49 protein-coding genes and 1 riboswitch (2 of these 50 cut by a window edge) are annotated in these 57,340 nt (G+C 72.1%); of the genes, 20 read left to right on the top strand and 29 right to left on the bottom strand.

Translation table 11 applies throughout. The annotated features are described in order from the left end of the window. Positions 1-4,886, top strand: the 3' portion of a protein-coding gene (locus tag IEZ10_RS05365) for an RHS repeat-associated core domain-containing protein (RefSeq protein WP_189245338.1). Its footprint begins 2,698 nt before the window's first position; only the last 4,886 of its 7,584 coding nucleotides appear in the window; its start codon lies beyond the left edge, outside the window; its stop codon occupies positions 4,884-4,886. A gap of 21 nt (positions 4,887-4,907) precedes the next feature. Then, a complete protein-coding gene (locus IEZ10_RS05360) occupies positions 4,908-5,396 on the top strand; it encodes a hypothetical protein (protein WP_189245337.1) in 489 nt (162 codons plus the stop codon). A gap of 90 nt (positions 5,397-5,486) precedes the next feature. Here the strand turns inward: IEZ10_RS05360 and IEZ10_RS05355 are convergent, their stop codons facing one another. Beyond that, entirely contained in the window at positions 5,487-7,307 is a 1,821-nt protein-coding gene (locus IEZ10_RS05355) for an NsdA family TPR-like regulatory protein (protein WP_189245336.1), read from the bottom strand. A 273-nt stretch (positions 7,308-7,580) separates the two neighbouring features. Here IEZ10_RS05355 and IEZ10_RS05350 point away from each other — a divergent pair, with 273 nt between their 5' ends. Further along, positions 7,581-8,144 (top strand): ATP-binding protein, encoded by a 564-nt coding sequence (locus IEZ10_RS05350; RefSeq protein WP_189245335.1) that lies wholly within the window; start codon positions 7,581-7,583, stop codon positions 8,142-8,144. A 208-nt stretch (positions 8,145-8,352) separates the two neighbouring features. Continuing rightward, on the top strand, positions 8,353-8,664 hold the full coding sequence (locus IEZ10_RS05345) for a hypothetical protein (protein ID WP_189245334.1): 312 nt from the start codon (positions 8,353-8,355) through the stop codon (positions 8,662-8,664). 180 nt (positions 8,665-8,844) lie between these two features. Here IEZ10_RS05345 and IEZ10_RS05340 read toward each other — a convergent pair whose 3' ends face one another. From IEZ10_RS05340 to IEZ10_RS05330, 3 genes are all read right to left on the bottom strand, one after another. After that, positions 8,845-9,375 (bottom strand): hypothetical protein, encoded by a 531-nt coding sequence (locus IEZ10_RS05340; protein WP_189245333.1) that lies wholly within the window; start codon positions 9,373-9,375, stop codon positions 8,845-8,847. A 213-nt stretch (positions 9,376-9,588) separates the two neighbouring features. Beyond that, positions 9,589-10,371, bottom strand: a complete 783-nt coding sequence (locus IEZ10_RS05335) for a neutral zinc metallopeptidase (RefSeq protein ID WP_189245332.1) — start codon at positions 10,369-10,371, stop codon at positions 9,589-9,591. 143 nt (positions 10,372-10,514) lie between these two features. Further along, the gene (locus IEZ10_RS05330) at positions 10,515-11,390 is read right to left on the bottom strand and encodes a neutral zinc metallopeptidase (RefSeq protein ID WP_189245331.1); all 876 of its coding nucleotides are present in this window, start codon (positions 11,388-11,390) and stop codon (positions 10,515-10,517) included. Positions 11,391-11,532: 142 nt separating this feature from the next. Between IEZ10_RS05330 and dxs the strand changes: the two genes are divergently transcribed. Together dxs and IEZ10_RS05320 are read left to right on the top strand one after the other, a co-directional pair. Beyond that, the gene (gene dxs / locus IEZ10_RS05325) at positions 11,533-13,515 is read left to right on the top strand and encodes a 1-deoxy-D-xylulose-5-phosphate synthase (protein ID WP_189245330.1); all 1,983 of its coding nucleotides are present in this window, start codon (positions 11,533-11,535) and stop codon (positions 13,513-13,515) included. A 241-nt stretch (positions 13,516-13,756) separates the two neighbouring features. Further along, complete coding sequence (locus IEZ10_RS05320) at positions 13,757-15,238, top strand: amino acid permease (RefSeq protein WP_189245329.1); 1,482 nt, start codon at positions 13,757-13,759, stop codon at positions 15,236-15,238. Between the two features lie 87 nt (positions 15,239-15,325). Here the strand turns inward: IEZ10_RS05320 and IEZ10_RS05315 are convergent, their stop codons facing one another. The 3 genes from IEZ10_RS05315 to IEZ10_RS05305 form a co-directional block, all read right to left on the bottom strand. Further along, the gene (locus tag IEZ10_RS05315; protein WP_189245328.1) at positions 15,326-15,796 is read right to left on the bottom strand and encodes an SSI family serine proteinase inhibitor; all 471 of its coding nucleotides are present in this window, start codon (positions 15,794-15,796) and stop codon (positions 15,326-15,328) included. Between the two features lie 223 nt (positions 15,797-16,019). After that, a complete protein-coding gene (locus IEZ10_RS05310; protein ID WP_189245327.1) occupies positions 16,020-18,092 on the bottom strand; it encodes a 3-hydroxyacyl-CoA dehydrogenase NAD-binding domain-containing protein in 2,073 nt (690 codons plus the stop codon). Then, a complete protein-coding gene (locus IEZ10_RS05305; RefSeq protein WP_189245326.1) occupies positions 18,089-19,288 on the bottom strand; it encodes a thiolase family protein in 1,200 nt (399 codons plus the stop codon). Before IEZ10_RS05305 ends, IEZ10_RS05310 begins: the two co-directional genes overlap by 4 nt. Before the next feature lie 260 nt (positions 19,289-19,548). On the opposite strand from IEZ10_RS05305, the gene IEZ10_RS05300 reads away from it, so the two are divergent. Then, the gene (locus IEZ10_RS05300) at positions 19,549-20,556 is read left to right on the top strand and encodes a LacI family DNA-binding transcriptional regulator (RefSeq protein ID WP_189245325.1); all 1,008 of its coding nucleotides are present in this window, start codon (positions 19,549-19,551) and stop codon (positions 20,554-20,556) included. A gap of 35 nt (positions 20,557-20,591) precedes the next feature. On the opposite strand, the gene IEZ10_RS05295 is transcribed toward IEZ10_RS05300, so the two are convergent. From IEZ10_RS05295 to IEZ10_RS05275, 5 genes are all read right to left on the bottom strand, one after another. Continuing rightward, positions 20,592-21,425 (bottom strand): sugar phosphate isomerase/epimerase family protein, encoded by an 834-nt coding sequence (locus tag IEZ10_RS05295; RefSeq protein WP_189245324.1) that lies wholly within the window; start codon positions 21,423-21,425, stop codon positions 20,592-20,594. A 61-nt stretch (positions 21,426-21,486) separates the two neighbouring features. Continuing rightward, a complete protein-coding gene (locus IEZ10_RS05290) occupies positions 21,487-22,617 on the bottom strand; it encodes a dihydrodipicolinate synthase family protein (RefSeq protein WP_189245323.1) in 1,131 nt (376 codons plus the stop codon). Next, entirely contained in the window at positions 22,617-23,759 is a 1,143-nt protein-coding gene (locus IEZ10_RS05285) for a Gfo/Idh/MocA family protein (RefSeq protein WP_189245322.1), read from the bottom strand. The genes IEZ10_RS05290 and IEZ10_RS05285 overlap by 1 nt, the downstream gene beginning before the upstream one ends. A 275-nt stretch (positions 23,760-24,034) precedes the next feature. Then, a complete protein-coding gene (locus IEZ10_RS05280) occupies positions 24,035-25,261 on the bottom strand; it encodes a ribonuclease D (protein WP_189245321.1) in 1,227 nt (408 codons plus the stop codon). Beyond that, the gene (locus IEZ10_RS05275; protein ID WP_189245320.1) at positions 25,258-25,857 is read right to left on the bottom strand and encodes a DUF3000 domain-containing protein; all 600 of its coding nucleotides are present in this window, start codon (positions 25,855-25,857) and stop codon (positions 25,258-25,260) included. Before IEZ10_RS05275 ends, IEZ10_RS05280 begins: the two co-directional genes overlap by 4 nt. A gap of 174 nt (positions 25,858-26,031) precedes the next feature. Between IEZ10_RS05275 and IEZ10_RS39790 the strand changes: the two genes are divergently transcribed. Next, a complete protein-coding gene (locus tag IEZ10_RS39790) occupies positions 26,032-26,157 on the top strand; it encodes a hypothetical protein (protein ID WP_268246280.1) in 126 nt (41 codons plus the stop codon). A 439-nt stretch (positions 26,158-26,596) separates the two neighbouring features. Then, on the top strand, positions 26,597-27,634 hold the full coding sequence (hemE, locus tag IEZ10_RS05270; protein ID WP_189245319.1) for a uroporphyrinogen decarboxylase: 1,038 nt from the start codon (positions 26,597-26,599) through the stop codon (positions 27,632-27,634). 51 nt (positions 27,635-27,685) lie between these two features. Here hemE and IEZ10_RS05265 read toward each other — a convergent pair whose 3' ends face one another. After that, positions 27,686-28,777 carry a DUF4349 domain-containing protein gene (locus IEZ10_RS05265; protein WP_189245318.1) on the bottom strand — a complete coding sequence of 364 codons (1,092 nt, stop codon included), beginning with the start codon at positions 28,775-28,777 and terminating at the stop codon, positions 27,686-27,688. 132 nt (positions 28,778-28,909) lie between these two features. Between IEZ10_RS05265 and hemG the strand changes: the two genes are divergently transcribed. The 3 genes from hemG to IEZ10_RS05250 all read left to right on the top strand — a co-directional run bounded on the left by hemG (position 28,910) and on the right by IEZ10_RS05250 (position 31,957). Next, a complete protein-coding gene (gene hemG, locus IEZ10_RS05260; RefSeq protein ID WP_189245317.1) occupies positions 28,910-30,346 on the top strand; it encodes a protoporphyrinogen oxidase in 1,437 nt (478 codons plus the stop codon). Positions 30,347-30,501: 155 nt separating this feature from the next. After that, positions 30,502-31,146 carry a hydrogen peroxide-dependent heme synthase gene (gene hemQ / locus IEZ10_RS05255; protein WP_179828760.1) on the top strand — a complete coding sequence of 215 codons (645 nt, stop codon included), beginning with the start codon at positions 30,502-30,504 and terminating at the stop codon, positions 31,144-31,146. A 202-nt stretch (positions 31,147-31,348) separates the two neighbouring features. Next, a complete protein-coding gene (locus tag IEZ10_RS05250; protein WP_189245315.1) occupies positions 31,349-31,957 on the top strand; it encodes a hypothetical protein in 609 nt (202 codons plus the stop codon). A gap of 113 nt (positions 31,958-32,070) precedes the next feature. On the opposite strand, the gene msrB is transcribed toward IEZ10_RS05250, so the two are convergent. The 7 genes from msrB to IEZ10_RS05215 all read right to left on the bottom strand — a co-directional run bounded on the left by msrB (position 32,071) and on the right by IEZ10_RS05215 (position 40,443). Then, positions 32,071-32,475, bottom strand: coding sequence for a peptide-methionine (R)-S-oxide reductase MsrB (msrB, locus tag IEZ10_RS05245; RefSeq protein ID WP_189245314.1), 405 nt, complete (start codon positions 32,473-32,475; stop codon positions 32,071-32,073). Between the two features lie 393 nt (positions 32,476-32,868). Continuing rightward, positions 32,869-33,231 (bottom strand): hypothetical protein, encoded by a 363-nt coding sequence (locus IEZ10_RS05240; protein WP_189245313.1) that lies wholly within the window; start codon positions 33,229-33,231, stop codon positions 32,869-32,871. Positions 33,232-33,377: 146 nt separating this feature from the next. Next, positions 33,378-34,115 carry a pyrimidine reductase family protein gene (locus tag IEZ10_RS05235; RefSeq protein ID WP_189245312.1) on the bottom strand — a complete coding sequence of 246 codons (738 nt, stop codon included), beginning with the start codon at positions 34,113-34,115 and terminating at the stop codon, positions 33,378-33,380. Between the two features lie 171 nt (positions 34,116-34,286). Beyond that, positions 34,287-36,410 (bottom strand): glycogen debranching protein GlgX, encoded by a 2,124-nt coding sequence (gene glgX / locus IEZ10_RS05230; RefSeq protein WP_189245311.1) that lies wholly within the window; start codon positions 36,408-36,410, stop codon positions 34,287-34,289. A gap of 373 nt (positions 36,411-36,783) precedes the next feature. After that, positions 36,784-37,212 (bottom strand): OsmC family protein, encoded by a 429-nt coding sequence (locus tag IEZ10_RS05225; RefSeq protein WP_179827070.1) that lies wholly within the window; start codon positions 37,210-37,212, stop codon positions 36,784-36,786. Between the two features lie 119 nt (positions 37,213-37,331). Continuing rightward, positions 37,332-39,002: an isovaleryl-CoA dehydrogenase gene (locus IEZ10_RS05220; RefSeq protein WP_229810971.1), complete on the bottom strand. Its 1,671-nt coding sequence runs from the start codon at positions 39,000-39,002 to the stop codon at positions 37,332-37,334. Positions 39,003-39,138: 136 nt separating this feature from the next. Beyond that, positions 39,139-40,443: an ankyrin repeat domain-containing protein gene (locus IEZ10_RS05215; RefSeq protein ID WP_189245310.1), complete on the bottom strand. Its 1,305-nt coding sequence runs from the start codon at positions 40,441-40,443 to the stop codon at positions 39,139-39,141. Positions 40,444-40,524: 81 nt separating this feature from the next. Here IEZ10_RS05215 and IEZ10_RS05210 point away from each other — a divergent pair, with 81 nt between their 5' ends. The 3 genes from IEZ10_RS05210 to IEZ10_RS05200 all read left to right on the top strand — a co-directional run bounded on the left by IEZ10_RS05210 (position 40,525) and on the right by IEZ10_RS05200 (position 42,737). Then, positions 40,525-41,292, top strand: a complete 768-nt coding sequence (locus IEZ10_RS05210) for a DUF1707 SHOCT-like domain-containing protein (protein WP_189245309.1) — start codon at positions 40,525-40,527, stop codon at positions 41,290-41,292. Between the two features lie 120 nt (positions 41,293-41,412). Next, positions 41,413-41,916 (top strand): SigE family RNA polymerase sigma factor, encoded by a 504-nt coding sequence (locus IEZ10_RS05205; protein ID WP_189245308.1) that lies wholly within the window; start codon positions 41,413-41,415, stop codon positions 41,914-41,916. Continuing rightward, positions 41,913-42,737: a hypothetical protein gene (locus IEZ10_RS05200; RefSeq protein WP_189245307.1), complete on the top strand. Its 825-nt coding sequence runs from the start codon at positions 41,913-41,915 to the stop codon at positions 42,735-42,737. The genes IEZ10_RS05205 and IEZ10_RS05200 overlap by 4 nt, the downstream gene beginning before the upstream one ends. A gap of 138 nt (positions 42,738-42,875) precedes the next feature. Here IEZ10_RS05200 and IEZ10_RS05195 read toward each other — a convergent pair whose 3' ends face one another. The 5 genes from IEZ10_RS05195 to IEZ10_RS39785 all read right to left on the bottom strand — a co-directional run bounded on the left by IEZ10_RS05195 (position 42,876) and on the right by IEZ10_RS39785 (position 46,901). Then, complete coding sequence (locus tag IEZ10_RS05195) at positions 42,876-43,652, bottom strand: sirohydrochlorin chelatase (protein ID WP_189245306.1); 777 nt, start codon at positions 43,650-43,652, stop codon at positions 42,876-42,878. Next, positions 43,634-44,362, bottom strand: coding sequence for a phosphoadenylyl-sulfate reductase (locus tag IEZ10_RS05190; protein ID WP_189245305.1), 729 nt, complete (start codon positions 44,360-44,362; stop codon positions 43,634-43,636). The genes IEZ10_RS05195 and IEZ10_RS05190 overlap by 19 nt, the downstream gene beginning before the upstream one ends. A gap of 127 nt (positions 44,363-44,489) precedes the next feature. Further along, the gene (locus IEZ10_RS05185; RefSeq protein WP_179827084.1) at positions 44,490-44,633 is read right to left on the bottom strand and encodes an Insertion element protein; all 144 of its coding nucleotides are present in this window, start codon (positions 44,631-44,633) and stop codon (positions 44,490-44,492) included. A gap of 40 nt (positions 44,634-44,673) precedes the next feature. Beyond that, entirely contained in the window at positions 44,674-46,356 is a 1,683-nt protein-coding gene (locus IEZ10_RS05180; RefSeq protein ID WP_189245304.1) for a nitrite/sulfite reductase, read from the bottom strand. Between the two features lie 410 nt (positions 46,357-46,766). Then, the gene (locus IEZ10_RS39785; RefSeq protein ID WP_268246279.1) at positions 46,767-46,901 is read right to left on the bottom strand and encodes a hypothetical protein; all 135 of its coding nucleotides are present in this window, start codon (positions 46,899-46,901) and stop codon (positions 46,767-46,769) included. Between the two features lie 117 nt (positions 46,902-47,018). On the opposite strand from IEZ10_RS39785, the gene IEZ10_RS05175 reads away from it, so the two are divergent. The 4 genes from IEZ10_RS05175 to rsgA all read left to right on the top strand — a co-directional run bounded on the left by IEZ10_RS05175 (position 47,019) and on the right by rsgA (position 51,412). After that, complete coding sequence (locus tag IEZ10_RS05175; protein ID WP_189245303.1) at positions 47,019-47,417, top strand: YccF domain-containing protein; 399 nt, start codon at positions 47,019-47,021, stop codon at positions 47,415-47,417. Between the two features lie 211 nt (positions 47,418-47,628). Next, positions 47,629-48,609 carry a YihY/virulence factor BrkB family protein gene (locus IEZ10_RS05170; RefSeq protein WP_229810970.1) on the top strand — a complete coding sequence of 327 codons (981 nt, stop codon included), beginning with the start codon at positions 47,629-47,631 and terminating at the stop codon, positions 48,607-48,609. Next, positions 48,603-48,684, top strand: a riboswitch (ZMP/ZTP riboswitch). It overlaps the preceding gene by 7 nt. Before the next feature lie 33 nt (positions 48,685-48,717). Continuing rightward, on the top strand, positions 48,718-49,974 hold the full coding sequence (gene glyA / locus IEZ10_RS05165; protein ID WP_189245301.1) for a serine hydroxymethyltransferase: 1,257 nt from the start codon (positions 48,718-48,720) through the stop codon (positions 49,972-49,974). 316 nt (positions 49,975-50,290) lie between these two features. Next, positions 50,291-51,412, top strand: coding sequence for a ribosome small subunit-dependent GTPase A (gene rsgA / locus IEZ10_RS05160; protein WP_189245300.1), 1,122 nt, complete (start codon positions 50,291-50,293; stop codon positions 51,410-51,412). A gap of 384 nt (positions 51,413-51,796) precedes the next feature. On the opposite strand, the gene IEZ10_RS05155 is transcribed toward rsgA, so the two are convergent. The 4 genes from IEZ10_RS05155 to IEZ10_RS05140 form a co-directional block, all read right to left on the bottom strand. Continuing rightward, complete coding sequence (locus IEZ10_RS05155) at positions 51,797-52,111, bottom strand: WhiB family transcriptional regulator (RefSeq protein ID WP_012893126.1); 315 nt, start codon at positions 52,109-52,111, stop codon at positions 51,797-51,799. Between the two features lie 105 nt (positions 52,112-52,216). After that, positions 52,217-53,167, bottom strand: a complete 951-nt coding sequence (locus tag IEZ10_RS05150) for a sucrase ferredoxin (protein WP_189245299.1) — start codon at positions 53,165-53,167, stop codon at positions 52,217-52,219. A 435-nt stretch (positions 53,168-53,602) separates the two neighbouring features. Then, positions 53,603-55,165 carry a glycerol-3-phosphate dehydrogenase/oxidase gene (locus tag IEZ10_RS05145; protein ID WP_189245298.1) on the bottom strand — a complete coding sequence of 521 codons (1,563 nt, stop codon included), beginning with the start codon at positions 55,163-55,165 and terminating at the stop codon, positions 53,603-53,605. Next, entirely contained in the window at positions 55,162-55,878 is a 717-nt protein-coding gene (locus IEZ10_RS05140) for a TetR/AcrR family transcriptional regulator (protein WP_308426246.1), read from the bottom strand. The genes IEZ10_RS05145 and IEZ10_RS05140 overlap by 4 nt, the downstream gene beginning before the upstream one ends. Before the next feature lie 46 nt (positions 55,879-55,924). Here IEZ10_RS05140 and IEZ10_RS05135 point away from each other — a divergent pair, with 46 nt between their 5' ends. Next, positions 55,925-57,340, top strand: partial view of an FAD-binding oxidoreductase gene (locus tag IEZ10_RS05135; RefSeq protein WP_189245699.1) — the 5' portion only. 156 nt of this gene lie beyond the right edge of the window; 1,416 of the gene's 1,572 nt are visible here — the first part of the coding sequence; the start codon lies at positions 55,925-55,927; the stop codon falls past the right edge of the window.

The raw sequence follows: 57,340 nt of genomic DNA, 5'->3' as shown, positions 1-57,340 counted from the left end.
AGTGGTTCGGTTACGAACTTTATGCGGACAAGCCGTTCGACCCCCGCAACGATCGGTTGAACTCGCATCTGGACGCGCGTTCCGCGAACTTCATGGATGGCACCTACGCCAACCGGTGGTGGTATGACGACAAGGGCCAGATGATCATCGAAACCTGGCCCCAAAGCGTCGGTGGGCCCTGGTGGGGAATCTCCTATGAATACACAAGCGGTGGTGAGTCTGCCGTCGGCGGTGGCACGGCCCCGGCGGGCCTGGTCAAACTGCGACACGATCCTCGTGGCAAAGAGACGACCTACCGCTACACCTCGGCCGGTGACCTGGCCGAGCAGACCAGCCCCTCTGGCCTGGTCACGAAGTTCACCTACGACGCGGTGGGCCGGGTTCTCACCCGAACCGAGGTCTCCGAGGCGCACCCCACCGGGGCGACCACGACGTTCACCTACGACGGTCTCGGGCGCATGCTCACCCAGACCGGGCCCGGGGTGAAGAACGAGGTCACCAACGTCACCCACACCGCCAAGGTCACCTACACCTACGACGCCGACGGCAACAAGCTGACCGAGACCCTGTCCGACCTGACCGGCGGGGACCCGGAGCGCGTCACCACCTACACCTACGACGCCTCCGGCCGGGTGGAGACGGTGACCGACCCCGAGGGCAGCGTGGTCCGTACCGCCTGGGACACCACCGGTGCCCGCGTCTCGACGACCGACCAGCTGGGCGTCGTCCGTACCTTTGGTTACACCAAGCGCGGTGAGCCGGCCACCACGACGCTGAAGAACTGGACCGGCAGCCCGGTCAGTCCGCAGCCCGCCAAGGACGTGGTGCTGGAGTCGCGATCCTACGACCCCGGTGGCAGGCTGGCCGCCCAGGTCGACGCGATGGGCCGCAAGACCTCCTACACCTACTTCGCCGACAACCTGCTCTCCCAGGTGATCGCCGACGACGTCAAGCTGAACGGCTCCACCACTACCACCACCGACGTGGTGCTGGAGGACAACACCTACGACCCGGCCGGCAACCTCACCAAGCAGGTCAAGGGCGGCGGCAAGGCCACCACCGAGTACGTCTACGACGCCGCGAGCCGCCTGACCTCGACCACGTTCGACCCCGCGACGCTCAAGCGCAAGACCGCCCTTGAGTACGACGCGGCGAACAACGTCACAAAGAGGACCCTCACCGGCGCGGACGGCACCCGGACGGAGTCCACCCTCTACGCCTACAACGCGCTGAACCAGGTGACGCGGCAGACCGTGGAGAACGGCGACGACGACCTGATCTCCACCAGCACCTATGACGACCGCGGCCTGCTGGTCACGGCCACCGATCCGCGCGGCAACGCCTCCGGCGCCACCGCCGCCGACTTCACCACCGAGATGCGCTACGACATCGCGGGACAACTCGTGGAGAAGATCTCCCCGCGGGTGAAGGTCGAGAAGACCGGGTCGGCCGCCGACGGCCGTCCCACGGAGAAGTACGGCTACGACACCGCCGGTCTGCCCACCCAGACCGTCGACGCGGAGGGCCGCAAGCTCACCTCTACCTTCGACAAGGCCGGTCGGCTCGTCTCGGCGGCCTCTCCGCCCTACACCCCGCCGGGCGGCGAGGCGGTCACCCCGAAGGTCGGCATCGAGTACGACGCCGCGGGCCGGAAGACCAAGGTCACCGACGAGCGCGGCTACGTCACCTCCACCGAGTACGACGCGCTGGGCAACCCGGTACGGGTCACCGACCCCGGCCCCTCGGGACCGGGCGGGCAGTGGGTGACCCAGTTCGACCTGCTGGGTGAGCCACTGGCCACGATCGACCCGACCGGCGCCCGTGACGAGGCCACCTACGACGACCTCGGCCGGAAGATCACCGAGACGCGGATCGAGCGCAGGCCGACCACCGCCGCCTACACCACGACTCTGAGCTACGACACCGCGGGCAATCTCACCAAGAGCGTCGCCCCGGACAACAAGGTGACCGGCTACGAAGTCAACGCGGCTGGAGAGGTCACCGCCAGCACCGACCCGAACCTCAACAAGTCCACCGTCGCCTACGACCTCGCGGGCCGTACGGTCAAGGTGACCGACCCGCTGAAGAATGCCACCGAGGCCGTCTACGACCTGGCCGGGCGGCAGACCGGCGCCAAAGACCTCGACGAGAACGGCAAGGTCGTCCGTACGCTGGGCTTCGGCCATGACGCGGCCGGCAACCCGACCAGCAGCATCTCCGGTGAGGGGCATGTCACCCGGCGGACGTTCGACGCGCTCGGACGGATGACCTCGCTCGTTGAGCCGGTCTCCGCGGACAAGTCGATCACTACGACGTTCGGCTACGACGCCGCCGGCGCCCGTACCCGCCTCACCGACGGGCGCGGCAACGCCACCTGGACCACCTACAACACCCTCGGCCTGGCCGAGTCGGTCGTCGAACCGGCCACCACCGCTCACCCGAACGCGGCCGACCGTACTTGGACCACCCTCTACGACGCGGCGGGCAACGCCGTGACCACGTTGCAGCCGGGCGGGGTGCGCATCGACCGCGTCTTCGACCACCTCGGCCAGGTCACCAAGCAGACCGGCGCCGGGGCCGGGGCGGACACCCCCGAGCGGAACCTCACCTACGACGCCGCCGGCCGGCTGACCGCCATCGGCGACTACACCCTCGAATACAACGACCGCAGCCTGCTGACCAAGGTGTCCAAGGCCACTGTCCAGGTCGCGGCCTACGCCTACGACGGCCTGGGCAACACCACCCAGCGCGTCGACACCGCCGGCACGTCCACCTACACCTACGACGACGCCAGCAGGCTGAAGACCGCCACCGACCCGGTCACCGGCCGCACCTGGACCTACGGCTACGACGACGCCGACCGGCTCACCAGCCAGACCTCCGCCAACCCGGTCAACACACAGAGCTACACCTACGACGCCGTGGACCGTCTCACCTCCCACACGCTGAAGAACAGCGGCGGCACCCAACTGTCGAAGATCGTCTACGACTGGGACAAGGACGACAACCTCATCACCAAGACCACCAGCGGTACGGCGGGCGCCGGGGTCAACACCTATGGCTACGACCACTCCGGACGCCTGACCTCCTGGACCGCCCCGGACGGCAAGGCCACCGCCTACGAGTGGGACGACGCGGGCAACCGCATCAAGGCCGGGGACAAGACCTTCGTCTACGACGAGCGCAACCGCCTGCTGTCCGGCGGCGGCACCGAGTACACCTACACCGCCCGCGGTACGGTGACCACCGAGACCACCGGCGGCGTCACCAAGAACCTCGTCTTTGACGCCTTCGACCAGATGGTCTCCGACGGGGACGCCGCCTACGGCTACGACGCCCTGGGCCGGATGACCTCCCGCACCAAGGGCGCCGCCCAGCAGCGGTTCGTCTACTCCGGGCTGAGCAACGACATCGCCACCGTCACCGACGGGGCCGGCGCGCTCCAGGCCAAGTACGGCCGCGACCTGGCCGGCGGCCTGCTCAGCCTCCAGGAGGGCGGCGGCCCGGCACTCGGCACGATGACCGACCTGCACGGCGACCTGGTGGGCACCTTCTCCGGCACCGCCTTGGTCGACTCGACCGCCTACGACCCCTTCGGCGAGGTGTTCCAGCGCTCCGGCACCCAGCGGACACTCGGCTATCAGGGCGAGTACACCGACCCGGACACCGGCAAGGTGAACATGCATGCCCGCTGGTACCGCCCGGGAAGCGGCACCTTCGCCTCTCGTGACACCGCGACCTTGGAGCCGAACCCGTCGGTTCAAGCTAACCGCTACACCTACGCCAACGCCGGTCCTCTCACGAACGGCGACCCCACCGGGCACAGCTCTGAGTGCTATGCCTCATGTGTGGTTAACACTGGCGGTGATGATGGCTATGTCTGTAGTGGTGGCATATGCTACGAGACTTTCGTTCGCCAACAATGGTGGAGTGAATACACTTCTTCACCGGGCTATGATTATGAAAGCCGTCCGCTTCTTTCGGATGAAGAAGCAAAAAGATTAGGTGTCATGCCTAACGGCAGAGAGATGGATCAGCCTAATTTCTGGGACGCTAACAGGGAGTCTCAGGATAAGTATATGAAGGTATGGTCTCCTGCGGCTTCGGGAAGCCAGCTGGCTGTCAGTTGGGCGTTGGTTGGAGGACTGAACGAGTTTGATCCCGAAAATGTCAAGATTGCGTCAGGTGGGGCTGTCTATTACCAATCTTCCCAACTTAAGAGGACGGTAAGGTTTAAAAATTATGATGCCTACAAACACTTGCTTCCTTATTGGAAAGTTATAGACAAGGCCGCTTTTAATCATCACATTGACCGGTCTATTTTTACGGCGGTTCTCCTGTACGAGAGCACTCAAGATGAGGTAAGGGAAGGCATTGAGGGAGCCGTCAAGTCTTATCTGTGGAACCTCGTGCAAAATAAGGGGGAGGGTGCATCCATCGGCTTTCCGCAACTAGAGATATACAAGGCTCGGCAGATGCTGATCAAATATTACCCGAAGGAGGGGTGGGACAAGAAAAGCTCTTTCGCAATTGCCCGCCTTCTTTATGAAGATGTGCCTCGATCAATTCATTTGGCCGCTGCATGGATGGCTCATCTAAAGAAAGAGATAAGAATTATGGGGACGGATGGTTTCGAGAGAAATATTAACGACATGGAGGCGGCTATTGCCTACTGCGGATGCTCGGGGGTGACTGTAGATCTAAAGAATCCCACTAAGCTAATTTATGATAAATTTAGAATATGGATGGAGGGCGGACCGCTTGGCGGCAGTGAAAAGAACAAAGAAGTTGCTAAAAGGCGGAGAGAGTGGATAGATGGGTTTGTGCGCCTGGGGGTAATTGACGAATTTTGGCAATGCGCATATGCGGGCAAGTCGTGCGGCTGATGGGATAAGAAACTCGAGAAGGTGTTGCTGATGGAGACTAGATATTTATGTGAACCGAGCCGCGCCTTTAGAGTGATCGCATTGGCTATCAGCGCTTGCATCCTGGTGGCAGGATGCGGGTTGTCTCCTCGGATATCGCAAGTGGATCAAGCTATTCTTGCCGATGTACGTAGCATAGGAAAAGTCTTAGGGGAGGACATTGTTGAAGGATTTGCATATGGAGGAGGTGTTGAAATTACGAACGAGCTTATTATTGATGTTGGTGGCGTAGATTCCCAAGATTCTCTTAATAGGGCGAGCGACCTTTTGGCGAAACGCGATTGGGTGATTTTGTCGCAGAGACCCAACAGGTGGGTGATGCTGAAGTCGACCACTTGGGAGGGTGCACATATAAATATTAATGCGCTCGACTCTTTAAGCGCCAAAGAATTTTCGGATAAATTAAGAAAGGTAATTGTTGGAGCAAATGATAGAGATTCAATTTTGATCGTCAATGTCTATCAAACGTAATCTATATGCTAGTTATTATGGGCATAGAGGCAGTGTTTTTGATGATGTCTTCGGTCGTGCTTAAATTGCGAGGTGGCTTCAAAATAATTATTAAAGCTGACGGTTGAAGTGCTCGCTTAAGGAAACCACGTACTTGTTGTCTCGCCAAGGCTGAAGCCGTGCGTAAGCTTGCTGTGCGGAGCGGGCAAGCCTGGTGGAACTATGGCGGGTGACGATTGGTGTAGCTTCGCCGATCATGGTGGCGGCTTCGGGGATCTCGCGGTGGTCGATCAAAGCGAGGGCGTATTCCAGTTGCAGGATGCCTCGTTCACGAACCGAGTCCGGTCCCATCGCGGTCAATCTCCGCTGTGCCTCGGAGATGGCCAGGTCGGGGCGTTTGAGTTCGATGAGGCAGAACGTTCGGTAGGACGCGACGCGCTCTGGGGTGAGCCAGAACAAGTGCCGCAGGTCTGATCCGCCTTGACTCTTGTCGGCGAGATCGGTGGCGCGGTCCAGGAGGAGGAGAGCATGCGGATCGTGCTTGGCGCTGGCGATCGCCCGAGCGACCTGGATGGCGGTGGCCGACTGTTGGAGGCGGTTGCCGCTCTCTTTCGCCCATCCTTCGGCGGTGAAGACGTGATCCAGCGCGACAGTGGGCTTCTTCTGATGCAGCGCCATGTGGGCGAGCAGGCCGTGGAGGTGCGCCAGGAGGGCGGGGTTGCGGAGTTCGTGGGCGGCGGCCAGGCCCTCGGTGTAGCGGCGGGTGGCACCCTCGTAGTCGAGCAGGTCGAAGCGGCTCCAGCCGGTGAGGTGGGACAGGCTCCAGTACAGGCGCAGCAGGCGGGTGCGCAGTGCGGGGGTGAGGGTGGCGTGGCGGAGCAGGTCGTCGACGAGGGCGCGTTTGGCCTCGGCCACGGGCAGGACCTTGGCGGGGCCGAGTTCTTCGTCCAGGGCCCATAGGCGGGCGGTCAGGCGTTCCAGCAGGTCGAGGGCGCTGTCATCGACGGCGGTGTGCCGGCGGGCGAGGGTGGCGAAGCGGTCACGGTCATCTGGGGGCAGGTGGCGCAGCAGGGGCAGGGCGGGGGTGCCGCCGAGGAGCAGGGCGAGTTCGAAGAGCAGGTCGCGGCGTTTGATGTCGGCCTCCTCGGCGGTGAGGGCGCGCAGCAGTCCGGTGCAGTCCGCCGCACCCGCCAGTGGGACGCCGGAGGCGCCTGCGAACGAGCCGCCGGTGAAGCGCGCGGGCGGGCCGCCCGGGGAGCCCGGGAAGGGGCCGGGGGCGACGGGCGGCTGTGGATTCATGCTGGCACGCTCACCGGGGCCGGACGCCAGAGGCCAGGGGGCGAGGGCTTCGTTACACGGGGACAGGTGGGTCATGTCAGAGGTCATGGCCGGTTGCGGGGGAGCCGTCTGGGCGAGCCCCCACGGGATCTGTGCAAGGCCCGGAAGCGTCGCCTGATCGATGCCTGGCAGGTGAGCCGTCCCAGGAACGCCCAACAGGGCGGGTGCCTCGTGAGGAGGGCGGTGGTGGGTGTCGAGGTGGCGGTGGTCGGCGCGGTCGAGGAGGTCGCGGTCGCGGGGGCGGTAGGTGGCGTAGACCCGTTCGGTGACCAGGCGGCGGGCGGTGGTCTGGTAGAGGCGGGCGAGGATGGCCAGGGTGCGGGCGGGTGGGCGGCGGCCGGTGGCGGGCCAGGACTCGTAGTCGTAGAGCCGGGCCTCGCGCAGGCACGCCGTACCGGCGGGGTCGAGGTCGTTGTGCGCGGCGACGATGTCGGCGGCGGTGCGGCCGTGGGCGTAGCGGTAGAGCCGCAGCGGGCTAACGGGGTGGTCCAGGGCCAGGACGTCGGCGATCTGGTCGTAGGTGAAGGCGCGGGCGCGCAGTGCGGTGCTGTGTCGCCGGCAGTCGAGCAGGATCCGGTAGCCCTCGCCTGACATGGGTGGTCTCCTTAGCCGAGCCGTACCGTACGGAAATCGTAAACGATCCGTCACTTTGTGTGACAGACGTGCGGAGAAGTGGGGATGCGCGGGCGGCCGGGGTGGTGTCGGCGCAGGTCGACGAGGTGTTTGGGTGGGGTGGTCCGGCGGACGCGGATGGGGGTCGGCGCGGCGGGGGATCCGCGTCACCGTGTGCGGGACGGTTCTTCGCACGCACGCGAGGACACGCACCCAAGGACACCCACCCGAGGAACACGCATCCGAGGAGACGACATGACCGCTGCCCCCGACGAGGCGAGCCCTGCTCCTGACGAGGTGAGTTCCACTCCCGATGAGGCGAGCCCCATCTTCGACGAGGCGATCCCTGCTCCCGACGATGACGCCCCTGCCTGCGGTGAGGTGGCGCCGATGCTGGTGGACGCCATGGTGGGGCTGTGGCGCGGCGGCATGACCTACCGGCGGACCTTCCCCGGCCGCGCCGACCAGATCCCCGAGGCCCGCCGCTTCGTCCGCTTCCTGCTGGAGGACTCCGCCCGCCGCGACGATGCCGAGCAGATCGTCGCCGAGCTGGCCGCTAACGCCGTCGCGCACACCGCCAGCGGGCAGCCGTACGGCACCTTCATCGTGGAGGTGACCCGCAGGATCTCCGCGATCCGGGTCACCGTCTACGACTGCGGCTGGGGAGCGACCCCGAGGTTCGCCCCGCGTCGCGACGCCGATGAGCTCGCCGAGGACGGCCGGGGCCTGGCGCTGGTCGCCGGTCTGGCCGTACGGGTCGGTGTGAGGGGGACGCAGGCGGTGGGCCACGCGGTCTGGGCCGAGCTGCCCCCGCGGTGAGCACTCCGCCGGGCCGCTCTGAGATGGGCATCCTGTCGGGCCGTCCCGCAAAGAGCGCCACGAAACCGTACGGGGTTCCACAACCGATCCGGACCAAGATCGGCAGGTCCCTTGGTGATCAATTGACTGCCCCGAGTGGCGGCGTCCCGACACTGTCAGGAGGGAACGCGTCCGCGTTCCCGGCGGATCTCTCGGGGGGCGGGGAACGGTGAACGCGCAGGGTGCGCTGGTGACGACGCCGGCCGTACGGGCCGCGTGGCGGCTTTGCGACGAACTGGCGGGCAGGGGCGTCCAGGGCGACGTTCACGGCGGGTACGGCCTGGCGCTGGTGCTGCTCTGGGCCGACCTGGTGGTCTGGACGGACGGCGCGGTCTACCGGTGGTGGACCGGCCGCACGTCACCGAAGACCGGCCGCCGCCTCTACATGGTGTACGGCGTGCACGATCTGGCCGTCACCGTCCGCGGGGTCATGCTGCGCTGCGCGGACCTCTACGAGAGCGGGGGAGTACCGGTGCGGTGAGAGGGGTGCGGGCCGCTGCTGTGCCCGATCCCTCCTGTTGCATCGGCCTTTTCAACATTTGTGGGAAATTGCGGCTTTGTTCGTGCATGGGGTGCGTCGTGGAGGGCAGAGGCTCGGGCGAGGGGATGTGAGGAGACGGGCCGCCGTCCCGCCGGGCCAGCGGGACGGCGGCCCTCGCCGTTACCTGACCATTCCGGCGACCAGGTTGCGCAGCTCGATGTGACCGGCCTTGACCTCGGCCACGTCGCCTTCGACGCGCTTCATCGAGAGTTCGAGGTTGCCGACGGACCGCTTGACCGCTCCGAGATCCCCTCGGATCTCCTTGATCTCCTCCTTCACCCCTCCGATCTCGTTTCGGAGCCCTCCGACTTCACTCCGGACTACTCCGATCTCACCCCGGAGGCTTCTGACCTCGGTGTAGAGATCCTTCCGGAGTTCTCTGACCTCGGCGTGAAGTTCCTCCCGGAGTCCTCCGACCTCGGCTCTGAGCCCCTCCTGATCCTTACGGAGCTCTTCCTGGCCCTTCTGGAGTCCTCCGACCTCGACTCGGAGTTCTTCCTGACCCTTCCTGAGTTCTTCCTGACCCTTCTGGAGGTCGCCGAGGGCCGCAAGGATCGCCACCGACACCTTCGACTGCTCCAGGGACCAGGTGCGCAGATCGGCGACGTCCCGCTCCAGGAGCGAGATCCGTGCTTCCGTATTCGTGCTCAACGCGTTCTTCTCCTCGCTGTCACGGGCGATGGGGGGCGTCGCCTGGCGTGTGACGTGGAGGGCGTCCAGGCGGGATCAGCTTACGCACGGTGAGCGGCGTGTCGCCGGAGGTTTCCGCCGGAGTCGCCGGCGGACGCGGTCGCGGGAGAGCGGAGTTTCCTCCGGGTGGAAAAGAACCACCCCGGATGGCCTCCAGGGTGGCGTCGGCGCGGGTCAGGAGACCTTGGAAGGTGCGGCGGTCCAGGTGTTGCAGGCGCCCGGGCTCTCCTGGGTGAAGCCGCGGTTCAGCCAGTGGGCGACGTTCCGGGCCTTGCCGTGGCTGACGGTGTCGTAGGCGTAGCTGACGACGTAGCGGAGGTCGGACTCGCTGCGGCCCAGGTCGCGCCAGATGCTGCCGATGAAGGCGCCGCCGAGGCACTCGGCCTGGAGCTCGATCTTCCGGATGTCGGCGAGGAGGGCCTTCTTGGTCCGGTACTTCCGGTGGTCGAGGGCGCCCGTCATCCCGGAGAGCCGCTGCACGTGGTGGCCGTACTCGTGGGCGACGACCTCCAGCAGGAACAGCTCGGTCGACTCCGACAGGATGGACGGGTTCAGCAGGAAGGTGATCCTCTTGGTCTGCGCGCAGTAGACCGCCTGGGCGCCCTTCGGGAACGGTCCACAGCCGGTCGGGTAGCCGAGCCGGGAGGTGGTCTGGAAGCCGGGCTTGGAGAAGGGCAGCTTGGCCTTGGCGAACTGCCTGCTCCAGGTGTCGTTGAGGCACTCGACGACGAACTCCAGGTAGACCCGGGAGGAGTCGAGGTCGTCCGGCTTGACGGGCTGCTCCTGGCAGGAGGTGGCGTCGAGGGAACCGGTCTTGTAGATCGGGTTGCTGGTGAGGGCCTTCGTGCCCGTGGGCACGGGGGCCGCGGCCTGCCCGGTGACGCCCGCGGCGGCCGTGCCGGTGAACAGCAGGCCCGCGAACACGCCCGAGAGCAGGGTGATGAGGGGGGTACGCATGATCATGAACCCTATAGAGGCATAAAGCGGGGGTAAAGCGGATTGAAGATGTCCGCGCCCGGGAAACACGCGCGGCCGTACCCCTGGGAGAAGGGGTACGGCCGCGCGGTGAGGACGATGGAACAGGTGGAACGGGAGGAGGCTCAGGCGACCCGGGCGCTGGAGACGGTCCAGGTGTTGCAGGACGACGGCGAGCCGGAGTTGAAGCCGCGGTTCAGCCAGTAGGCCTGGCTGCGGCCCTTGCCGTGGTCGTTGGTCGGCCAGACCTTCTGGCCGTTCTCGACGGTCCAGCGGATCATCGCGTCCCAGTGGTCCTGCGGGACCGGCAGGTCGTCGGAGATCTGGCGGAGGAACGCCGCGCCCATGCAGTCGGCCTGCAGCTCCAGACGGCGGGAGTAGGCGAGCTTGGTGGAGGTGCCGGCCCGCCAGACGGTCTGGCCGTAGTAGCCCATGATCCCGGCGAGCTGCTGCACGTGGTGGGCGTACTCATGGGCCATGAACTGCGCGTTGTTGGGCGCGTACGGCTGCTTCAGCACCGACCGGAACACGCCGATGTAGATGGTGCGGTTGCTGGAGCAGTAGTAGCCGCCGGCGCCGCCCGGCCACCTGCCGCAGGGGCTCCCCACCTTGGTGGTGGTGAAGCGGAGCCTGGGCTGGGCGAAGGACAGGCCGGCCTTGCGGAACTGGGTCTTCCACGCCAGGTTCAGGCAGCGGTTCACCCTGGTCATGAAGGCCCGGTAGGAGGCGGCGCTGCCCGCGCGGATCTCCCCGGCGGCGCAGGTGACGTTGGGGAGCAGACCGGTGCGGTAAAGGGGGTTGGCGGTCGCGGCGGTACGGCCGCGCGGGGGAGCCTTCACCGTGGCGGCGGTGGTGGACGCCGTGGTGGCCGTGGTGGCGGCGGCCCCGGCGGCGGGGGCGGTGACGGTGGCGGCCTCGGCGGTGCCGGTGGCCATGACCAGGCCGAACGCCAGGGGAGCGACTGCCAGTGACGAGAGTTGTCTGAAGGGGAAAGTGCTCATGGTGAGGCAAAGGCTAGTCCAACTGTGTACAAAACATGCGGAAACCCCACGCTGAACGTGCAGAATCCCCTGTCTTGGAGGCACGGGCCGTCGCGCGAACTAGACTCGTCCCAGATGCTGACTGGACAGAGGGGATGATTCCGTGAGCGAGCGGACCGGGCGGCCTGGCAGCCTTCTGGAAACGGTCAAGGGACCGGGAGACCTGAAGCTGCTGCGGGCCGAGGAGCTGCCGCGGCTCGCCGCCGAGATCCGCGACCTACTGGTCAGCTCCACGGCGCGCATCGGAGGCCACCTGGGGCCCAACCTGGGGGTCGTCGAGCTGACGATCGCCCTGCACCGGGTGTTCGACTCGCCGCGTGACACCCTCCTGTGGGACACCGGCCACCAGGCGTACGTCCACAAGATGCTCACCGGCCGCGCCGACCGGTTCGACACGCTCCGCCAGGAGGGCGGCCTGTCGGGTTACCCGAGCCAGGCCGAGTCCGAGCACGACGTCATCGAGAACTCCCACGCCTCCACCGCGCTGTCGTACGCCGACGGCCTGGCCAAGGCGTTCAAGCTGCGCCGCGAGGCCGACCGCACGGTCGTCGCGGTGATCGGCGACGGGGCGCTCACCGGCGGCATGGCCTGGGAGGCGCTCAACAACATCGCGGCGAACAGGGACCTGCCGCTGATCATCGTGGTCAACGACAACGGCCGCTCCTACTCGCCGACGATCGGCGGCCTCGCCTCCCACCTGGCGTCGCTGCGCGCCACCCAGCGCTACGAGGACGTGCTCGACTTCGTCAAGGACAACCTGACGAAGGTGCCGGTCGTCGGCCCGCCGGTCTACGACGCGCTGCACGGCGTGAAGAAGGGGCTCAAGGACGTCCTGGCCCCGCAGGTGATGTTCGAGGACCTCGGCCTGAAGTACATCGGGCTGGTCGACGGCCACGACGAGGAGGCGGTGGAGGCCGCGCTGCGTAAGGCCAGGGGCTTCCGCCGCCCGGTCATCGTGCACGTGCTCACCAAGAAGGGCTTCGGCTACTCCTTCGCCGAGAACCACGGCGAGGACTGCTTCCACTCGCCCGGCGTCTTCGACCCGCTGACCGGCGAGGAGAAGCCCAAGCCGCACGGCTGGACCAACGTCTTCAGCCAGGAGATCGTACGGCTGGGCGCCGAGCGCAAGGACCTCGTGGCGATCACCGCGGCGATGCTCGGCCCGACCGGGCTGGCTCCGTTCGCGGAGGCGTTCCCCGACCGCCTGTACGACGTCGGCATCGCCGAGCAGCACGCGCTGACCAGCGCCGCGGGCCTGGCGCTGGGCGGCCTGCACCCGGTGGTGGCGGTCTACGCGACGTTCCTCAACCGGGCCTTCGACCAGCTGCTGATGGACGTCGCCCTGCACCGGCTGCCGGTCACGGTCGTCCTGGACCGGGCGGGCGTCACCGGCGACGACGGCGCCAGCCACAACGGCATGTGGGACCTGTCGATCCTGCAGGTCGTCCCGGGCCTGTCCATCGCCGTGCCGCGTGACGAGCCGCGGCTGCGCGAGCTGCTGGCCGAGGCGGTGGCCGTCGACGACGGCCCCACCGTCGTGCGCTACCCCAAGGGCCCGGTGCCCGGCGAGGTCGAGGCGACCGGCAGGCTCGGCACGATGGACGTGCTGCGCGCGGGCGGCCCCGGCCTGTCCGCGGAAGGCGCGGCGCCTTCCACGGCGGACGGCGCCCCGGCGGCCGGCGGGCTGGACGTGCTGTTCGTGTCGGTCGGCCCGATGGCCGAGACCTGCCTGGAGGCCGCCGCGCTGCTGGACGCGCAGGGGATCTCCGCCACCGTGGTCGACCCCCGCTGGGTCAAGCCGCTGGACGAGGCGCTGGTGGCCGCCGCCGCGGCGCACCGGCTGGTCGTGGTGGTCGAGGACAACGGCAGGGTCGGCGGTGTGGGCGACGCGGTCGCCCGCCTGTTGCGCGACGCCGACGTCGACGTCCCGGTCCGCACCTACGGTGTCCCGCAGCGGTTCCTGGACCACGCCAAGCGGGCGAAGATCCTCAGCGACATCGGGCTGACCTCCCAGGACATCGCCAGGGAGGTCACCGAGGCGGTGGCGCGGCGGACGCCGGCGCTGGAGAGCGACCCGGCGCGCTGACCGCGGCCGGTCTTACGCGCCGGACTCCGTCGCGGGTGGGTTCCACGCGCCGGACCCCTCGCGGGCCGGTCCCGCGCGGCGGGCTCCGTCGCGGGCCGGCCCGGCGCGCCGTCCCGGTGCGGACGCCGGCGGCCGGAGGCTTTCCCGGGAAGAACCCGTATCGCGACCGTTCAGGAGTTGATCCTACGGGCATGACCTGACCCATGGGGCGCAGCGGCTCCGGACGGTCAAGGGGGATTCCGTGGGCGTTTTCCGCGTCAAGTCGGTAGAGCAGTCGATCGAGGACACCGAGGCGCCGGAGCACCGGTTGCGCAAGGACCTGTCCGCGCTGGACCTGACGGTCTTCGGCATCGGCGTCATCATCGGCACCGGCATCTTCGTGCTCACCGGCCGGGTCGCCAGGGACCTGGCCGGGCCGTCGGTGGCCCTGTCGTTCGTGGGAGCCGGCATCGTCTGCGCGCTCGCCGCGCTGTGCTACGCCGAGTTCGCCTCCACCGTCCCGGTCGCCGGATCGGCCTACACCTTCGCCTTCGCCACGCTCGGTGAGTTCCCCGCCTGGATCATCGGCTGGGACCTGACGCTGGAGCTCATGCTCGCCGCCGCGGTCGTCGCCGTCGGCTGGTCGGGCTACCTGACATCGCTGCTGGCGTCGGCCGGGCTGTCCCTGCCCACCGCGATAGCCGGGGAGGGCGCGGCCTTCAACCTGCCCGCGGCGCTGATCGTGCTGGTCCTGACCGGGATCCTGGTCGCGGGCGTCAAGCTCTCGTCCCGGTTCAACCTGGTCGTCGTCGCCATCAAGGTCACCGTGGTGCTGCTCGTCATCGTGGCCGGGCTGTTCTTCGTCAAGGGGGCCAACTACACCCCGTTCATCCCGCCGGCCAAGCAGACCCCCGCGGTGGAGGGGCTGGCGGCGCCGCTGATCCAGGTGGTGTTCGGCATCAGCCCGGTCGCCTTCGGCGTGATGGGCATCTTCAGCGCCGCCGCGATCGTGTTCTTCGCCTACATCGGCTTCGACGTGGTCGCCACCGCCGCCGAGGAGACCCGCAACCCGCAGCGTGACCTGCCCATCGGCATCATCGGCTCGCTCGTCATCTGCACCGTCCTGTACGTCGCGGTCTCCCTGGTCGTCGTCGGCATGGAGCCCTACTCGCGGCTCAGCGAGGCGGCGCCGCTGGCCGACGCGTTCAAGGCGGTCGGCCAGACGTGGGCGGCCACGCTCATCAGCATCGGCGCGCTGGCCGGGCTCACCACGGTCGTGATGATCCTCATGCTGGGGCAGTCGCGGGTGACGTTCGCGATGTCCCGCGACAACCTGCTGCCCGGGTGGTTCGCCAGGGTCCACCCGAAGTTCGGCACGCCGTACCGGATCACGATCCTGACGGGTGGCGTGGTCGCGCTGCTGGCCGGGCTGGTGCCGCTGTCGGCGATCGCCGAGCTGGTCAACATCGGCACGCTGTTCGCGTTCGTCATCGTCTCGATCGCGGTCGTCATCCTCCGCCGCACCCGGCCGGACCTGCCGCGTTCCTTCCGAACCCCGCTGGTGCCGCTGGTGCCGATCCTGTCGGTGCTGGCCTGCGTGTACCTGATGCTGAACCTGCCGGTGGAGACCTGGATCCGGTTCGTGGTGTGGATGATCCTCGGCGTCGTCGTCTACGCCGTGTACGGCTACCGCCACAGCCGGGTGGCGGGCCGCGGGGTGGGCGCCGGGAAGACGGGCCTCTAGCGGCGGGACGGGCCCGGAAAACGGGATGGGCCCGGAAAAGCAGGACGGGCTCGGAGGCCAGACGGCTCCCGGAAAGCGGGACGGGCCTCAGAAGCGGAACAGCGGGCCGGTGAGGGCCGTCATCTCGCAGCCGTTGTCGTAGGTCCGGGTGAACCGGACGGTCCTGCCCGCCCAGGTGCCGAACGCGCCGACGGTGTGCGGGTCGTACTCCGGCGGGCAGATCATGTCGATGTCGTAGGCGAGCCTCGGCAGGTCGCCGTCCACCTGGCGCAGCAGTCCGCAGGCCGTGGCCGGGTCCGGGTGGCTGCCGCCGTCCCCGGTGTCGCCGCACCGCAGCACGACGCTCTTGGCCGGGCCGCCGGCGACCGAGAGGGTGAGCGTGAGGGGCGGGCCGGCTCCGGGCGCGGTGGTGTCCGAGGCGGGGGAGGAGCCGCCGAGGGCGGCGGCGAGGTCGTCCGAGACGCTGGAGGGGCCGTCCGGGACGGATGACTCGGCGGCGTGCGACACGACGGCGAGGGCGAACACCACGACCGCAGAAGCGATCTTGACGGTTCTCATGGCGGGGATGTTCCCCGTGTCGGGTAAGGACCCTGCCGGGATATGGCCAAGGATCTTCCCGCTCGCTCCTCACGGGCCGGGAGATCTGCCTGGCCTTTCCTCTGAAAGCCATACAGGAGGGTCCGAAAAGGGCGAGACATGAAGCGGGCCGCGCCGCGCTCCGGGGAGCGCCGCGCGGCCCGCACGCGGGTCGGGCCGGGAGCGACCCCGGCCCGCACGCGGGTCAGGCCGGGAGCGACGCCACGCCCGGCGGCAGGAACCGCGGCTGGGCGATGCCGGTGCGGTCCAGGTACGGCGTGACGCCGCCCAGGTGGAACGGCCAGCCGGCGCCCAGGATCATGCACAGGTCGATGTCCTGGGGCGCGGCCACCACGCCCTCGTCGAGCATGATGCGGATCTCCTGCGCCAGGGCGCGCAGGGCGCGCAGCCGCACCTCCTCCGCGGTGGACGGGGAGGTGCCGCCCGCGAAGAAGGCGACCGCCTCGGGGTCGAGCGTGAAGTCGGGCTTGAAGACGCCCGGCTTGCCCGCCGCCACCAGCCGGGCGAGGTTCTCCGACACGCCGAAGCGGTCGGGGAACGCCTGGTGCATGGTCTCGGCGACGTGCAGCGCGACGGCCGGGCCGACGAGCTGGAGCAGCGCGAACGGGCTCATCGGCAGACCGAGGCCGTCCAGCGCGTGGTCGGCGGTCTCCAGCGGGGTGCCTTCGTCCACCGCGCCGATGACCTCGCCCATGAAGCGGGTCAGGATGCGGTTGACGACGAACGCGGGCGCGTCCTTGACCAGCACCGACGACTTCTTCAGCGTCCTGCCCACGGCGAAGGCGGTGGCGAGCGTCGCGTCGTCGGTCCTCTCGCCGCGGATGATCTCCAGCAGCGGCATCACGGCGACCGGGTTGAAGAAGTGGAAGCCCACCACCCGCTCGGGGTGCTCCAGCTTGGCGGCCATCTCGGTCAGCGACAGCGAGGAGGTGTTGGTGGCCAGCACGCACTCGGCGGAGACGACCTGCTCCACCTCGGCGAACACCTGCTGCTTGACCTTCATGTCCTCGAAGACCGCCTCGATGACGAAGTCGGCGTCGGCGAACGCGTCCTTGGTCAGCGAGCCCGTCACCAGGCCCTTGAGCCGGTTGGCCTGGTCGGCGGAGACACGGCCCTTGCCGAACAGCTTGTCGATCTCGCCGTGGACGTAGCCGACGCCCTTGTCGAGGCGGGCCTGGTCGAGGTCGGTCAGCACGACCGGGACCTCCAGGCGGCGGGCGAACAGCAGCGCCATCTGCGAGGCCATCAGGCCCGCGCCGACGACGCCGACCTTGGTGACCTTGCGGGCCAGCGCCTTGTCCGGGGCCCCGGCGGGCCGCTTGGCGCGGCGCTGCACCAGGTCGAAGGAGTACAGGCCGGCGCGCAGCTCGTCGCTCATCAGCAGGTCGGCCAGGGCCTCGTCCTCGGCGGCGAAGCCCTCGTCACGGGAGGCGGTGCGGGCCAGCTCGACCAGCTCCAGCGCCCGGTAGGGGGCGGGGGAGGCGCCGCGCAGCTTCATGTCGACCAGGAAGCGGGCGTCGGCGATCGGCTTGGCCCAGTTTTCGGCGGTGTGGTCGGTCCGCGTGACGGTCACCTCGCCGCGCAGCACCTTGGCCGCCCAGCGCAGCGACTCCTCCAGGAAGTCGGCGGGCTCGAACATCGCGTCGGCGATGCCGGCGGCGAAGGCGTCCCGGCCCTTGATCATCCGGTTCTGCGACAGCGGGTTCTCGATGATCAGCTTCAGCGCCGCGGCCGGGCCGATCAGGCGGGGCAGGAGCTGGGTGCCGCCCCAGCCGGGCACCAGGCCGAGGAAGCACTCGGGCAGGGCGACCGCGGGAACGCCGGAGGAGATCGTCCGGTAGGCGCAGTGCAGGGCGATCTCCAGGCCGCCGCCCATGGCCGCGCCGTTGACGAACGCGAACGACGGCACGCTCAGCTCGCCCAGGCGGCGGAACACCCGGTGCCCGAGCCGGCCGATCTCCAGCGCCTGGTCGCGGTCGGCGACCAGCGCGGCGCCCTTGAGGTCGGCGCCGACGGCGAAGATGAACGGCTTGCCGGTGACACCCACGGCCGCGAGGTCGGTGCGGGCCTCGATCGCGTCGAGGGCCTCGGCCAGGGAGGTGAGGCCGGCCGGGCCGAACGTGGAGGGCTTGGTGTGGTCGAAGCCGTTGTCCAGCGTGATCAGCGCCATGGTGCCGGCGCCGTCGGGCAGCTCCACGTCGCGGACGATGGCGCGGGTGACGACCTCGTCGCTGAAGATTTCCCTGATGTCCGTCACTTCGCACCTTCCCAGGCGAGGTTCTCCCAGATGACCGTTCCGCCCATGCCCATGCCGACGCACATCGTGGTGACGCCGTACCGGACGTCGGGGCGCTCGCCGAACTCGCGGGCGAGCTGCGTCATCAGCCGAACGCCCGAGGAGGCCAGCGGGTGGCCGAAGGCGATGGCGCCGCCGTAGGGATTGATCCGGGCGTCGTCGTCGGCGATGCCGAAGTGCTCCAGGAACGCCAGCACCTGTACGGCGAAGGCCTCGTTGATCTCGAAGAGCCCGATGTCGGAGATCGACAGCCCGGCCAGGCGCAGCGCCCGCTCGGTGGACGGGATCGGGCCGACGCCCATGACCTCGGGGTCCACGCCGGCGAAGGCGTAGGAGACCAGCCGCATCTTGGGAGTGAGGCCCAGCTCGGCGGCGGTGTCGGCGGCGGCCACGATGCAGCCGGTCGCGCCGTCGTTGATGCCGGAGGCGTTGCCCGCGGTGACCCGGCCGTGCGGGCGGAACGGGGTCTTCAGCGTCGCCAGGCCCTCCATGGTGGTGCCGGGGCGGGGCGCCTCGTCGGCGGTGGCCAGGCCCCAGCCCTTCTCGGCGGTCCGGACGGCGACCGGCACGAGGTCGGGCTGGATCCTGCCGTCGGCGTAGGCCTTGGCGACCTTCTCCTGGGAGGCGACGGCGAAGGCGTCGGCGCGCTCCTTCGAGATGTTCGGGTAGCGGTCGTGCAGGTTCTCCGCGGTCATGCCCATGACCAGGGCGGAGCCGTCCACGAGCTTCTCGGACAGGAACCGCGGGTTGGGGTCGACGCCCTCGCCCATCGGGTGGCGGCCCATGTGCTCGACGCCGCCGGCGATGGCGACGTCGTAGGCGCCGAAGGCGATGCCTCCGGCGACGGTGGTCACCGCGGTCATCGCGCCGGCGCACATGCGGTCGATCGCGTAACCGGGGACGCTCTTGGGCAGTCCGGCCAGCACGGCGGCGGACCGGCCGATGGTCAGTCCCTGGTCGCCGATCTGCGTGGTGGCGGCGATGGCCACCTCGTCGACCCGCTCGGGCGGCAGGTTCGGGTTGCGCCGGATCAGCTCACGGATGACGCGGACGACCAGGTCGTCGGCGCGCGTCTCGGCATACAGGCCCTTGGGACCCGACCTGCCGAACGGCGTGCGCACACCGTCGACGAATACGACGTCACGAGACGAAGGCACGGGTTCGCTCCTCGTTGCTGGGTAGCTTCACCCCCCATGCTACTCGCGGGTAACAACATCCCATACGACCCGCCCCCTCCGCCACGCGCGGGGGCCGGAAAGGCGGGCGGATCAGGCGTACGAGACGCCCCGGGCGGTGCTCCCGCGCCGCCGGGAACCGGAGACGGGCGGAGGCCGGCGGCCGGGCCCGACGCGCGCGGGCGGGGTGCGGGGAGGCGGCATCTGCGGCAGACTGGGAAATCGTTTTCCTGGAGGTCGCCATGGTCACTCTCGAAGATGTCGCCCGGCAGGCCGGCGTGTCGCTCGCCACGGCCTCGCGGGTGCTCAACGGCAGCACCCGCCAGGTGGGGGCGTCGCTGCGGGCCAAGGTCGAACTGGCCGCCCACCAGCTCGGCTACCGCACCAACGTGGCGGCCCAGACGCTGGCCAGGGGCGCCAGCAACGTGATCGGCCTCGTCGTCCACGACCTCACCGACCCCTACTTCGCCGCGCTCGCCGACGGCGCCATGCGGGTGGCCGAGAGCCACGAGTTCATGGTCATGGTGGGCACCACGCACCGCGACCCCGAACGGGAGATCGCCTACGTCTCCACCCTGAACGCCCAGCGGGTCCGCGCCGTGCTGCTCACCGGGTCCAGGGTCGACGACGCCGGCCTGACCCGCAGGATGCGCCAGGAGCTCGACCGCTACCTGCAGACCGGCGGCCGGGTGGCCTGCGTCGGCCAGGAGTCGCTGGGCGTCGACACCGTGGTGCCGGGCAACCGCGAGGGCGCCGCCGGGCTGGCCCGGGCCCTCGCCGGCCTGGGGCACCGCCGCTTCGCCGTGCTCGCCGGGCCCGAGCGGCTGCTCACCGCCCGGGACCGGCTGGCGGGGTTCGCCGGGGCGCTCGCCGAGCTGGGCCTGCCCGCCCCGCAGGTCGTCCACGGCTCCTTCGACCGCGACGGCGGCCACACCGCGGCGACCGAGGTCTCCGACGCCACCTGCGTGTTCGCGGTCAACGACGTGATGGCGGTGGGCGCGCTGGCGTCCTTCCGGGACCGGGGGGTCAGCGTGCCCGGCGACGTGTCGGTGGCCGGGTTCGACGACATCTCCACCCTGCGGGACCTGGTCCCGCAGCTGACCACCGTACGGCTGCCGCTGGCGGACATGGGGGCGCGGGCGATGGAGCTGGCCCTCACCCCGCCGGGGGACGGCGCGGACGCCGACCCCCGGATCGAGGCCGTGGCCGGCGAGGTCGTCCTCCGCGAGAGCACCCGCCGCCTCGGCTGAGCCGGCCCGGAGCGCCACGTGCTCCGGGCCGGGCCTCAGCGCTCGATCAGCTCGGCGAACCTCGCCTTCACCCGGGCCAGGACCTCGTCGGGGTCGGCGGCCCACACGTCGGCGTTGAAGATCTCCACCTCGATGTCCCCGGTGTAGCCCGCCTCGGCCACCGCCCGGGTCAGCGGCGCGAAGTCGATCACGCCGTCGCCCATCACGCCCCGGCCGAGCAGCACGTCGGCCGGGAGCGGGTGCAGGTGGTCGCACACCTGGTAGGAGGCGATCCGCTCGCCCGCCCGGGCGATCTGCGCCAGGACCTGCGGGTCCCACCACACGTGGAAGGTGTCGACGACCACGCCGACCCGCTCCGCCGGGTACGGCTCGGCCAGGTCGAGCGCCTGCCCGAGGGTGGACAGCACCGCCCGGTCGGCGCAGTACATCGGGTGCAGCGGCTCCAGCGCCAGCCGTACCCCCCGCTCGGCGGCGTACGGGACCAGCGCGGCCAGCGCCTCGGCGACGCGCTCCCTGGCCCCGGCGAGGTCGCGGTCCACCGCGGGGGAGGGCTCGCCGGGCGTCACGCCCGGCAGGCCGCCGACCACCATGACCAGGCACGCCGCGCCCAGCGTGGCGGCCTCGTCGATCGCCCGCCGGTTGTCGTCGAGCGCCTCCCTGTCCCCGGAGGTCAGGAAGCCGCCCCGGCACAGCGACGAGACCCGCAGGCCCGCGTCGGCCACCAGCTTCACGGTCTCGTCCAGCCCCTGCGCGGCGACGTCCTGCCGCCACAGGCCGATCGCCCCGACGCCGTGCCGTACGCAGCCCTCGACGGCCTCGGCCACCGACCACCGCCTGGTGGTCCACTGGTTCAGCGACAGACGGCTCATCGGGCCGCCTCCTCTCCCGCCGCGGCCCGCGCCCGGTCCGCCCGCGTCCGTGCCCGTCCGCTCAGCATCCGTGCACCGCCAGCAGCGACCGCATCCGGTGCACGGCCATCTCCGGGTCGGCCAGCAGCCCGGCCCGGTCGGCCAGGCGGAACACCTCGGCCAGGTGCGGCAGCGAGCGCGACGCCTGGGCGCCGTTCACCATGGCGAAGGCGTCCTGGTGGCCGTTGAGCCAGGCCAGGAAGACGATGCCGGTCTTGTAGTGGTAGGTCGGCGTCTCGAAGATCTTCCGGGAGAGCGGGACCGTCGGGCCCATGATCTCCTCGTAGCGGGCGGTGTCCCCGGCGTCGAGCGCGGCCAGGGCCGCCGCGGCGGCCGGGGCGATCGCGTCGAAGATCCCCAGCAGCGCGTGGCTGCCCGAGGCGATCAGCGACGGGTAGTTGAAGTCGTCACCGGTGTAGAGCCGCACGCCCTCCGGCAGCGCCGCGCGCAGCGCGACCTCGTGCTCGGCGTCCAGCAGCGAGACCTTGACGCCCTCGACCACCGCCGCGTGCTCGCGGATCAGCTCCAGGAACGACGCGGTGGCCTCGGCGACGTCCCGCGAACCCCAGTAGCCCGCCAGGTTCGGGTCGAACATCTCGCCCAGCCAGTGCAGGATCACCGGGCGGTCGGCCTGCGACAGCAGCTTGCCGTAGACCGCGTGGTAGTCCTCAGGTCCCCGCGCGATCGCGGCGAGCTGCCGGCTGGCCATCAGGATCACGCCGGCCCCGGCCTCGCGGACGGTCTCGACCTGCTCGGTGTAGGCGGCCGTGACCTCCTCCAGGGTCGCGGCGCCCGGCGCGTGGTCGGTGCCCGCGCCGCAGGCCACCAGCTCGGCCGGGTCGCCGAGCTCCGCGGCCGCGGCGGCGCTGCGCCGGATCAGCTCGCGGGTGGCCGGCCAGTCCAGGCCCATGTTGCGCTGCGCGGTGTCCATCGCGTCGGCCACGCGCAGGCCGTACGACCACAGGTGGCGGCGGAAGCGCAGCGTGGCGTCCCAGTCGACGGCGGCGGGCGCGCCGGGGGTGTTGTCGCCGAGCGGGTCGGCCACCACGTGCGCGGCGGCGTAGACGACGCGGCCACGGGGCGGGCCGGCGGGCCGTTCCCAGGCGACCGGCTCGCGCAGGGTGTGCTCCCCGCCGGGAAGATCGATCCGCATCACTGCTCCATCGCCAGGCGGCGGCCCTCGGCGGAGGAGCGCAGGGCCAGCTCGGCGACGCGGACGCCGCGCGCGCCGGAGGCGAAGTCGTGCGGGAACGGCGCGTCCTCCAGCACGTGCCGGACGAACATCTCCCACTGGGTCTTGAAGCCGTTGTCGAACTCGGCGTTGTCCGGCACCTCCTGCCACTCGTCGCGGAACCGCGCCGTGACGGGCAGGTCGGGGTTCCAGACCGGCCTGGGGGTGGCCGCCCGGTGCTGGATCCGGCAGTTGCGCAGCCCCGCGACGGCGCTGCCGTGCGTGCCGTCCACCTGGAACTCCACCAGCTCGTCCCGGTTCACCCGGACGGTCCAGGAGGAGTTGATCTGGGCGACGACGCCGCCCTCCAGCTCGAAGACGCCGTAGGCGGCGTCGTCGGCGGTGGCGGGGTAGGTCTCGCCCCGCTCGTCCACCCGCTCGGGGACGTGGGTGACGGCGCGGGCGTAGACCGACTCGATCCGGCCGAAGAGGTTCTCCAGCACGTAGGTCCAGTGCGGGAACATGTCCAGCACGATGCCGCCGCCGTCCTCGGCGCGGTAGTTCCACGACGGGCGCTGCGCGGCCTGCCAGTCTCCCTCGAAGACCCAGTAGCCGAACTCGCCGCGCACCGACAGGATCCGGCCGAAGAAGCCGCCGTCGATCAGCCGCCTGAGCTTGAGCAGGCCCGGCAGGAACAGCTTGTCCTGCACGACGCCGTTCTTGACGCCCCGGGCGGCGGCGGCCTCGGCCAGCGCCACGGCGTCGCCGTGGTTCTCGGCGGTCGGCTTCTCGGCGTAGACGTGCTTGCCGGCCTCGATCGCCGCGAGGACGGCCTTCACCCGGGCCTGGGTGACCTGGGCGTCGAAGTAGATGAGGTTGGACTCGTCGGCGAGGGCGGCGTCGAGCTCGGTGGTCCACTCCTCGATGCCGTGGTCGGCGGCCAGCTTGGCCAGCTTGTCCGGGTTGCGGCCCACCAGCACCGGCCTGAGCGTCACCCGGCCGCCGTCGGACAGCGCCACGCCGCCCTGCTCGTTGATCGCCAGGACCGAGCGGACCAGATGCTGGCGGTAGCCCATGCGGCCGGTGACGCCATTCATCACGACGCCGATGCTTCGGTGGGACATCCTTCTCCTGCCTCCTATGGAAAGCGCTTTCCGAGTCACCGTACGGCAGCCGCCGCCTCTTCGGCAAGAATCCCCGGGGGGTTTTCCCGGTCACCCGCGGCGGGAACCCACCCGGAAGAGCGCTCCGGGGCCCGAGCGGAGGGGCGCCCGGAGCGCACGCGAAAGGGCGTTCCGGCGCGCGGGCTAAGGCGTTCCGGAACGCGTCCGGCTCCGGCGGGGACGCGGCGGAACCGCCGGCGGGCTCAGGAACGGGCGCGCCGGCGGCTCCGGGGCGCTCAGCCCGTCTCCTTGGCCTCCAGCTCCGTCAGGGCCTTGGCGACGGGACCGGCGGTCAGCTCGATCTGCCACTCCCGGGCGCCCAGCTCGCGCAGCCGCGACGCCACGCTGTCCTCGTCGACGGCCGGGGGCGGCTCCCACGTCAGGCGGCGCACGGCGTCCGGCTGGATGAGGTTCTCCGCCGGCATGTGGTGTTCCTCGGCCAGGGAGGTCACCACGGCCCGGGCGGCGGCCAGCCGCCGGGCGGCCACGGGGTCGCGGTCCATCCACCGGTTGGCGGGCGGCGGCCCGTCACCCGGCGTGCTCGGCTGGGGGAGCTGCGACTCCGGCAGGGTGCGGGCCCTGCCGATCGCCGCCAGCCACTCGCGCAGGTGCTTGCGGGCGCTGCGGCCGGTGAACGGGGGGATCTCGGTGAGGGCCTTGGTGGTGCGGGGCAGCTCCAGGGCCGCGGTGACGATCGCCGAGTCGGGCAGCACCCGGCCCGGGGCGAGATCGGCCTCGCGGGCGAACCCGTCGCGGAGCGTCCACAGCTCCCGGACCACGGCCAGCCCGCGCAGCGAGCGGACCTTGTGGATGCCGGAGGTGCGCCGCCAGGGGTCCGAGCGCGGGGCCGGTGCCCGGTGGGCCAGGACGGCGGCGAACTCCTCCTGCGCCCACGTCAGCTTGCCGGCCCCCTTCAGCTCCTCGTACAGCACGTCGCGCAGCTCGACGAGCACCTCGACGTCGAGGGCGGCGTAGCGCAGCCAGTCCTCGGGCAGCGGCCGGGTGGACCAGTCGGCCGCGGAGTACCCCTTCTCCAGCCTGAGACCGAGGACGTTCTCCACCATCAGGCCGAGCCCGACGCGCTCGTAGCCGAGGAGCCGGCCGGCGAGCTCGGTGTCGAACAGCGCGCGCGGCCGGAAGCCCAGCTCGGCCAGGCACGGCAGGTCCTGGGAGGCGGCGTGCAGCACCACCTCGGCGTCGGCCAGCGCCGCGTCCAGCACCGACAGGTCGGGGCAGCGGATCGGGTCGATCAGCGCGCTGCCCGCACCCGCCCGGCGCAGCTGCACCAGGTAGGCGCGGCCGCTGTAGCGGTAGCCGGAGGCCCGCTCGGCGTCCACCGCCACGGGGCCGGTGCCCGAGGCGAAGGCGCGCACGACGCGGGCGAGCTCGGCGGGACTCTCGACGACGGGAGGTATCCCCTCCCTGGGCTCAAGCAGCGGAACGATGGTTGTCTCGTCGGTCACGTTCGAAAGGACTCCGGATCTTCGCGACGGCGCTGCGGCAGGGCCGCCACGCCGGGTGGCAGGGGTGGCATGCCCGCCGCCAGGCACATCAGGTCGCACCAGGCGGCGACGTGGCCGGAGAGGTCTTCCTCCAGCGGGGACCAGGAGGCGCGCAGCTCCAGCTCCGTGGTCACCGGATCCTCGGCCTTGTTGCCGAAGCCCTCCGACACCGCCCTGGTGACGGTGCCGCCGGCCGCGGCGTAGGCGGCGCCGTGGGCGTCGAGCGACTCGGTGAGCCAGCTCCACGCGACCGGGCCCAGCAGCGGATCCTCGGTGATCTCCGGCTCCATGTCGGCCCGGACGTAGGCGACGAGCCGGAACTGGCCGTCCCAGCCGCGCTGGCCGTCGGGGTCGAAGAGCATGATGAGGCGGCCGACGGCCAGCTCGTCGTCATCGTCGCGGTAGACCGACGCGCCGACGGCGGCCGAGTACGGGGCCAGCCGCTGCGGGGCCGGGATGTCCTCCAGCTCGATCTCCGGTCTGACCTCCGTGGGGCGCAGCGTGGCCGCCGCCCGCCGGAAGGCGGCGGGAACGGGCGCGGCGTCACCGATGGTCATACCGGAAGCGTAGGTCGGAAGTGAGCGCATGGGGACCATCGGGGTGGGTGTAGGAGCCATCGGAAGCGATCAAGCCGACGCCGCCGGCGAGCAGGAGACGCGGGAGACCCCGCCGTCGCGGGGGCCGGCGGGCCCGGACGGTCCGGAGAACGTCCGGGGCGCGAGGAACAGCGCGTGGCCGCACTCGACGCACGTCCACTCCGGGCACTCGCCGGGATCATGGCCGTCGCGGCAGGGAGGTTGCTCGAAAACCCGGTCGCCGGCGCAGGAAGCACAGTGCTCATCGCGGTGTTCGAGTGAACGCCACGTTATGGACATCGTGGACATCGCACAGGCCTTTCGTCGGGTCGTGGTCCGACGTTGGCACGTCGCGCCGACATTTCCGCGCAACGTGCTCGGCGTGTCCCGAAAGTGGTGCCGGAATCGGTGCCGCGCGGTGACTTGACGAACATTTGGACCAGCCGGGGGCCGGGCCAGGTTCGTCGATGGGAGGAACTGTACCCGGAAACATGATCGCTTCGTGCCCTCCGGACGGCGGACCCGGCCGCCGGGCGCTTCAGATCGGCTCTCAACTGAGGGACGAAGAACCCAAACCGGTAGAACCCTATCGTCATCACGACTTGAAAGTGCCTGGGCGTTGTTATGGATGATCTCATTGAATAACTGGTGATTTCCTCCTAGATCGCCCGAGGACGGCCTGGGTGAGCGGACCGGGACCTGGGCATGGCACCCTGGAAGGGTGAATCCCGAGCTTGCCGACTCCCCGTTCCTGCGCGCCTGCCGCCGACGGCCCGTCCCCCACACCCCCGTGTGGTTCATGCGCCAGGCCGGCCGCTCACTGCCCGAGTACCGGGCCGTGCGCGAGGGGGTGCCGATGCTCACCGCGTGCGCCACCCCGGACCTCATCGTGGAGATCACGATGCAGCCGGTCCGCCGCTACGGCGTGGACGCGGCCATCTTCTTCAGCGACATCGTGGTGCCGCTCAAGGCGATCGGGATCGACCTCGACATCAAGCCCGGCGTCGGCCCGGTGGTGGCCGACCCGATCCGGGACGCCACCGCGGTCGAGACGCTGCGCCCCCTCGAACCCGGCGACGTCCCCTACGTCACCGAGGCCGTCCGGGCGCTGACCGGCGAGCTGGGCGCCACCCCGCTCATCGGCTTCGCGGGCGCGCCGTTCACCCTGGCCTCCTACCTCATCGAGGGAGGCCCCTCCAAGAGCCACGACCGCACCAAGGCGATGATGTACGGCGAGCCGCGGCTGTGGCACGCCCTGATGGACCGGCTGACCGGGATCACCATCGGCTTCCTGCGCGTCCAGGCCGAGGCCGGAGCCTCGGCCGTCCAGCTGTTCGACTCCTGGGTGGGCGCGGTCGCCCCCGAGGACTACCGCGAGTTCGTCCTGCCCTACACCAGCCGCATCTTCGCCGTACTGGCCGACCTGGACATCCCGCGCATCCACTTCGGGGTCGGCACCGGCGAGCTGCTCGGCCTGCTCGGCGAGGCCGGCGCCGACGTGGTCGGCGTCGACTGGCGGGTCCCGCTCGACGAGGCCGCCCGGCGCGTGGGGCCGGGCCGGGCGCTGCAGGGCAACCTCGACCCGGCGGTCCTGTTCGCCCCCTGGGAGGTCGTCGAGCGGCGCGCGGCCGACGTCCTGGCCCGCGGCGCCAAGGCCGAGGGCCACGTCTTCAACCTCGGGCACGGCGTGCCGCCCGGCGCCGACCCCGGCCAGCTCGCCCGCCTCACCGACTTCGTGCACGAGACGTCCGCCCGCTGACCCGCTGACCCGCGCTTCCCGGGGTCCGCGCTGCGGCCGGACCCCGGGCTCCTACGGCCGTTCGGCGGCCGGCTCCTCCCGCTCCCGCCGCTCGCCGGGGGAACCCGGGTCGGTGTCGGTGTCGGTGTCGGGGCCGGGGTCGAGTCCGGGCACGGGTCCGGACGAAGGCGAGGGTTCAGGCGCGGGGTGCGGCGGCGGGGTCGGGCGGCCCGGACGGCCGCGGCGGGTGTTGCGGCGGGTACGGCGCAGCACGAACGCCACCACCAGCCACACCAGCCCGGCCGCGATCGTCCAGGGCAGCAGCACGCCCAGCACGGTCAGGCCGATCTTCAGGGCCTCGACGAAGCTCCGCCAGCCCGTCCGCAGGCCCCCCAGGAAACCCGACGACTCGTCCTCCGGCTCGGGGACCACGACCTCGGGGCCGACCAGGTTCAGCGTCAGCGTCGCCATGCTCGTCCTGGCGGCGAGCGACCGCTGCCGGGCCTGGAGCGCCTCCAGCTCCGTCTCGCGGCTGGAGATCTCCCGCTCGATCTCCAGCACCTCACCGATCTTGTTCGCCCGCTTCAGCAGGGCGCGCAGCGAGTCCAGCGACGCCTTCGCCGACCGCACCCGGCTGTCGACGTCGGCCACCTGCTCGGTGACGTCCTTGGTGTTCTGCCGCACCGCCTCGCGGACGCCGAGTTCCCTGCCCAGGCGCTCCAGCACGCCGGGGTAGGCCGACGGCGGGATCTTGAAGACCAGGTTCGCGCTGCCCTGGTCGCCGTTGGAGGAGCCGGACCGCTCGGTGGCGAGGTAGCCGCCGGAGGCGTCGACGAGCCCGCGCGCCCGGTCCGACGCGGCGGCGACGTCCTTGACCCGGACCGTCAGCTCGGCCGTGTAGACGATCTGCCGGTCCTGCGGGACCGGGTCCACCTGCTCGGCCGGCGCCCCCGTGGCGGCCGAGCTCTTCCTCTCCGCGCCGCCCCCGGAGGACGCCGAGTCGGCGTAACCCTGGTCCTGCGCGGCGTCCCTGGCGACGGCGGGCGCGGCCTCACTCGACTGCGAGGTCATCTTGACGCTCCCGCCGCTGCCGCACGCGGTCAGCGCCAGCATCGTGGCCGCCAGCGCGATCGCCGGCCGTAAGCCGTACCGGAATCTGTTCATGTCCTGATTGACGGAGGTTCGTCCGGTGGGGTTGAGCACGCGCGGTCACGATGCCGTCTCGGTCTCCGCACCGCGCGATCACGGGGGTGGCGGATGCCGGGGCGGCCACGGTGGGGGGTACGGTCAACACCCATGGAACGCAAGCGTCACCACGTGGTGGTCGTCGGCGGGGGGATCGCGGGGCTGGCCGCGGCGTGGTATCTCGGACGGGCCGGGGACCGCGTGCGGGTGACCGTGCTCGACAGCGCCCCGCGGGTCGGCGGCAAACTCCTGGCCGCCGAGCTCGCCGGGGTCCAGGTGGACGTCGGGGCCGAGGCGATGCTCGCCCGGCGGCCCGAGGGCAAGGAGCTGGCCCGGCTGGCCGGCCTGGGCGACGAGCTGCGGACGCCCGGCACCACCCGGGGCGCCATCCTCACCCGCGGCACGCCCCGGCCGCTGCCCGCCGGGCAGGTCATGGGCGTCCCCTCCGACCTGGGGGCGCTGGCCAGGTCGGGCATCCTGTCGCCGGGCGGCCTCGCGCGCACGCCGCTGGACCTCGTGCTGCCGGCCACGCTCATCGACACCGACGTGTCGGTGGCCGCCTACATCCGCGCCCGGATGGGCGCCGAGGTGGTCGACCGCCTGGTCGAGCCGCTGCTCGGCGGCGTCTACGCGGGCCGGGTCGAACGGCTCTCGCTGGACGCGACGATGCCGAAGATCGCCATGGCGGCCCGCTCGGAGCGGTCGCTGCTCAACGCCGCCCGCCACATCGCCGCCGAAGCGCCCAAGGACGCCGGGCCCGTCTTCACCTCCCTGCACGAGGGGATGGGCAGCCTGCCCGGGGCGGTCGCCGCCGCCTCCGGCGCGCTGGTGCGGACCGGCGTCACCGTGCGGGAGCTGCGGCGCACCGGGGACGGCTGGCGGCTGGTGACCGGGCCGGTGCCCGATCCGGAGGTCGTCGAGGCCGACGCCGTGGTCCTCGCCACCCCGGCCACCCCGACGAGCCGCCTGCTGGCGGGGGAGGCTCCGGCGGCCGCGGCCGAGCTGGCCCGGATCGAGTACGCGAGCATGGCCATCGTCAGCCTGGCCTACCCGCGCGCGGCGTTCCCCCGGCTGCCCGAGGGGAGCGGCTACCTCGTCCCGGCGGTCGACCGCCGCCCGGTCAAGGCCGTCACGTTCAGCTCCGTCAAGTGGCCGCACCTGGCCGAGGCCGACCCCGATCTCGTCCTGCTGCGCTGCTCGATCGGCCGCCTGGGCGAGGAGGCGGTGCTCCAGCGCGAGGACACCGAGCTGGTGGCCCTGGCGACGGCCGAGATGGCCGAGGTCATGGGCGTGTGCGGGCTGCCGCTCGACTCCCGGGTGACCCGCTGGGGCGGCTCCCTGCCGCAGTACGAGGTGGGCCACCTCGACCGGGTCGCCCGCATCCGCGCGGCCGTCGCGGACCGGCCCGGCCTGGCGCTGTGCGGCGCCGCCTACGACGGCGTCGGCGTCCCGGCCGTCATCTCCACCGCCCGTACGGCGGCGGCCCGGATTCTGGACCACCTGGACCCCGCGGGAGAATGGCGGAAGGAAGAGTCGAAGGCCCGCTGAACGGGCGGCCGGAGACGGCCGAGACGGCGAACACGACGAGAACGACGAGAACGACGAGAACCACGGAGCCCCGAGGGGCTCCCGGAGGGGTGAGGACGACGGACGGGAACCCGAGGCCCAAGGCGCGCGACCTGAACCACGTGATCCGCTACACGATGTGGTCGGTCTTCAGGTTGCGCGAGCGCTGCCCGGCGACCGGACGCGAGGGCATGGCCGAGGAGGTCGAGGCCCTCCTGGCGCAGGCGGCGGAGAAGGACGTGGTCACCCGCGGCCTGTACGACGTGGCCGGCTTCCGGGCCGACGCGGACTTCATGTTCTGGTGGCACGCGCCGACCCCGGAGGACCTGCAGGAGACCTACTCGCGCTTCCGCCGCACCGCGCTGGGGGAGCTGACCGAGCCGGTCTGGTCGGCCATGGCGCTGCACCGCCCGGCCGAGTTCAACAAGTCCCACATCCCGGCGTTCCTCGCCGAGGAGGAGCCGCGGGGCTACGTCAGCGTCTACCCGTTCGTCCGCTCCCTGGAGTGGTACCTCCTGGACGACGCCGACCGGCGCCGCATGCTGGCCGAGCATGGCCGGATGGCCCGCGACTACCCCGACGTGCGGGCCAACACCGTCGCCTGCTTCTCGCTGAACGACTACGAGTGGATGCTCGCCTTCGAGGCCGACGACCTGCACCGCATCGTCGACCTGATGCGCACCCTGCGCGGCGCCGAGGCCCGCAGGCACACCCGGGTGGAGATCCCCTTCTACACCGGCATCCGCAAGCCCGTCGGCGAGCTGGTGGCGGCGCTGCCGTAGGCCCGCGCCGGACCCGCCGTACGCGCCCGGCTCGTACGACCCGCCCGGCCCGCACGCGCCCGCCGGAAGCGGCCGGTCCGGGCCGTCCCGCCCGGCGCGGGGACGTCCGGGCCGGGACGCCCGGCGAATCCGGTGAAACGCTCGATTAGTTCCCCCGGCATTGTCATACTCGGGGAAAACACCTGTCGATGTGAGGCCAAAGGTGAACACGGGCGCGGGTCTGGCACGGTCCACGGGGCGCGGAGGCGGGCGCCGCAGGAGAAGGGCCCGGCCGCGGGTCCTGGAGATCTCGGTCGGCGCGACCGCGCTGGCGGTCGCGGTCCTGGCGCTGGGCCGCTCGATGCTCGCCGCGGACCCGCCGCCCGTCCCGGAGGCGCAGAAGCACCTCCTGGCCGCGCCGCAGCAGGGCGCCGGGGACGGCAGGGCGGTGGGCGTGCTGCCGGGAGGCAAGGCGGGCAGCGGCCACGGGTCCGGCGACGCGGCCAAGGCGGACGGTCCGTCCAGGCACAGCGACCCGAGGGCGTTCGCCTACTTCGCGGCGCACAAGGCGACGAAGCGGGTCAAGGACATCCGGGTCGTCGGCGGCTACCTGCGGATCTACACCGACCTGCCGGAGACGGCGGACAACTCCAAGCAGGCGATCAAGCTGTGCGAGACCGGTCTCGACTATCTCGTGGGGGAACTCGGCTCGGTGAACCCCGTCGTCTTCGTCCAGGCGAGGTTCGGCGAGAACGGCAACCCCGTCCTGGCCAACATCCTCGGCCCCGGCGACTCCGACTGCCGCGTCACCTATCCCAGGCCCGGCGGTTAGGCCCGCCCCGCGGGCCTTCGCCGTACCGGGTCTTCGCCGTACCGGGGGTCCGCCGGGATGGGACCGGCCGGACGCCGGGCCGTCCGCGCCGTGCCCGGCCCGGCGGGAGACCGTCAGCCGTCGGCCGGCTCCAGCCGCAGCGACACGGAGTTGATGCAGTAGCGGTCGTCGGTGGGGGTGCCGTACCCCTCGCCGTGGAAGACGTGCCCGAGGTGCGAGTCGCAGGCGGCGCAGCGGACCTCGACCCGGACCATGCCGAGCGAGCGGTCCTCGATGAGGGTCACCGCGTCCGACTTCGACGGCTCGTAGAAGCTCGGCCAGCCGCAGTGGCTCTCGAACTTGGTGTCGGACCGGAACAGCTCGGCGCCGCAGGCCCGGCAGCTGTAGACGCCCACGGTCTTGGTGTCGACGTACTCCCCGGTGAAGGGGCGCTCGGTGCCTGCCTGGCGGAGTACCTGATACTCCTCGGGAGAGAGCTGGGCGCGCCACTCGGCGTCGCTCTTGACCACCTTGTCCATCCCCTCAGCCTATGCGGAGGGGGTTCCCGCCGAGACAGCGCGCCCGAAATGCCGGGAAAAAAATCTTTGTGGTGAAGCATCCATTTATGTCGGATTTTGCGTCTTAGCAGATGTGGAGGGTTCACCCTCCCGCTGAGGGGTCAGACCATCCGTCGGGCCGTCCATGGGCCAACCGGACGGCCAGGTGGCCGTCGGCCGGACGATGCGCCAGCGTTCGACCGGTGAGCGGACGGGTGGTCGCGCGGTCCGCCCCGTCGAGAGCCCGGTCCCGCCGCCGAGGTGACTCCGGGGCGGACCGCCCGACCCCCTCACCTCCGTACGGTCCCGGAGTCGGCATGCCCTCCGGACCCCCGCCCGCGCCCCCCTTCCCGGTCCGCGGCTCCGCGCGGAAGGTCAGCGGCGGGAGCCGACGGCGAAGGCGATGTTCACCACGATGATCCCGAACCAGACGAGGACCATCGGGCCGGCGCTCCTGTCGGCGATGGTGAAGGCGAGCGTGCTGCCGACGCCGAAGACGATGGAGACGATCGCCAGGGCCAGGCGCTGCCCGGCGTCCACACCCGGCCGGACCGCGGGGGCCTTCGGCTTCTGCTGCGGGACGCGGGCGGCGACCCGCTCCTCCACCCGCCGGTCGATCTCCTGGCCCATCTTGTCCAGGAACCCCTCGATGAGGGAGTCCTCGTACTCGGGTCCCAGCTCCCGGCGGGCCTCGACGGAGGCGCGCAGCTCGTCACCGGTGGGGGATCTCTTCTCCATGGAGCGAGATATATCGTTTATTTCGCCCGATGTCCACGAGAGCCCGGCGCCCACGGGAACGGCGTCCGGGGGAGTCCGGCGCTCACGGGAGCCTGACCCCCGGGAGACCGGCGCTCATGGGAGACGGCGCCCGGGATCGCCGCCGCTCAGCCCTCCCTGACGTAACGGGTGATCAGGAACCCCTCGTCCTCCAGGACGTGGGCCAGGCGCAGCCGGGTCGGGGAGGCCGGGCCGTCGAGGACCCGGGCGGCGTCCCCGCCGATCATCAGCGGGCTCACCGTCAGGCACAGCTCGTCCACCAGGCCGGCCGCGGCGAGCTGGGCGTTGAGCCTGGCCCCGCCCTCGCACAGCACCCGCCCCAGGCCGCGCCCGCCCAGCTCCTTGACCGCCAGGGCGAGGTCCACCCGGTCCCGGCCGGCGACGATCACCTCGGCGTGCCGGGCCGTCTCCTCGCGCCGGTCGCGGGGGGCCGCCTCGCAGGTGACGACGATCGTCCGCGCGTCCGGGTCGGCCTCGGTGAACAGCGGGCCCGACAGGTCCAGCTCCAGGCTCGCGGTGACCACCGCGATCGGCGGGACGGCCGTACGGCCCGCGCGCAGCGCCGCCCACGACTTCCTGGGCTTGGCCGGGCCGTACCCCTCGGCCCGCACGGTCGCCGCGCCGGCCATGACGACGTCGGCCAGCCCGCGCAGCACCCCGAAGACCTTCCGGTCGCCCCGGCCGGACAACCCGCCGGACAGCCCGTCCAGCCAGGTCCCGCCGTCGGCGCTGGCCACCATGTTGAGCCGGAGCCACCGGTCGCCGGGGTAGGCGTAGAGTTCCGCGAGGTCGGGCTCGGCGTCCCCGCCGGGGACGGGGCCGGGGGCGGGATGGATGAGGCGCATCCCCCTACCTTGGCATACCCCCTGGGCCCCGGGTCCGGCGGCGGGCCCGCACCGTACCGGACGGGATGTACCGGACACGGGGCCGTACCGGACGGGCCGTGCCGGACGCGGTGCCATGCCGGGCGGCGGGCACCGCCGGGTACGGGACCCGGGCGGCGCGGCCGGAGCGGGTCAGTCCCGGCGGCCGCGGAGGATCCGCACCGAGCGCGAGGTCACCGTGACCTTGGCGTCGGCCGGCCAGGACTCCCCGGCCGCCCCGGCCGCCTCGGCGGGCCGCTCCTCGGCGGTGTCCAGCACGGACTCCCACCGCCTGCCGTACCGCTCCCCGGGGACGGTGAACGTCATGTCCTCGTGATGGGCGTTGACCAGCAGCAGGAACGAGTCGTCGGTGATCCGCTCGCCGCGCGGGCCCGGCTCGGTGATGGCGTCGCCGTTCAGGAAGACCGCGAGCGACTTGGCGTAGCCGGTGTGCCAGTCGGAGGCCGTCATCTCCTCACCCGACGGGGTGAACCAGACGATGTCGCGCGTGCCGTCGTCGGCCCGGCGGCCGTGGAAGAACCGGCGCCGCTGGAAGACGGGGTGCTCGCGCCGCAGCCGCGCCAGGCTCCGGACGAACTCCAGCAGGTCGCGCTCGCACCCGGCGAGCGACCAGTCGACCCAGGAGACCTCGTTGTCCTGGCAGTAGGCGTTGTTGTTGCCGCCCTGGGTGCGGCCGAACTCGTCCCCGGCGGTGAGCATCGGCACGCCCTGCGAGACGAACAGGGTGGTCAGGAAGTTGCGGCGCTGGCGGCGGCGCAGGCGGTTGACCTCCTCGTCGTCCACCGGCCCCTCGGCGCCGCAGTTCCACGACCGGTTGTCGTCGGTGCCGTCGCGGTTGTTCTCGGCGTTGGCCTCGTTGTGCTTGCGGTCGTAGGAGACCAGGTCGTTCAGTGTGAACCCGTCGTGGCAGGTGACGAAGTTGATGGAGGCCACCGGGCGGCGCCCGGAGGAGGCGTACAGGTCGGCCGAGCCGGTCAGCCGGGAGGCGAACTCCGGCAGCGCCGAGCCGTTGCCCCGCCAGAAGTCGCGGACGGTGTCGCGGTACTTGCCGTTCCACTCCGTCCACAGCGGCGGGAAGTTGCCGACCTGGTAGCCGCCGGGGCCGACGTCCCACGGCTCGGCGATCAGCTTCACCTGGGAGATCACCGGGTCCTGCTGGATCAGGTCGAAGAACGCGCTCAGCCGGTCGACGTCGTGCAGCTCCCGGGCCAGGGCGGCGGCCAGGTCGAACCGGAAGCCGTCCACGTGCATCTCCAGCACCCAGTAGCGCAGCGAGTCCATGATGAGCTGCAGCGCGTGCGGGGAGCGGACGTTGAGGGAGTTGCCGCAGCCGGTGTAGTCGAGGTGGTAGCGCCGGTCGCCGTCGTGCAGCCGGTAGTAGGCGGCGTTGTCGATGCCCCGGAAGCCCAGCGTGGGGCCCATGTGGTCGCCCTCGGCGGTGTGGTTGTAGACCACGTCGAGGATGACCTCGATCCCCGCCTCGTGCAGCGACCGGACCATCGCCTTGAACTCCATCACCTGCTCGCCGCGCCGGTCCGAGGAGGCGTAGGCGGCGTGCGGGGCGAGGTAGGCGATGGTGTTGTAGCCCCAGTAGTTCGTCAGCCCCCGGGCGACCATGGCGTGCTCGGGCACGAACTGGTGCACCGGCATCAGCTCGACCGCGGTGACGCCCAGGCTCCGCAGGTGCTCGATGACCGCCGGGTGGGCGAGCCCCGCGTAGGTGCCGCGCTGCTCGGGTGGGACGGCCGGGTGGCGCATGGTCAGCCCGCGCACGTGCGCCTCGTAGATCACGGTCTGGTGGTACGGCGTGCGGGGCAGCCGGTCGTCGCCCCAGTCGAAGAACGGGTTGACCACCACGTTCTTCGGCATGAACGGGGCGCTGTCGTCGTCGTTGCGCACGGACGGGTCGGTGAAGGCGTAGGAGAACAGCGCCTCGTTCCACTCGACCTCGCCCTCGACGGCCTTGGCGTAGGGGTCGATGAGCAGCTTGGCGGGGTTGCAGCGGTGCCCCTGGGAGGGCTCGTACGGGCCGTGGACGCGGTAGCCGTACCGCTGGCCGGGCATGACGCCCGGGAGGTAGCCGTGCCAGACGAACCCGTCGGCCTCGGGGAGGTCGATCCGCTCCTCGCGGCCGTCGTCGTCGAAGAGGCACAGCTCTACCCGCTCGGCCACCTCGGAGAACAGGGAGAAGTTGGTCCCCGCACCGTCCCAGGTGGCGCCGAGGGGGTACGGCTCTCCCGGCCATGTTTCGCGCATGTAGCCCTATTCTCCTCCAATCACACCTTCGTGTGCAGGGTGTCGCGGACCCGTGTCCCATTCGCGCCATGTTCGCGTCGTCGGGGGAGACGGACGGCCACGCCGTCGTGGCCCGTCCTCGGCGGCGACGCCGCGCTCACGGGGGCTCCCCGGCCGCCCGTTCCTCACCCCGGTGGGCGGCGGGCCCCGGCCGGCCCGCGGGGACCGGGGGCACGACCCTGGGCGCCCGATCCCCCGCGCGGCGTGCCGCCGGAGAGCTTCCGGCAGAGTCTACGTGCTCGCCCGCGTCCTCCCGCCCGGGAGGAACCAAGAGGAACCGGTAGGAACCGGGGGAGCCGGGCGGGCGGGGCGGACAGGGTGGACAGAGCGGCGGTCAGCCCACCAGCTCGGCGTCGAGGGTGATGGTCGTCCCCGCCAGGGCCTTGCTCACCGGGCAGTTCGCCTTGGCGTTCTCGGCGGCGGTCCGGAACTCCTCGGCGGACAGGCCCGGCACCTGGGCGCGGACCGACAGGACGATGCCGGTGATGCCCTCGCCCGGCTGGAAGGTCACGTCGGCCTTGGTCTCCACCGTCTGCGGCGGGGTGCCCGCCTGCGCCAGGCCGTGGGACAGGGCCATCGAGAAGCAGGCGGAGTGCGCCGCCGCGATCAGCTCCTCGGGCGAGGTCTTGCCGTTCGCCTGCTCGGCCCGGGAGGGCCAGGACACGTCGAACCTGCCCACGCCCGAGGTGTCGAGCGAGACGGTGCCCGAGCCGTCGAGGAGGGCGCCCTTCCACTGGGTCGTCGCGGTACGAGTCGTCGCCATTGCGGTAATCCTTTCGATCATGGGTTTACCCGACAGACCCTACTCGCCGTCGCCACGGCGGCCGGGACCCGCCGCTCCCGGAGACCTCGCGCCCGCTCCGGGGCCGACGCCCGTCCGGCTCAGGACCCGGCGCCGGAGCCCTCGGAGGAGGCGGCGGGCCGTACGGCGGCCCGCTCGATGATCGCGTCCAGGTCCAGGCCCGCCGGGAGCGTGCCGAACGCCCGGCCGCCCCCGCCCGCGAGGCGGGAGGCGCAGAAGGCGTCGGCGACGGCCGCCGGCGCGTGCCGTACCAGCAGGGAGCCCTGCAGCACCAGCGCCATGTCCTCGGCGACGGAGCGGGCGCGCAGCTCGGCCTCGGCCGGGTCGGCGAGGGTCTTGCCCAGCCGCTCCGCGGCCTCGTCCAGGCGCCGGTCGGCCCCGGCGGCGAGCGCCACCTCGGCGAGGAAGGCGTCCAGCGCCTCCGGCTCGCGCCGCAGGGCACGCAGCACGTCCAGCGCGGCCACGTTCCCCGAGCCCTCCCAGATGCCGTTCAGCGGCGACTCGCGGAACAGCCGGGGCATCTGCGACTCCTCGACGTAGCCGTTGCCGCCCAGGCACTCCATCGCCTCGGCCGCGTGCGCCGGGCCGCGCTTGCAGACCCAGTACTTGCCGACCGCCAGCGCCGTACGGCGCAGCGCCGTCTCGGCGGCGTCCCCGGCCACGGCCCGGTCGGTGGCGCCGGCCAGCCGGATCATCAGCGTGGTCGCGGCCTCCGACTCCAGCGCCAGGTCGGCCAGGACGTTGCGCATCAGCGGCTGGTCGGCCAGCCTCCGGCCGAACGCGGCGCGGTGCGCGGCGTGGTGGACGGCCCGGGTCACGCCGTACCGCATGCCGGCCGCCGAACCGATCACGCAGTCGAGCCTGGTCATGTTGACCATCTCCAGGATGGTCCGCACGCCCCGGCCCTCCTCGCCGACCGGCCAGGCGAGCGCGCGGTGGTACTCGACCTCGGCGCTGGCGTTGGACTTGTTGCCCAGCTTGTCCTTCAGCCGCATCAGCCGCATGGCGTTGCGGGTGCCGTCGGGCAGCACGCGGGGCAGCAGGAAGCACGTCAGCCCGCCGGGCGCCTGGGCCAGGACCAGGAACACGTCGCACATCGGGGCGGAGTTGAACCACTTGTGCCCGGTCAGGACGTAGGAGCCGTCGCCCAGGGGCTCGGCGCGGGTGGTGCCGGCGCGGACGTCGGAGCCGCCCTGCTTCTCGGTCATGCCCATCCCGGCGAGCACGCCGCGTTTGCCGAGCGGCGGGCGCAGCCCGAAGTCGTAGTGGCGGGAGGCCAGCAGGGGCTCCCACTCGGCGGCCAGGCCGGGGGAGTGGCGCAGCGCCGGGACCGCGGCGTAGGTCATGGAGATCGGGCAGCCGTGCCCGGCCTCGGCCTGGCTCCAGACGTGGAACCCGGCGGCGCGGGCCACGTGGGCGCCGGGCCGGGTGTCGGCCCACGGGGCGGCGTGCAGGCCGTTCTCCACGGCGACCGTCATCAGCTCGTGCCAGGCGGGGTGGAACTCCACCTCGTCGATCCGGTTGCCGTAGCGGTCGTGGGTGCGCAGCACCGGCGGATGCTCGTTGGCCAGCCGCCCCCACTCGGCGGCCTCCTCGGAGCCGGCGAGCGTGCCGAGCCGGCCCAGCTCGCCGACGGCCCAGCCGGCGCCCTCGCGCGTCACACCTTCGAGGAGCGCCGGGTCGGCCGAGACGTCGTGGCCGGTGAACGGGGGTGCCTGGTTGAAGACCTCGTGGGTCGCGTCAGGGATCACGGGTGCCTCCGAGGATGCCGGCCCGGCCCTTTTCGCCGGGTTCCGGCATCATCTCAAAGTCCCCGCGCGGCGAGCGCGGCGCGGACCTCCCCGCGGTGTCCCGCTCGGAGTCCCCGCGCGGCGCGGACCTCCCCGCTCAGAGTCCCCGCGCGGCCAGCGCGGCGCGGACCTCCTCGCGATGCTCCGCCAGGCCGGCCAGGGCGGTGGCGGCCCAGTCGCGCACCTCCTCGTCGGGGTCCTCCGTCATCGAGACGAGCAGCGCCAGCCCCTCGGCGTGGCCCGGCGGCAGGACGGCGGCCAGCGCGGCAGGGTCGGCCTGGGTACGGGTCCAGCCCTCGGCGGTGATGATCGACAGCACCTCGGGCAGGGCGCGCGGGTCGGCGTGGTTGCCGAGCGCGCCGAGCACCGAGCGCAGCACCCGCTCGTCGCCCTCGGCCACGGCCATCCGCCGCAGGATCGGCAGCGTCCGCTCCAGGAACGGCCGCTCGTCCCCGTCGAAGCCGAACTGCGACAGCACGTCGGCGGCGAACTCCCGCCGCCGCGGGTCCTCGCTCACGGACAGCTCCGCCGCCGCCTCGAAGGTCTCCTCGTCGGCCCGCCGGCTCAGCGAGTCGGCCACCGTCCACCAGGTCTCGGCCTCCTCGTCGACGTCACGGTACGGCAGCGCCCGCCCGACCAGGTCCCCGAACGGCAGACGCTCGCCGGTCGCGTCCTCCAGCAGGGTCGCGACGGCCGCGTGGCCGCGCTGGCAGACGATCTCGGAGGCCCCGCCGTCCGGCCGCGCCGCCGTGACGGTCACCAGGTCGGTGCCGTCCTCGGCGCGGGCGCGGCTCACCGTGAGGTCCGCGTCCTTGGGCGCCTGCTCGGCGAGCTGCTCCAGCAGCGCGCTCTCCAGGTGGGTGCCGAGCCAGTCGTAGGCGATGGACAGGGGCGTGTCGCCCTCGCCGTCGGCTCGCGTGGGGTCGGCCCCGGAGTCCAGCAGCGCGCGGACCACGCCCAGCGCGCCGCGCCGGGTGGCCAGGGTCAGCGCGGTCTCCCCGCCGTCGTTGGCGTCCTCGGCGGAGGCTCCGGCCGCGAGCAGGGCCCGGGCGGTCCCGGCGTGGCCGTTGGCCGCGGCCCACAGCAGGGCGGTCCAGCCGTGGCTCTCCCGGAGGTTCGGGTCGGCCCCCGCGGCCAGCAGCGCCTCCACGGTCTCGGTGCGGCCCCAGGCGGCGGCGCCGCACAGCGGCAGGCCCTCGTCCTCGCCGCCGCCGATCCGGTTCGGGTCGGCCCCGGCGGCCAGCAGGGCCCGCGCGATCGTCACGTGGCCGCCGGTCGCGGCCCGGTACAGGGCGGTCGTCTCCCCGGCGCCGTCCGGGTCGGGGGCTGCGCCGTCCCGGAGCAGGCGCTCGACCTTCTCGGCGTCGTTCCCGGTCACCGCGTCCAGAAGTTCTGCGTACATCTTCCGGATGATAGGCGCCGGGCGTGTTCTCCTGCCCGATGGGGATCCACCGATCGCCTGTATCGCGATATGTTGTGATTCATGAGTGATCCGGGTGGGATGCGTGTCTCCGACGCCGAGCGGGAGGCCGCGGTCGAGCTGCTGCGCGTCGCCTCCGTCGAGGGGCGGCTGACCCTCGGGGAGCTGACCGAGCGCACCGAGGCGGCCTACACCGCCGTCACCCACGCCGACCTCGCCGCCCTCACCTCCGACCTGCCCCCGGCGCAGGGCCCGGGGCCCGCCCACGCCCACGCCCCCGCTCCGGTGCGGCCGGAGGGCGGCCGGGCGCGGCGCTGGCTCGTGGCGGTCATGAGCGAGTCCAAGCGCCGTGGCAAGTGGCGGATCGACCGGGAGCTGGGCGCGGCCGCGGTGATGGGCGAGGTCACGATCGACCTGCGCCAGGCCGAGGTCCGCACCGACGTGGTCGACATCTTCGCCACCGCGGTCATGGGATCGGTGAAGATCATCGTTCCCGACGGCGTGGACGTCGAGATCGACGGTTTCGTGTTCATGGGGGAGAAGAAGGTCCAGGTCATCGAAGCTCCCGAGGGCATGCGGGCGCCGCTCGTCCGGGTGCGGGCCTACGCGCTCATGGGTGAGATCAAGGTGGTCGGCGACTCGCGGGCGCGCCCGATCGAGAAGGCGTGGGCGGCCTGGAAGGAGCACTGGCAGCGGGCGTACGGCGAGCTGCCGGAGCGGCCGCGGCTGCCCCTGCCTCCGCACGGATGGGACCCCCGCCGCGAGGAGCGGTGGGAGCGCCGCGAGCGCCGCGCCCAGGAGCGTGAGGAGCGGCGCGACCGCGGTTACTGATCCTCCCGGCGGCCCCCGTCCCGGGCCGTTCCCGGGAAGACCCGTTCGAGGCGTGCAACGTCCCGGGGCGGCCGGAGCGTAGTGATCGGTGGAAGGTCACCGAGACACCGAGGACGGCGCGTGCGAGACAGAGCCGATTTCGAGCGGTACGTCGAGCAGCGCTCGGCCCGCCTGCTGCAGGCCGCGTACCTGCTGTGCCGCGACTGGGGCACGGCCGAGGACCTGCTGCAGACGGCACTGGCCAAGGCGTGGCTCGCCTGGCGGCGGGTGGGCGACGACCCCGACCCCTACGTCTACCGCATCCTCACCAACACCCACGCCTCCTGGTGGAGGCGCCGCTGGCGGGGCGAGGTGCCCACCGGGACGCTGCCCGACACGGCGGGGGAGGACCGCACCGGCGAGGTCGGCACGCGCGAGGCCGTACGGCAGGCCCTGGCGGCGCTGCCCGACCGGCAGCGGGCCGTGGTCGTGCTGCGCTACTTCGCCGACCTGCCCGACCCGCGGATCGCCGAGATCCTCGGCTGCTCGGCGGCCACCGTCCGCAGCCAGGCCAGCCGGGCCCTGGCGAAGCTGCGCGTCGATCCCGCGGCGATCGCCGCGACCACCTCAGGGGAGCCGAGTTGACGATCACAGAGCCGGAACTGCGCGAGATCCTGGCGGCCGAGGGCGACGACGGCCACCGCGGGGGCGTGACCGTCGCCGACGTCGACCGGCGGGTCCGGCGGATCAGGCGCCGCCGCGCCGCGGCGCTGGGCGGGACCCTCGCGGCGGGCCTCGCCGTCGTCGCGGCGCTCACCCTGCCCGGCGGCGGCGTCACCGCCGTCCCCGATGACGTCTGGACCGGCGTCATGGCCCAGCCGACGCCCCGGTACGGCGCCCGCTATGTCGACGACGTCGTCCTGGAGAAGCGGTTCTCCACCATGGGCGAGCGCCTGTCCCTCGACCTGCCCGCGCGGCCGTACGGGACGATGACGCAGGTCGCGGTCCACTGCCCGTTCGGCGCGGAGCTCCTCCACTGGGAGGACGGGAAGTACCGCAACGCCCAGTCCTGCCGCGAGCTGCCGGCGGACCTGGACCGCTCGAAGAGCCAGACCGCCCTGTTCCCGGAGTCCGAGGTCAGGCGGCTGGAGATCGCGGTGGTCCCGCCCGGCTCGGTGCGGAGGCTGGGCCGGCCGGTGACCGGCGACCGGGACGCCCGGCAGGTCGTCGCGGACGCCCCGAAGACCCGGGCCGACATCAGCGTCACCGTCACGCTCACCCGGACCGAGCCCTGCGACGGCGGCCCCGGCTGCCGCTTCGCCGACGAGATCGGGGTCGAGCCCGTCTGCCCGGGCGCCGTCGTCGTGACGGACCCGCTCGACGGCCGGATCGTCGTGGTGCGCTGCCCCGGGGACGGCCGGGACGGCGCGAAGCCGAATCCGGGAAGCGGCGGGGAAGGCGGCTGAGGCACCGGTCCCCGGGGGCTCGGACCCCGGGATCGCTGGTCTCGGGGCCTCGGAGTGCGGGAGCCGCCGAGGTCTGCGGGCCCGGCCCCGGCGAGCCCCGGTCTCACCGGGAGGTCAGGCCGAGGTCTCACCGGGAGGTCAGGCCGAGACGGACGCCGGGTGGCGCCGTACGGCCTCGTCGTGGCGCTCCGCCAGGACGGCCGCGACCTCGGGGGACGCGCCGAGCACCTCGGCGACGACGGCCGCGCCCGCGGCGAGCGAGGCGTCACGGGTCCGGTCGGCGAAGTGGCCGGGGGCCAGCAGGTACGGCGCCACCGCGACCCGCGGGGCCCCCGCCGCGAGCAGGCGGCGGACCTCCCGCTCCGGGGCGGGCTCGGCGGCCGAGGCGTAGGCGACGCCCACCGACCACCAGCCGCGCCGGCGCGCCCAGTCCGCGGCGACGGCGGCGACCGTCGCGTTGGCCCGCCGGTCGCTGGAGCCCGCCGACACCAGCACCACCGCGGTGTCCGGGTCGCCCGGCTCGACCCCGGCCTCGGCCAGCCGGCGCTCCAGGGCGGTGACCAGCAGCGGGTGCGGCCCCAGCGTGCCGCCGACCCGGACGCGCAGCGCCGGGCGGCGGGAGGTGATCTCGGCCAGCGCCCCGGGGATGTCCACCCGGCTGTGGTAGGCCGCGGTGAGCAGCAGTGGCACCACCACCGCCTCGTCCAGCCCGGACAGCGCCGCGGCGAGCGTCGGGGCGGCGTGGTCGAGGTAGGCGGCGCGCACCGGGAGCTCCGGCCGCGCCCGCCGCAGGAGGCCGAGCAGCGCCTCCACCGTCGCCGCGGCGCGCGGGTCACGCGACCCGTGCGCCACCGCGACCAGCGGCGTCACCGGCGGGGCGCCGGGGACGGGCGGCGTCACAGATGAAGCCCGCATTCCGTCTTGGCCATCCCGGACCAGCGGCCGCTGCGCGGGTCCTCGCCGGGGGCGACCTGCCGGGTGCAGGGCGCGCAGCCGATCGAGGGGTAGTCGTCGTAGTGCAGCGGGTTGATCAGCACGCCGTTGTCGGCCATGTAGTTGTCGACGTCGTCCTGCGTCCAGCGGGCGATCGGGTTGATCTTCACCATCTGGCGCTTGGTGTCCCACTCCACGACCTTGACGTCCGAGCGGGTGACCGCCTCGTCGCGGCGGATGCCGGACACCCAGGCGAGGTATGGCTCCAGCGCCCGGTTGAGCGGCTCCACCTTGCGCAGGTAGCAGCACAGGTCGGGGTTGCGGCCGAACAGCCGCGGCCCGAGGTCGCGCTCCTGCTCGGCGACCGTGCGGGACGGCTTGACGTCGATCACGTTCACGTCGTAGACCTGCCGCACCGCGTCACGGGTGCCGATCGTCTCGGCGAAGTGGTAACCCGTGTCGATGAACAACACGTCGATCCCCGGCTTCACCCGGCTGACCAGGTCGATCAGCAGGGCGTCGCTCATCGAGGAGGTCAGGCAGAGCCGGTCGCCGAAGGTTGCCGCCGCCCACCGGATGATCTCCAGGGCCGGGGCGTCCTCCAGGAACACCGCCGCGGACTCGGCGATGTCCTGCAGGTCGAACCCGGCCCGCTGCCGGTTCAGGCCGATCTCGATGTCAACGATGCTCACGTTCACCACTCCCAATCCGCCGTACGGGCCGCCCGTGCCGCTCGCACCGCACCGGCCGCCCCGTTCACCGCCCCGCTCGTCGCGCCGCGCCCGCGCCGGCCCGTTCCGTCCGCCGCGCCGCGGCCGGTCACGACCGCACCCCGATCCCGAGGAACTTCAGCCGGAAGGCGCGGGCGCACGAGCGGCAGTACCAGCCGCCGTCGCCCTCGTAGGGCTCCAGGTCCTCCTCGCCGCAGTAGGGGCAGTGGAAGGGGACCGCTCGCTCGCTCATCGCCGCCCCCTCCGGCCGCTCCGCCGTACGGCGCCGCGCCTCACTTGAGGTCCGCCTCGTCGGCCCGCTGCACCCACTCGGAGAACGTCTCGCCCTCGTCGCGCTGCTTCTCGAAGTTGCGCACCACGCGCTCGACGTAGTCGGGGAGCTCCGCGGCGGTGGCCTTCAGGCCCCGGACCTTGCGGCCGAAGCCGGCGTTGACCCCCAGGGAGCCGCCCAGGTGGATCTGGAAGCCCTCGACCTGCTCACCCTCGTCGTTGACGACGAGCTGGCCCTTCAGGCCGATGTCGGCGACCTGGATGCGCGCGCAGGAGTTGGGGCAGCCGTTGACGTTGATGGTCAGCGGCTCGGTGAAGTCCGGCAGCCGCCGCTCCAGCTCGTCGATCAGGTCGGACGCGGTGGCCTTGGTCTCGACGATCGCCAGCTTGCAGAACTCGATGCCGGTGCACGCCATGGTCTGGCGGCGGAAGGTGGAGGGGTTGACCCGCAGGTCGTTGGCCTCCAGCTCGGCGACGAGGCTGTCCACCCGGTCGGGCGCGACGTCCAGGATGACCATCTTCTGCTCGACCGTGGTGTGCACCCGGTCCGAGCCGTGCCGCTCGGCGATGTCGGCGATCAGGTGCAGCGTGTCGCCGCTGAGCCGGCCGACCCTGGGCGCGAAGCCGACGTAGAAGTTGCCGTCCTTCTGCGGGAAGACGCCGACGTGGTCGCGGCGGCCGCCGCGCGGCTGCTCGGGCGCCGGGCCGTCGGGCAGGGCGTACCCGAGGTACTCCGTCTGGAGGATCTCCCGGAAGCGCTCCACGCCCCAGTCGTTGACCAGGAACTTCAGCCGCGCCCGGTGGCGCAGGCGGCGGTAGCCGTAGTCGCGGAAGATGCCGATCACGCCGCCGTAGACGGCCGAGACCTGCTCGGGGGTGACGAAGACGCCCAGCCGCTTGGCCAGCATCGGGTTCGTGGACAGGCCGCCGCCCACCCACAGGTCGTAGCCGGCCTCGCCGCGCTCGTTGACGACGCCGACGAACGCCACGTCGTTGATCTCGTGCACGGTGCAGTGCGCCGGGCAGCCGCTCACCGCGGTCTTGAACTTGCGCGGCAGGTTGGAGTACGCCGGGTCGCCGATGTAGGCGTCGTGGATCTCGCGGATGTGCGGGGTGCCGTCGAGCACCTCCTCGCCGTCGATCCCGGCCAGCGGGCAGCCCAGGATGACGCGGGGGGTGTCACCGCACGCCTCGGTGGTGGACAGGCCCACCGCCTCCAGCCGCTCCCAGATGTCGGGGACGGACTCGATCTCGATCCAGTGGAGCTGGATGTTCTGCCGGTCGGTGACGTCGGCGGTGCCGCGGCCGTACAGGTTGGAGATGTCGGCGATGGTACGAAGCTGCCGCAGGTCCAGGCGGCCGCCGTCGATGCGGACCCGGAGCATGAAGTAGCGGTCGTCGAGCTCCTCCGGCTCCAGGATCGCGGTCTTGCCGCCGTCGATGCCGGGCCGGCGCTGGGTGTAGAGGCCGTACCAGCGCATCCGGCCCCGCAGGTCGGCGGGGTCGATGGAGTCGAAGCCGTACTTGGAGTAGATGTCGATGATCCGCTGACGGACGTTGAGCCCGTCGTCGTTCTTCTTGTTCTCTTCGTTCTTGTTCAACGGTTCGCGGTAACCGAGAGCCCACTGACCCTCGCCGCGCGGGCGCTTGTGGTGCCGGTTGACCGGCCTGGCCGGGGTCGTCATGTGCGCGTCCTTACGATCGGTTGAATGATCTTGGGCACGCGCAGGTGGCGAACCTCCCGCCTCGCCGTCGAGTACGGGGGTCGCTTCGCTTCAGGGAAGAAGGACGCCTGTCGCGCGCCCGCAGCCGGATGAAATCAGCGGTGGGCGTCGGTCAACGGACGTCACAACAGATGGCGCTGCGGACACGCAGGAGGTCGACGTGGCGTCGCACGACGAGCAACGGGTCCGCTGGCATGTCTAAGACGATACCGTGATGGTGGGAGATGTCCAATGTGCGGTCCACACTCTGGACCGCCGCCAGGGCCAACCTTGGCCCGGCACGGAGTCCGGCACGGAGCCCCTCGCGGGTCCCGCGGGCCGCGGGCGGCCTCCCGCCGCGCGGCTCACCCGGTACGGCGGCCTCCGCCGCCTCACCCCTGGCGCGGCCAGCCCAGCCCCGACTCCTTGGCCTTCCCGGCCTGCTCGGGGGTCTTGTGCTGGCAGTCGCACCACGAACCGCCCCGGCACTCGTCGTGGTGGCTCTCCTTGCACCGGTCGCAGATCATTCCTCCATTGTGCCGTCCGCCCCCGGGGCGGCCACGGAAGGAGACCGGACGACCTCGGGGGAAGGTTCGGGACATACCCGATGGAACCATCCCGATCCGGCCTGCCATCCTCGAAGAATGAGGACCTTGCTCAACGTGATCTGGCTGGTGTTCGCCGGGATATGGATGGCCGCCGGCTACGTCCTCGCGGGCATCATCTGCTGCATCCTGATCGTCACGATCCCGTTCGGCATCGCCTCGTTCCGGATCGCCGCCTTCGCGCTGTGGCCCTTCGGCCGGACCGTGGTGCGCGACCCCCGGGCGGGCGCGATGTCGGCGATCGGAAACGTGATCTGGTGCGTCGTGGCCGGGATCTGGCTGGCCATCGGGCACCTGCTGACGTCGATACCGCTCTTCCTGTCGGTGATCGGCATCCCGCTGGCGGTCGCCAACATCAAGCTGATCCCCGTCTCCCTGCTGCCGCTGGGCGCCCGGATCGTCCCGGTGGACGACCCGGCGCTGATCTACCGGCGCTGACGCGCTCCCGGCCCGGAGACCGGGGGCCGACGGCGTCCCGCGGCGCGCCCCCCCGGCCCGGAGACCGGGAGCCGACGGCGTTCCGCGGCGCGCCCCCCGGCCCGGAGCCCGGGGAGCCGCGGGCCGGGCCCGGCGGCCGGCCGGCGGACACGCGCGGGGACCGCCGCCCGAGGTTCGTGATCAAGAAGCCCTGGGCATACCGTTGTGTGGCATGACGTCCACTGATGCCCAGGCGCACCGGCCGGGGCCGGAGAAGCCCACATCGCGTGGACGCGTGGCCCGGCTGCGGGCCGGGCTGACCTGGCTGCGCGGCACGGGCACCTGGGCCCTCGCCACCGCCACCACCAACGCGGGCATCGCCTACCGCGTCACCGGCCTGGCCGGGGAGGCGGCCTTCTTCGCGCTGCTGTCGCTGCCGCCGTTCACCCTCGGCCTGATCGGCCTCGTCGGCCGGCTCACCGGGGCGATCGGCCCGGCGGCGGTGCAGGACGTCCGGGCCTGGATCCAGTCCCAGGCCCACCTGCTGTTCACCGACAACGCCGTCAACACCGTCGTCACCCCGCTCGTCGACGACGTCCTGAACCCCCAGAAACAGGTCCCGCTGATCTCCCTGGGCTTCCTGCTGGCCCTCTGGTCGGGCTCGCGCGCCCTGTTCGTCTACGTGGACCTGATCTCGGTCGCCTACGGCCTCGGCGACGAGCGCGGCATCATCCGCACCCGCCTGATGTCCTTCGGCCTCTACGTCGCGGGCCTGCTCATCGGGCTGCTGATCATGCCGGTGCTCGTCCTGGGGCCGGTGGTGCTGCACGGCGTCCTGCCCCGCGACTACGCCGCCCTGGTCGACGGCCTCTACTGGCCGGTCGTCGTCATCGGCTCGGTGATCTTCCTGACCCTGCTCTACCACGTGAGCGTCCCGGTGCGGACGCGCTGGTGGCGGGAGCTGCCGGGGGCCGTGCTCGCGCTGATCATCTGGATCGCCTGCGCCGCCGTGCTGCGGGAGGTCCTCGCCGCCTGGTTCTCCCCGGTGTCGGTCTACGGCTCGCTCGCCGCCCCCATCGCGGTGCTGCTGTGGCTGTACATCACGGCGCTGGCCGTCCTCATCGGGGCCACGCTGAACGCCGAGGTGGACCGCCTGTGGCCCGTTGACGGCGCAGGCCGGGCCACTCGCACCGGTCAGTCCGCTATCGTCTGAAGCGCGACTGGCGCATTGGGTGGGAGCGACCACCGGGGAGCGGAAAGCGGAGGGCCGCGCGCCTGGGTCCTCCACACGATGTCAATGCCGACAGGGGAGTGAAGGCGCATGAGTTCTCTTTCGAGCGTCGATCCGCAGATCGCCGAGCTGATCAAGGCCGAGGAGCGCCGTCAGGCCGACACCGTCAAGCTGATCGCCTCCGAGAACTACGTCTCCAAGGCGGTTCTCGAGGCCACCGGCACCGTTCTCACCAACAAGTACTCCGAGGGCTACCCGGGCAAGCGGTACTACGAGGGCCAGCAGGTCATCGACCAGATCGAGACCCTCGCCATCGAGCGGGCCAAGTCCCTGTTCGGCGTCAACCACGCCAACGTCCAGCCCTACTCCGGCTCGCCCGCCAACCTGGCGATCTACCTCGCCTTCCTCCAGCCGGGCGACACCGTCATGGGCATGGGCCTGCCGTTCGGCGGCCACCTCACCCACGGCTGGTCGGTCTCGGCCACCGGCAAGTGGTTCAACCCGGTCCGCTACGGCGTGCGCCGCGACACCGGCCGTGTCGACATGGACGAGGTCCGCGAGATCGCCCTGCGTGAGCGGCCCAAGCTGATCTTCTGCGGCGGCACCGCGATCCCGCGCACGATCGACTTCCCGGCCTTCGCCGAGATCGCCCGCGAGGTCGGCGCGGTGCTCGCCGCCGACATCGCCCACATCGCCGGCCTGGTGGCCGGCGGCGCCCACCCCTCGCCGGTCGGCCACGCCGACGTCATCTCCACCACCACCCACAAGACGCTGCGCGGCCCGCGCGGCGCCATGCTCATGGCCACCGCCGACGAGCACGCCACCGCGCTGAACAAGGCCGTCTTCCCCGGCCTGCAGGGCGGCCCGCACAACCACACCACCGCGGCGATCGCGGTGGCGCTGAAGGAGGCGGCGACCGACGAGTTCAAGGACTACGCCCACCAGGTCGTGGTGAACTCCCAGGCGCTGGCCGAGGAGCTCCTGGGCCGCGGCTTCGACCTCGTCTCCGGCGGCACCGACAACCACCTCATCCTGCTGGACCTGACGCCCAAGGGCATCGGCGGCAAGCCCGCCGCCCAGGCGATGGACCGGGCCGGGCTGGAGACCAACTACAACACCGTGCCGTTCGACCCGCGCAAGCCGTTCGACCCGTCCGGCATCCGCATCGGCACCGCCGGTGTGACCAGCCGGGGCATGGGCGTCGCCGAGATGCGGCAGATCGGCGCCTGGATGGACCAGGTCGTCTCCGCGCTGGCCAAGGACCAGGACGAGGCCGAGCGCGTCATCACCCGCGTGCAGGGCGAGGTCCGGGAGCTCACCTCCCGCTTCCCGGCTCCCGGCCTGTAGGCGGCCCGCGCCGGGCGCGGGAACGGGGCGGGTGCAGGAACGGGGCGGGTCCTGGAACGGGGCGGGTCCTGGAACGGGCGGAAAAAAGGGTTTGCGTCCGAGGGCGGGTTTCGCGATAGATTCCGTCGTGCGGATCAACCGCGCGACGGAACCCGCCGGGTGCCGGTCACGGCGCCGCCCGAGGACGGGCGGCCGCGAGCAACGGAGGTGAGGACTATGCGGGCCTTTCTGAGCAGCCTGCCGTCAACCGACCTCCGGGTGCCCGCCTGACCGACTCCTGGCCGCGGGCGCCCCTTTCGCAAAGGGTGTACCCACGTTGTCCGCTCCGGACCTGTTCGCTTCTTCCGTATCGCTGTCCCGCCTCGGCTGGGACGACTCCATCGCCGCCGATCTCCCCGACGGCCTGCTGCCCGCCCGGGTGGCCCGCGTCGACCGCGGCGCCGCCGAGGTGCTGACCGCCGAGGGCCCCTTCCAGGCCCACTACGGCGCCTCCGTACGGCGGGCCGCCGCCGCCGACCCCGTCGCGCTGCCCTGCGTCGGCGACTGGGCGGGACTGCGCCGGCTGCCCGAGGGCCGCTTCGAGCTCGCGGCGCTGCTGCCCCGCCGTACCGCCTTCGTCCGCGGCGGCGTCGGCAGGACGTCGCGGGGCGGCCTGTCCGGCGACTCCCAGGGGCAGGTGCTCGCCGCCAACGTCGACGTCGTGTTCGTCGCCGAGCCCGCCCTGCACGCCACCGACACCGCCGACCTGGGCCGGATCGAGCGCCTGCTGGCGCTGGCCTGGGAGAGCGGGGGACGGCCGGTGGTGCTCGTCACCAAGTCCGACCTCATCGGGGACGCCCTGCCCCACCTGCTGGAGGAGGTCGCCGAGGCGGCCCCGGGGGCGGACGTGCACGCGGTCTGCTCCGTCACCGGGGAGGGCGTGGACATCGTGCGCGGCCACCTGGACGGCAGGCGCACCGCCGTCGTGCTCGGCGCCTCCGGCGCGGGCAAGTCGACGCTGGTCAACGCGCTGGCCGGGGAGGAGGTCATGGAGACCCAGCGGGTCCGGGCGGGCGACGGCCGCGGCCGGCACACCACGGTCCACCGCGAGCTCATCCGGCTGCCCGGCGGCGGGCTGGTCATCGACACGCCGGGGATCCGGCGCATCGGCCTGTACGACATGGCCGAGGGGGTGGACATGGCCTTCTCCGACATCGAGGACCTCGCCGCGGAGTGCCGGTTCGCCGACTGCGAGCACCGCGCCGAGCCGGGCTGCGCCGTGGTCGCCGCCATCGAGGACGGCACGCTGTCCGAGCGCCGGCTGGAGAGCTGGCACAAGCTGCGGCGCGAGGCCGTCTGGATGGCGTCGCGGAGCGACCCGCGGCTGCGCAAGGAGCTGCAGAACAGGTGGAAGACCATCCACAAGGAGATGCGCAAGCCCGGCCGGAGCCGGCCCTAGGCGTGTCACCCGGCCGGGCGGGCACGGCGCGCCGCCCGGCCCGCCCGGCCCGAGCGGGATCCGCGGGCGGGTCCGGCCGGGAACGCCCTGCGCACGGGGCCGGCCGGGGGTGAGACGCCGAAGCCCCCGTCCGCCGGAGGGCCGGGCGGGGGCTTCGGGAAGCGGAGGGGTCCACCGGGACGACCGGCCGGACCGAAGGCCGCGGGAGGCGTGAGGCGAATCCGGCGAGATCGCCGGAAAGGAGCCGCGGGAGGCGGAACCGGGAAGGACCTTACCTGCCGGGTGTTCCGCCTCCTGGGCGGAACACCCTGATCGTACGGCGACGTGTGATCCCGCGCCGGAACGGCGAGATCACACGCGGGGGAAGCCGGGTGGAGGTGTTGCTCAGGCGACGGCGCTGATGCCGGCGCTGGCGGCACGGCGCATGCGACGGCGACGCTCGGAGGCGCGCTCGTCCTCGTTCAGGCCGCCCCAGGTGCCGTACTTCTCCGGACGCGACAGCGCGTAGTCGAGGCACTCGGCGCGGACGGGGCACTGGGCGCAGATGGCCTTGGCCTTCCGCTCGCGGATGTCGCGCTCAGGCTGGCGCTCGCCGTCGGGACCGAAGAAGAGCACGAGGTCCTCACCCCGGCACGCGGCGTCATCCTGCCAGCCCCAGCTGGGCCGAGGACGGGCGGTCTGCCGGCGTACCTGAGACATGAGAAAACCACCTTTTACGTGAGAGGTAATTCGGGTTGATGCCGCATTGGACGTTTGTGGCGTCCCTGAGTCCAACGCCGGGACTGCCCGTGATGTTCCCTCAGGTCAGGCGAGAGCGGGCGTGGCGTACCGCACAGGCGTGAGCCTGTCCAGCGTGACCAGCCGATAGGTGGTGACCGTCTCGGCGCAAGCCGTACCACATGGCGTTGTGAGCGTCATGGGCTCGACCACCACCCGGAAACGAGTGTCGCCACCGCGCACGAGGACTTCGGTGGTGACGCCGTCCGACCTGGAGGACTCCACGGCCACTCCACCGACCGAGAGCTCGCCCGTATGGGCGCGGACGAAATGCTCAGCGGCCTGCGACGGCTCGGGGATGCCCGCGCGTCCCCGGAAACGGTCGAGGATGACCTCGCCGGACCGGTACGCATCGACTGCCGCGATCGCAGCAGCCTGAGACATGCTGCCGTAGTAAAGCCCGTGTGGCAAGCACACGAGGTTGGCGGCATAGCGATCGCCGCCAACATGTGATGTTTCCCATATTCTGTCCGGCAAAACCTCTGCCAAGGACCGAGCCAGGGGCAGTCCAATGCGGGCGCAGCACGCGTTGCGCTTGGCATGCGTGCACACCAGAAAAACCGGCTCACTCACAAGTATGCAGGACTCCGGGACCACTCCGGCCACCAGCGCGTCCATGTCAAGATCGGATGGACCTGCGATGACGCCCTCGGCGATCCACGGCTCGGGGGCCGTGGCGTCGGCGACCATGACGTGGATCCCGCCCATCACGGGCTTCCGGTGCCCCGGGCGGCGGATGAGCTGGGGCCGGACGCCGAGGTCCTGCGCCCGTCTGATAAGCGCGTGAATTCCCTCGGGCAGCCGGCAGTCCTCCAGGTGCGAGGCCCACGGGCCGGAGTGCTCGATGAGCAGCCAGAAGCGGGCCCCCACCGTCGCGCTGGCAAGAACCGGCAGGTCACCGGTGTGACAGCCCGCAGGATGCGAGCAACTTCCGGCCCACGCCCGCCTGTCCGCCCCCGAAACGCACCCCGAGCTCACGCACCCCTCCTTCGACTTAGGTGAGACTAACCTAATTGATCGGCGAGTGTCGCGTGGGGTGCGAATGTGCTCTGTTCCGCCGCACCACGGACGGCGCACTGGAGGAGGGCCGAGGGCGGTCCGGTGTCAAGGCTTCGGGGCTGAGAGATCCCTGTGAGAAATATCCCGCCCAAAGCACGGTCAGGAGATCCTGTCAAGAGGTGGACGGAAATCCGCACGCCGTCAAGGGCCGAACGACCCGTGTTCCGGGCCCTCCGGTCCCGCGTCCCAGGGCGTCCGGGGCCGGCCCTGTGTCCCAAGGTGTCCGAGGACCGGCCCTGTGTTCCAGGGCGTCCGGGGCCGGCCGTTCCCGCGTTCTGGAGCGTCCGGGGCCGGCCGTTCCCGCGTTCCAGGGCGGCCGGGGTCAGCCGGTCCCGTGTTCCAGGGCGGCCGGGGTCAGGCGGTCCCGTGTTCCAGGGCGGCCAGGGCCGCGGGCATGGCCGCCGCCCTGTCCTCCGGCACGAGGCCGATCCGGGTCCGGCGGTCGAGGAGGTCCCCGGCGTCCAGCGCCCCCTCGTGCCGGACCGCCCAGACCAGCTCGGCGCCGGTGACGCCGGTCGGCAGCGGCTCGGCCAGCGCCGGGTCGCCGGCCGCCAGCGACCGCACCGCCGCCGCCTCGGCGCCGTACCGCGCCGCCAGCCGCCCCCGCACCGCCGTGCCCGGCGGCAGGTACCCGACGAGGGGCAGCCGCGCCGTACGGCTCGCCCCGGCGGGCAGGCCCCGCAGCCGCACCGCGAGGTCGACCGCGTCCTCGGCCATCCGCCGGTAGGTGGTCAGCTTGCCGCCCACGACCGTGACCACCCCGCCGGGGGAGGTCAGCAGCGCGTGCCGCCGCGACAGGTCGGCGGTGCGCCCGCCGTCCCCGCCCCGCCCGCCCCCGCCGAGGAGCGGGCGCAGCCCGGCGAAGGCCCCGGCGACGTCCTCGCGCCGGATCTCCGCGGCCAGCACCGAGTTGAGCACGCCGAGCAGGAACGCCACGTCCTCCTCCGGCGCCTCCGGCACGTCGGGGACCGGCCCGTCCACCGGCTCGTCGGTCAGGCCGACGTAGACGCGGCCGTCGTGCTGGGGCAGGACCAGCGCGAACCGGTTGCCCTCCCCGGGGATCGGCACGTGCAGCCCGGCCCGCAGGCCGGGAAGGATCTCCGGGCGCAGCACGAGGTGGGTGCCGCGCGAGGGCCGCAGCGGGATGCCCGGGTCGAGGCCGGCGGCCCAGACCCCGGTGGCGTTGACCGTCGCCCGGGCGCGGATCGTGAAGACGTCGCCGGTCAGCTCGTCGCGGACCTCGGCTCCGTCCCCGGCCAGCGCGAGGGCCCGGCAGCGGGTCAGGATCCTGGCCCCGTGCGCGGCGGCCGTCCTCGCCAGCGCCACCACCAGGCGCGCGTCGTCGCTCAGCCGCCCGTCCCAGGACAGCAGCGCGCCGCGCAGGCCGTCCGGCGCCAGCGGCGCGGCCAGCTCCAGCGCCCGCCGGGCGGAGACCCGCGCGGGGCCGGGCAGCAGCGCGCGGGGCGTGCCGGCCGCCGCCCGCAGCCCGTCGCCGAGCCGGTAGCCGGCCATCACCGTCGCCGCCGCGGAACGGGAGACCCGCGGGGTCAGCGGCAGCAGGTACGGCGCGGCCCGCACCAGGTGCGGCGCGGTGCGGGCGAGCAGCACGCCGCGCTCCACCGCGCTCTCCCGAGCCACCCCGACCTGCCCCCTGGCCAGGTAGCGCAGCCCACCGTGGATCATCTTCGAGCTCCACCGGGAGGTGCCGAACGCCAGGTCGCAGGCGTCGATCGCGGCCACCGACAGGCCGCGGGAGGCGGCGTCGAGCGCCGCCCCCGCGCCGGTCGCGCCCAGGCCGACCACCAGCACGTCGACCACGAGGCCGCGCGTCTCGGCCAGCTCGCGTGCCCGGCGGGCGGCGTTGAGGGAGGAGCCCGGAAGCGACGGGCCGGGGAAGCCGGGGGCGGGGGAGCTCACGGTCGCAGGTACCTCTCCAGGAGTGTGGCGAGTTCGTCGTCCAGCTCGCCGGGGGAGGCCGGGGCGAGCACGGCCGGGCCCGACATCAGGAACGACTGGGCGGTCAGCAGCACGGTCCCGGCCAGCCGCGCCGGGTCGCCGGGCCGTACGGCGCCCAGCTCCTGCCCGCGCGCGACGGACTCCGCCACGAGCGCCAGCATGGCGTCCTGGCTGGCCCCCCGGCGATGCAGCAGGTACGGCAGGAGCAGCTCGGGATCCACCTCGACGATCTTCCGCCAGAGCGGGTGGCCGCGCAGGGCCCGCACCGCCCCGACCGCCGCGGCGACCGGGTCGTCCCCGGCGAACCGGCCGGCGACGAGCGTCCACTCGCGGGTCATCAGGTCGGCGACCAGCGCGCGGACGTCCGGCCAGCGGCGGTAGATCGTCATCCGGGACACCCCGGCCCGCCGCGCCACATCGGTGAGCGTGGTGCGCCGCACGCCGACCGCGAGCACCATCTCGCGGGCGGCGTCGAGGACGGGATCGAGGACCGGGTCGCGCGCCGCCTCGCGGGCCGCTCCGGCGACGGGGCCGCGTGCCGGGGCGGGAGCGCGCCGGGTCGTGCCGGGATCGGGGCCGTCGGCCGTTCCGGGACCGGAGAGGGCGCCGCCGGGGTCTGAGTCGCGGGCGGGGCCGCCGGTGTCCATGACCACATTGTGACGGATGGACGTCATCTGTCACAGTGTAGACGTGGAGATTCCGACGACCGCCGCCGAACCGATGCTCTGGTCGGGCTGGGGCGACCCCGCGCGGGCCGCCGAGCTGCCCGAACCGGTCCGCCGCCTGCTGGGCGACCTGCTGGGCGTCCGCGCGCCGGACACCCCCGCCGCGGCCCTCGGCGAGGTGCGGCTGCCCGGCCCGGCGCTCCCCGCGCCGGTCGTGGCCGGGCTGGAGGACGCCGTCGGCGCCGGGCACGTCCGCCGCGACCACGAGGCCCGCGTCCGGCACACCCGGGGCAAGTCCACCCCCGACCTGCTGCGCATCCGCGCCGGGGACGGCTCGGACGCCCCCGACGCCGTCGTGCTGCCCGGCTCCCACGACGAGGTGCTGGCGGTGCTGCGGATCTGCGCCGCGCACCGGGTGGCCGTCGTGCCGTTCGGCGGCGGCACCTCGGTCGTCGGCGGCCTGGCGGCCGACCGGCGCGGCTTCGCCGGGGTCGTCGCGCTCGACGTCTCACGGCTGAACCGGCTGGTGTCGGTGGACGCCGAGTCCATGGTCGCCGAGCTGGAGCCGGGGCTGCGCGCGCCGCAGGCGGAGCGGCTGCTGGCCGGGCACGGGTTCACCCTGGGGCACTTCCCCCAGTCGTACGAGTACGCGACGCTGGGCGGCTTCGCCGCGGCCCGCTCCAGCGGGCAGGCGTCGGCGGGCTACGGCCGGTTCGACGACATGGTCGTCGGCATGACCGTGGCGACCCCGCGCGGCACCCTGGAGCTGGGCCGCGCGCCCAAGTCGGCCGCCGGGCCCGACCTGCGCCAGGTGATCCTCGGCTCCGAGGGCGCGTTCGGGGTGATCACCTCGCTGCGGCTGCGGGTGCGCCGGGTCCCCGCCGAGCGTCTCTACGAGGGCTGGCGGTTCGCGTCGTTCGCGGAGGGCACGGCCGCGCTGCGGCGTCTCGCCCAGGACGGCCCGGTGCCCACCGTGTTGCGCCTGTCCGACGAGACCGAGACGATGGTCGGCCTGGCCAGGCCGGACGAGCTGGGCGGCCTCGCGGCCGACGCGGGCTGCCTGGCCGTCGCGGGCTACGAGGGCGAGCCCGGGGAGACGCGGGCGCGGCGGGACGCCGCCGCGGCCGTGCTGGCCGGGCTCGGCGGCACCTGCCTGGGCCCGGGCCCGGGCGAGTCGTGGGCCCGGGGCCGCTACTCCGCCCCCTACCTGCGCGACTCCCTGCTCGGGGCCGGGGCCACCGTGGAGACGCTGGAGACGGCCGGGTTCTGGTCCGCCCTGCCCGGCCTCTACGACGCCGTACGGCTGTCGCTCCAGGGCTCCCTGGGCTCGCCGCTGGTGATGTGCCACGTCTCCCACGTGTACGGCACGGGCGCCTCGCTGTACTTCACGGTCGTCACGGCCCAGTCGGCCGACCCGCTGGGGCAGTGGGAGACGGCCAAGAAGGCGGCGAACGAGGCGATCGTCGCGGCC

The organism is Streptosporangium pseudovulgare (assembly GCF_014648055.1).
GTDB lineage: Bacteria > Actinomycetota > Actinomycetes > Streptosporangiales > Streptosporangiaceae > Streptosporangium > Streptosporangium pseudovulgare.
The sequence above is the reverse complement of the archived record's forward strand: the minus strand, read 5'-3'. Positions and strand labels throughout refer to the sequence as shown.

Bases quoted from the DNA above. Each gene is read 5' to 3' on its own strand.
- IEZ10_RS05265 (WP_189245318.1), bottom strand. From the start codon at position 28,777: ATGAACAGATTCCGGTACGGCTTACGGCCGGCGATCGCGCTGGCGGCC.
- IEZ10_RS05215 (WP_189245310.1), bottom strand. From the start codon at position 40,443: ATGTACGCAGAACTTCTGGACGCGGTGACCGGGAACGACGCCGAGAAG.
- IEZ10_RS05285 (WP_189245322.1), bottom strand. From the start codon at position 23,759: ATGTCCCACCGAAGCATCGGCGTCGTGATGAATGGCGTCACCGGCCGC.
- IEZ10_RS05155 (WP_012893126.1), bottom strand. From the start codon at position 52,111: ATGTCTCAGGTACGCCGGCAGACCGCCCGTCCTCGGCCCAGCTGGGGC.
- glyA (WP_189245301.1), top strand. From the start codon at position 48,718: ATGAGTTCTCTTTCGAGCGTCGATCCGCAGATCGCCGAGCTGATCAAG.
- IEZ10_RS05295 (WP_189245324.1), bottom strand. From the start codon at position 21,425: ATGAGCCGTCTGTCGCTGAACCAGTGGACCACCAGGCGGTGGTCGGTG.
- msrB (WP_189245314.1), bottom strand. From the start codon at position 32,475: ATGGACAAGGTGGTCAAGAGCGACGCCGAGTGGCGCGCCCAGCTCTCT.
- IEZ10_RS05335 (WP_189245332.1), bottom strand. From the start codon at position 10,371: ATGCGTACCCCCCTCATCACCCTGCTCTCGGGCGTGTTCGCGGGCCTG.
- IEZ10_RS05185 (WP_179827084.1), bottom strand. From the start codon at position 44,633: ATGAGCGAGCGAGCGGTCCCCTTCCACTGCCCCTACTGCGGCGAGGAG.
- IEZ10_RS05170 (WP_229810970.1), top strand. From the start codon at position 47,629: ATGACGTCCACTGATGCCCAGGCGCACCGGCCGGGGCCGGAGAAGCCC.
- IEZ10_RS05240 (WP_189245313.1), bottom strand. From the start codon at position 33,231: ATGGAGAAGAGATCCCCCACCGGTGACGAGCTGCGCGCCTCCGTCGAG.
- IEZ10_RS05210 (WP_189245309.1), top strand. From the start codon at position 40,525: ATGAGTGATCCGGGTGGGATGCGTGTCTCCGACGCCGAGCGGGAGGCC.
- IEZ10_RS05315 (WP_189245328.1), bottom strand. From the start codon at position 15,796: ATGAGAACCGTCAAGATCGCTTCTGCGGTCGTGGTGTTCGCCCTCGCC.
- hemG (WP_189245317.1), top strand. From the start codon at position 28,910: ATGGAACGCAAGCGTCACCACGTGGTGGTCGTCGGCGGGGGGATCGCG.
- IEZ10_RS05180 (WP_189245304.1), bottom strand. From the start codon at position 46,356: ATGACGACCCCGGCCAGGCCGGTCAACCGGCACCACAAGCGCCCGCGC.
- hemQ (WP_179828760.1), top strand. From the start codon at position 30,502: ATGTGGTCGGTCTTCAGGTTGCGCGAGCGCTGCCCGGCGACCGGACGC.
- IEZ10_RS05195 (WP_189245306.1), bottom strand. From the start codon at position 43,652: ATGCGGGCTTCATCTGTGACGCCGCCCGTCCCCGGCGCCCCGCCGGTG.
- IEZ10_RS05350 (WP_189245335.1), top strand. From the start codon at position 7,581: ATGACCGCTGCCCCCGACGAGGCGAGCCCTGCTCCTGACGAGGTGAGT.
- IEZ10_RS05330 (WP_189245331.1), bottom strand. From the start codon at position 11,390: ATGAGCACTTTCCCCTTCAGACAACTCTCGTCACTGGCAGTCGCTCCC.
- IEZ10_RS05235 (WP_189245312.1), bottom strand. From the start codon at position 34,115: ATGCGCCTCATCCATCCCGCCCCCGGCCCCGTCCCCGGCGGGGACGCC.
- IEZ10_RS05290 (WP_189245323.1), bottom strand. From the start codon at position 22,617: ATGCGGATCGATCTTCCCGGCGGGGAGCACACCCTGCGCGAGCCGGTC.
- IEZ10_RS05355 (WP_189245336.1), bottom strand. From the start codon at position 7,307: ATGTCAGGCGAGGGCTACCGGATCCTGCTCGACTGCCGGCGACACAGC.
- IEZ10_RS05225 (WP_179827070.1), bottom strand. From the start codon at position 37,212: ATGGCGACGACTCGTACCGCGACGACCCAGTGGAAGGGCGCCCTCCTC.
- IEZ10_RS39785 (WP_268246279.1), bottom strand. From the start codon at position 46,901: ATGATCTGCGACCGGTGCAAGGAGAGCCACCACGACGAGTGCCGGGGC.
- IEZ10_RS05175 (WP_189245303.1), top strand. From the start codon at position 47,019: ATGAGGACCTTGCTCAACGTGATCTGGCTGGTGTTCGCCGGGATATGG.
- IEZ10_RS05140 (WP_308426246.1), bottom strand. From the start codon at position 55,878: ATGACGTCCATCCGTCACAATGTGGTCATGGACACCGGCGGCCCCGCC.
- IEZ10_RS05275 (WP_189245320.1), bottom strand. From the start codon at position 25,857: ATGACCATCGGTGACGCCGCGCCCGTTCCCGCCGCCTTCCGGCGGGCG.
- glgX (WP_189245311.1), bottom strand. From the start codon at position 36,410: ATGCGCGAAACATGGCCGGGAGAGCCGTACCCCCTCGGCGCCACCTGG.
- IEZ10_RS05300 (WP_189245325.1), top strand. From the start codon at position 19,549: ATGGTCACTCTCGAAGATGTCGCCCGGCAGGCCGGCGTGTCGCTCGCC.